47 protein-coding genes, 1 pseudogene and 2 riboswitches (1 of these 50 only partly in view) are annotated in these 45,653 nt (G+C 72.4%); of the genes and pseudogenes, 23 read left to right on the top strand and 25 right to left on the bottom strand.

The features are described from left to right. Positions 1-844 (bottom strand): spore photoproduct lyase family protein (locus ABZ930_RS23885; protein WP_361551043.1); only part of this gene is annotated, 844 nt, incomplete at its 3' end. A gap of 76 nt (positions 845-920) precedes the next feature. Between ABZ930_RS23885 and ABZ930_RS23880 the strand changes: the two are divergent. Both ABZ930_RS23880 and ABZ930_RS23875 read left to right on the top strand, forming a co-directional pair. Next, positions 921-1,004, top strand: a pseudogene (locus ABZ930_RS23880) (short-chain dehydrogenase); the annotation flags it as partial. 28 nt (positions 1,005-1,032) lie between these two features. After that, positions 1,033-1,401 carry a VOC family protein gene (locus ABZ930_RS23875; protein WP_361551040.1) on the top strand — a complete coding sequence of 123 codons (369 nt, stop codon included), beginning with the start codon at positions 1,033-1,035 and terminating at the stop codon, positions 1,399-1,401. 96 nt (positions 1,402-1,497) lie between these two features. Here the strand turns inward: ABZ930_RS23875 and gdhA are convergent, their stop codons facing one another. Together gdhA and ABZ930_RS23865 are read right to left on the bottom strand one after the other, a co-directional pair. Then, on the bottom strand, positions 1,498-2,856 hold the full coding sequence (gene gdhA, locus ABZ930_RS23870) for an NADP-specific glutamate dehydrogenase (protein ID WP_361551037.1): 1,359 nt from the start codon (positions 2,854-2,856) through the stop codon (positions 1,498-1,500). A gap of 266 nt (positions 2,857-3,122) precedes the next feature. Then, positions 3,123-4,052, bottom strand: coding sequence for a pirin family protein (locus ABZ930_RS23865; protein WP_361551034.1), 930 nt, complete (start codon positions 4,050-4,052; stop codon positions 3,123-3,125). Positions 4,053-4,149: 97 nt separating this feature from the next. Between ABZ930_RS23865 and ABZ930_RS23860 the strand changes: the two genes are divergently transcribed. Then, on the top strand, positions 4,150-4,641 hold the full coding sequence (locus tag ABZ930_RS23860; RefSeq protein ID WP_361551054.1) for a carboxymuconolactone decarboxylase family protein: 492 nt from the start codon (positions 4,150-4,152) through the stop codon (positions 4,639-4,641). 9 nt (positions 4,642-4,650) lie between these two features. Here the strand turns inward: ABZ930_RS23860 and ABZ930_RS23855 are convergent, their stop codons facing one another. The 3 genes from ABZ930_RS23855 to ABZ930_RS23845 are packed head-to-tail and all read right to left on the bottom strand — an operon-like array spanning position 4,651 to position 6,639. Further along, positions 4,651-5,466 carry an SAM-dependent methyltransferase gene (locus tag ABZ930_RS23855; RefSeq protein ID WP_361551031.1) on the bottom strand — a complete coding sequence of 272 codons (816 nt, stop codon included), beginning with the start codon at positions 5,464-5,466 and terminating at the stop codon, positions 4,651-4,653. Positions 5,467-5,524: 58 nt separating this feature from the next. Then, entirely contained in the window at positions 5,525-5,743 is a 219-nt protein-coding gene (locus ABZ930_RS23850) for a DUF397 domain-containing protein (RefSeq protein ID WP_351447240.1), read from the bottom strand. A 29-nt stretch (positions 5,744-5,772) separates the two neighbouring features. Beyond that, positions 5,773-6,639 (bottom strand): helix-turn-helix transcriptional regulator, encoded by an 867-nt coding sequence (locus ABZ930_RS23845; RefSeq protein WP_361551028.1) that lies wholly within the window; start codon positions 6,637-6,639, stop codon positions 5,773-5,775. Between the two features lie 398 nt (positions 6,640-7,037). Between ABZ930_RS23845 and ABZ930_RS23840 the strand changes: the two genes are divergently transcribed. Further along, positions 7,038-7,415 carry an ATP-binding protein gene (locus ABZ930_RS23840; protein ID WP_361551049.1) on the top strand — a complete coding sequence of 126 codons (378 nt, stop codon included), beginning with the start codon at positions 7,038-7,040 and terminating at the stop codon, positions 7,413-7,415. Positions 7,416-7,485: 70 nt separating this feature from the next. Next, positions 7,486-7,866, top strand: coding sequence for a hypothetical protein (locus ABZ930_RS23835; protein WP_361551025.1), 381 nt, complete (start codon positions 7,486-7,488; stop codon positions 7,864-7,866). A gap of 10 nt (positions 7,867-7,876) precedes the next feature. On the opposite strand, the gene ABZ930_RS23830 is transcribed toward ABZ930_RS23835, so the two are convergent. The 3 genes from ABZ930_RS23830 to ABZ930_RS23820 are packed head-to-tail and all read right to left on the bottom strand — an operon-like array spanning position 7,877 to position 9,465. Continuing rightward, entirely contained in the window at positions 7,877-8,488 is a 612-nt protein-coding gene (locus tag ABZ930_RS23830) for a class I SAM-dependent methyltransferase (RefSeq protein ID WP_361551022.1), read from the bottom strand. 8 nt (positions 8,489-8,496) lie between these two features. Then, positions 8,497-9,120, bottom strand: a complete 624-nt coding sequence (locus ABZ930_RS23825) for a GNAT family N-acetyltransferase (RefSeq protein WP_361551019.1) — start codon at positions 9,118-9,120, stop codon at positions 8,497-8,499. Positions 9,121-9,174: 54 nt separating this feature from the next. Continuing rightward, positions 9,175-9,465, bottom strand: a complete 291-nt coding sequence (locus ABZ930_RS23820) for a cupin domain-containing protein (protein ID WP_361551016.1) — start codon at positions 9,463-9,465, stop codon at positions 9,175-9,177. Between the two features lie 149 nt (positions 9,466-9,614). Between ABZ930_RS23820 and ABZ930_RS23815 the strand changes: the two genes are divergently transcribed. Continuing rightward, positions 9,615-11,159, top strand: coding sequence for an FMN-binding glutamate synthase family protein (locus tag ABZ930_RS23815; protein WP_361551013.1), 1,545 nt, complete (start codon positions 9,615-9,617; stop codon positions 11,157-11,159). An 8-nt stretch (positions 11,160-11,167) separates the two neighbouring features. On the opposite strand, the gene ABZ930_RS23810 is transcribed toward ABZ930_RS23815, so the two are convergent. Genes ABZ930_RS23810 through ABZ930_RS23790 form a run of 5 tightly spaced genes read right to left on the bottom strand, consistent with a single transcriptional unit; the run spans position 11,168 to position 15,731 of the window. Continuing rightward, positions 11,168-12,391, bottom strand: a complete 1,224-nt coding sequence (locus tag ABZ930_RS23810; RefSeq protein ID WP_361551010.1) for a cytochrome P450 — start codon at positions 12,389-12,391, stop codon at positions 11,168-11,170. A gap of 40 nt (positions 12,392-12,431) precedes the next feature. Beyond that, complete coding sequence (locus ABZ930_RS23805; protein ID WP_361551007.1) at positions 12,432-13,619, bottom strand: FAD-dependent oxidoreductase; 1,188 nt, start codon at positions 13,617-13,619, stop codon at positions 12,432-12,434. After that, on the bottom strand, positions 13,616-13,816 hold the full coding sequence (locus ABZ930_RS23800; RefSeq protein WP_361551004.1) for a ferredoxin: 201 nt from the start codon (positions 13,814-13,816) through the stop codon (positions 13,616-13,618). Before ABZ930_RS23800 ends, ABZ930_RS23805 begins: the two co-directional genes overlap by 4 nt. 5 nt (positions 13,817-13,821) lie before the next feature. Beyond that, the gene (locus ABZ930_RS23795) at positions 13,822-14,490 is read right to left on the bottom strand and encodes a helix-turn-helix domain-containing protein (protein ID WP_361551001.1); all 669 of its coding nucleotides are present in this window, start codon (positions 14,488-14,490) and stop codon (positions 13,822-13,824) included. Beyond that, a complete protein-coding gene (locus ABZ930_RS23790) occupies positions 14,487-15,731 on the bottom strand; it encodes a cytochrome P450 (RefSeq protein WP_361550998.1) in 1,245 nt (414 codons plus the stop codon). The genes ABZ930_RS23795 and ABZ930_RS23790 overlap by 4 nt, the downstream gene beginning before the upstream one ends. A gap of 261 nt (positions 15,732-15,992) precedes the next feature. Here ABZ930_RS23790 and ABZ930_RS23785 point away from each other — a divergent pair, with 261 nt between their 5' ends. The 3 genes from ABZ930_RS23785 to ABZ930_RS23775 are packed head-to-tail and all read left to right on the top strand — an operon-like array spanning position 15,993 to position 21,000. Further along, a complete protein-coding gene (locus tag ABZ930_RS23785) occupies positions 15,993-16,724 on the top strand; it encodes a WXG100 family type VII secretion target (protein ID WP_361550995.1) in 732 nt (243 codons plus the stop codon). After that, complete coding sequence (locus ABZ930_RS23780; protein WP_361550993.1) at positions 16,721-20,542, top strand: DUF6531 domain-containing protein; 3,822 nt, start codon at positions 16,721-16,723, stop codon at positions 20,540-20,542. Before ABZ930_RS23785 ends, ABZ930_RS23780 begins: the two co-directional genes overlap by 4 nt. Next, positions 20,539-21,000, top strand: a complete 462-nt coding sequence (locus ABZ930_RS23775; RefSeq protein ID WP_361550990.1) for an SUKH-3 domain-containing protein — start codon at positions 20,539-20,541, stop codon at positions 20,998-21,000. Before ABZ930_RS23780 ends, ABZ930_RS23775 begins: the two co-directional genes overlap by 4 nt. A gap of 28 nt (positions 21,001-21,028) precedes the next feature. On the opposite strand, the gene ABZ930_RS23770 is transcribed toward ABZ930_RS23775, so the two are convergent. Together ABZ930_RS23770 and ABZ930_RS23765 are read right to left on the bottom strand one after the other, a co-directional pair. Then, positions 21,029-22,387: an MFS transporter gene (locus ABZ930_RS23770; RefSeq protein ID WP_361550987.1), complete on the bottom strand. Its 1,359-nt coding sequence runs from the start codon at positions 22,385-22,387 to the stop codon at positions 21,029-21,031. Positions 22,388-22,638: 251 nt separating this feature from the next. Then, on the bottom strand, positions 22,639-23,394 hold the full coding sequence (locus tag ABZ930_RS23765) for a helix-turn-helix domain-containing protein (RefSeq protein WP_361550984.1): 756 nt from the start codon (positions 23,392-23,394) through the stop codon (positions 22,639-22,641). A 100-nt stretch (positions 23,395-23,494) separates the two neighbouring features. Between ABZ930_RS23765 and ABZ930_RS23760 the strand changes: the two genes are divergently transcribed. From ABZ930_RS23760 to ABZ930_RS23725, 8 genes are all read left to right on the top strand, one after another. Further along, positions 23,495-24,259, top strand: coding sequence for an IclR family transcriptional regulator (locus ABZ930_RS23760; protein ID WP_361550981.1), 765 nt, complete (start codon positions 23,495-23,497; stop codon positions 24,257-24,259). 78 nt (positions 24,260-24,337) lie between these two features. Beyond that, positions 24,338-25,162 (top strand): fumarylacetoacetate hydrolase family protein, encoded by an 825-nt coding sequence (locus ABZ930_RS23755; RefSeq protein WP_361550978.1) that lies wholly within the window; start codon positions 24,338-24,340, stop codon positions 25,160-25,162. After that, positions 25,159-26,106: an acetaldehyde dehydrogenase (acetylating) gene (locus ABZ930_RS23750; protein WP_361550975.1), complete on the top strand. Its 948-nt coding sequence runs from the start codon at positions 25,159-25,161 to the stop codon at positions 26,104-26,106. Before ABZ930_RS23755 ends, ABZ930_RS23750 begins: the two co-directional genes overlap by 4 nt. Next, the gene (gene dmpG, locus ABZ930_RS23745; protein WP_361550972.1) at positions 26,103-27,116 is read left to right on the top strand and encodes a 4-hydroxy-2-oxovalerate aldolase; all 1,014 of its coding nucleotides are present in this window, start codon (positions 26,103-26,105) and stop codon (positions 27,114-27,116) included. The genes ABZ930_RS23750 and dmpG overlap by 4 nt, the downstream gene beginning before the upstream one ends. A 199-nt stretch (positions 27,117-27,315) precedes the next feature. After that, positions 27,316-28,176 carry an alpha/beta hydrolase gene (locus ABZ930_RS23740; RefSeq protein WP_361550969.1) on the top strand — a complete coding sequence of 287 codons (861 nt, stop codon included), beginning with the start codon at positions 27,316-27,318 and terminating at the stop codon, positions 28,174-28,176. Positions 28,177-28,228: 52 nt separating this feature from the next. Beyond that, positions 28,229-29,974, top strand: coding sequence for a bifunctional 3-(3-hydroxy-phenyl)propionate/3-hydroxycinnamic acid hydroxylase (locus tag ABZ930_RS23735; RefSeq protein WP_361550966.1), 1,746 nt, complete (start codon positions 28,229-28,231; stop codon positions 29,972-29,974). Then, positions 29,971-30,912: a 3-carboxyethylcatechol 2,3-dioxygenase gene (locus tag ABZ930_RS23730; RefSeq protein WP_361550963.1), complete on the top strand. Its 942-nt coding sequence runs from the start codon at positions 29,971-29,973 to the stop codon at positions 30,910-30,912. Before ABZ930_RS23735 ends, ABZ930_RS23730 begins: the two co-directional genes overlap by 4 nt. A 27-nt stretch (positions 30,913-30,939) precedes the next feature. Continuing rightward, positions 30,940-31,560: a VOC family protein gene (locus tag ABZ930_RS23725; RefSeq protein ID WP_361550960.1), complete on the top strand. Its 621-nt coding sequence runs from the start codon at positions 30,940-30,942 to the stop codon at positions 31,558-31,560. Positions 31,561-31,579: 19 nt separating this feature from the next. Here the strand turns inward: ABZ930_RS23725 and ABZ930_RS23720 are convergent, their stop codons facing one another. From ABZ930_RS23720 to ABZ930_RS23700, 5 genes are all read right to left on the bottom strand, one after another. Further along, positions 31,580-33,193 carry a Na+/H+ antiporter gene (locus ABZ930_RS23720; RefSeq protein ID WP_361550957.1) on the bottom strand — a complete coding sequence of 538 codons (1,614 nt, stop codon included), beginning with the start codon at positions 33,191-33,193 and terminating at the stop codon, positions 31,580-31,582. A 102-nt stretch (positions 33,194-33,295) separates the two neighbouring features. After that, positions 33,296-33,721: a hypothetical protein gene (locus ABZ930_RS23715; RefSeq protein ID WP_361550954.1), complete on the bottom strand. Its 426-nt coding sequence runs from the start codon at positions 33,719-33,721 to the stop codon at positions 33,296-33,298. Then, positions 33,718-34,407: a SigE family RNA polymerase sigma factor gene (locus tag ABZ930_RS23710; RefSeq protein ID WP_361550951.1), complete on the bottom strand. Its 690-nt coding sequence runs from the start codon at positions 34,405-34,407 to the stop codon at positions 33,718-33,720. Before ABZ930_RS23710 ends, ABZ930_RS23715 begins: the two co-directional genes overlap by 4 nt. A gap of 20 nt (positions 34,408-34,427) precedes the next feature. Then, a complete protein-coding gene (locus ABZ930_RS23705; protein ID WP_361550948.1) occupies positions 34,428-34,844 on the bottom strand; it encodes an LAETG motif-containing sortase-dependent surface protein in 417 nt (138 codons plus the stop codon). 173 nt (positions 34,845-35,017) lie between these two features. Then, a complete protein-coding gene (locus ABZ930_RS23700; protein ID WP_361550945.1) occupies positions 35,018-35,587 on the bottom strand; it encodes a TetR/AcrR family transcriptional regulator in 570 nt (189 codons plus the stop codon). Positions 35,588-35,682: 95 nt separating this feature from the next. On the opposite strand from ABZ930_RS23700, the gene ABZ930_RS23695 reads away from it, so the two are divergent. Further along, on the top strand, positions 35,683-37,080 hold the full coding sequence (locus tag ABZ930_RS23695) for a carboxypeptidase regulatory-like domain-containing protein (protein WP_361550942.1): 1,398 nt from the start codon (positions 35,683-35,685) through the stop codon (positions 37,078-37,080). Here ABZ930_RS23695 and ABZ930_RS23690 read toward each other — a convergent pair. Next, the gene (locus ABZ930_RS23690) at positions 37,077-37,511 is read right to left on the bottom strand and encodes an NUDIX domain-containing protein (RefSeq protein ID WP_361550939.1); all 435 of its coding nucleotides are present in this window, start codon (positions 37,509-37,511) and stop codon (positions 37,077-37,079) included. The genes ABZ930_RS23695 and ABZ930_RS23690 overlap by 4 nt on opposite strands. Before the next feature lie 56 nt (positions 37,512-37,567). Beyond that, positions 37,568-37,802, top strand: a riboswitch (cobalamin riboswitch). Between the two features lie 162 nt (positions 37,803-37,964). Here ABZ930_RS23690 and metE point away from each other — a divergent pair. Together metE and nrdR are read left to right on the top strand one after the other, a co-directional pair. Next, entirely contained in the window at positions 37,965-40,283 is a 2,319-nt protein-coding gene (metE, locus tag ABZ930_RS23685; RefSeq protein ID WP_361550936.1) for a 5-methyltetrahydropteroyltriglutamate--homocysteine S-methyltransferase, read from the top strand. Positions 40,284-40,437: 154 nt separating this feature from the next. Then, positions 40,438-40,899, top strand: a complete 462-nt coding sequence (gene nrdR, locus ABZ930_RS23680; RefSeq protein WP_361550933.1) for a transcriptional regulator NrdR — start codon at positions 40,438-40,440, stop codon at positions 40,897-40,899. Between the two features lie 76 nt (positions 40,900-40,975). Here nrdR and cobF read toward each other — a convergent pair whose 3' ends face one another. Beyond that, on the bottom strand, positions 40,976-41,803 hold the full coding sequence (gene cobF, locus ABZ930_RS23675; RefSeq protein ID WP_361550930.1) for a precorrin-6A synthase (deacetylating): 828 nt from the start codon (positions 41,801-41,803) through the stop codon (positions 40,976-40,978). A gap of 219 nt (positions 41,804-42,022) precedes the next feature. On the opposite strand from cobF, the gene ABZ930_RS23670 reads away from it, so the two are divergent. Continuing rightward, positions 42,023-42,616 carry a histidine phosphatase family protein gene (locus ABZ930_RS23670; protein ID WP_361550927.1) on the top strand — a complete coding sequence of 198 codons (594 nt, stop codon included), beginning with the start codon at positions 42,023-42,025 and terminating at the stop codon, positions 42,614-42,616. A gap of 88 nt (positions 42,617-42,704) precedes the next feature. Here ABZ930_RS23670 and ABZ930_RS23665 read toward each other — a convergent pair whose 3' ends face one another. Both ABZ930_RS23665 and ABZ930_RS23660 read right to left on the bottom strand, forming a co-directional pair. Next, the gene (locus ABZ930_RS23665; protein WP_361550924.1) at positions 42,705-43,460 is read right to left on the bottom strand and encodes a CbtA family protein; all 756 of its coding nucleotides are present in this window, start codon (positions 43,458-43,460) and stop codon (positions 42,705-42,707) included. A gap of 25 nt (positions 43,461-43,485) precedes the next feature. After that, the gene (locus tag ABZ930_RS23660; RefSeq protein ID WP_361550921.1) at positions 43,486-43,707 is read right to left on the bottom strand and encodes a CbtB-domain containing protein; all 222 of its coding nucleotides are present in this window, start codon (positions 43,705-43,707) and stop codon (positions 43,486-43,488) included. Between the two features lie 39 nt (positions 43,708-43,746). Next, positions 43,747-43,884: riboswitch (cobalamin riboswitch) on the bottom strand. A 501-nt stretch (positions 43,885-44,385) separates the two neighbouring features. Here ABZ930_RS23660 and ABZ930_RS23655 point away from each other — a divergent pair. Further along, on the top strand, positions 44,386-45,627 hold the full coding sequence (locus ABZ930_RS23655; RefSeq protein WP_361550918.1) for an ATP-binding protein: 1,242 nt from the start codon (positions 44,386-44,388) through the stop codon (positions 45,625-45,627). Further along, on the top strand, positions 45,624-45,653 hold the 5' portion of the coding sequence (locus ABZ930_RS23650) for a roadblock/LC7 domain-containing protein (RefSeq protein ID WP_361550915.1). Its footprint extends 816 nt past the window's final position; 30 of the gene's 846 nt are visible here — the first part of the coding sequence; it begins with the start codon at positions 45,624-45,626; the stop codon falls past the right edge of the window. The genes ABZ930_RS23655 and ABZ930_RS23650 overlap by 4 nt, the downstream gene beginning before the upstream one ends.

The following is a 45,653-nucleotide window of genomic DNA, read 5'->3' as shown; positions in this document are numbered from 1 at the left end:
GGTTGAAGTGGACCTCGTACCCCGCGTCGAGGAAGTCCGCGGCGGCGGCGATCCGCTCGGCGACCGGGCTGGTGCGGATGTCCAGCAGGCGGGCGTCGGGAGGGGGCATGAGCGAGAAGCGGATGCGCGTGCGCCCCTGGGGGTCGAGGTGGAGGAGGTCGGGGTTGACGAACTTGGTGGCGAACGACGCCTTCGCCGTCGGCAGTTGGCGGAAGGCGGTGATGTAGTCGGCGGTGTTGTCGCACAGCAGCGCGTCCACCGAGCAGTCGCCGTTCTCCCCGATGTCGTAGACCCATGCGTGTGGATCGCACTGGTTGGGCTCGCTCTTGGGCCCCTGGGCCCGGACGTGCCGGCGGACGTGGGCGACGATCGCCTCGATGTTGGTGAAGAGCGTGATCGGGTTGGCGTATCCCTTGCGTCGGGGGACGTAGCAGTAGGCGCAGGCCATGGCGCAGCCGTTGGAGGTGCCGGGGGCGATCCAGTCCGCGGAACGGCCGTTGGGGCGGGTGACCAGGTGACGCTTGACGCCGAGGACCAGGGTCTCGGTCTTGATCCGGGTCCAGCGCCCGATGTTCCCCTCGTTGCCGTGGAGCGAGGGGATGCGCCAGTGGCCGGCGACCTCGATGACCTCGGCGTCGGGCAGCCGGGCCATGATCTGCCGCCCGCGCGGGGAGTCGAGCGCCTCGCGCTCCGCGTAGACGGACTGGATGTCGAGCAGCCGCCGCGCCTGCGCGCTGTCGCGGAACCCGCCGTCGGCCGGGGCGGGCGCGGGAGCGTCGTCCCAGCCGAACAGGGCCTGCTGGCCGTCCTCGACGGGCCGGGGGTCCTCCGGGGGGCGGTTCACGCGAGGTACCTCCGGAGGTCGCGGTGCGCCGGGGCACCGTCGTGCTTGTCGCTGAGAGCCTATGCGGGGTGGTGGACTCGCGTTCCTCGCCTCACGTCGCGCCAAGTGGCTCACCGGCGCCCAGTTCCGCGTCGACGGCGGCATCGTCCCCGTGGTCTGAGCGGCCTCACACACCTGGAGAGAACGTCATGAGCTTCCATCTGATGTCACTGACCGTGGACGCCGCGGACCTGGAGGGCGAGAGCGCGTTCTGGCACCGGCTGCTCGGCGGCTCGCTCACGAGGACGGCGACGCACCATTTCCTGCGGGCCGACGGTCTGCCCGTGATCGTGATCCAGCACGCACCGGGGCAGGTGCCGCCCCAGTGGCCCGACGGCGCGTCCCAGCAGATGCACGTCGACCTGGCCACGGACGACCTCGCGGGCGCGGAGCAGCGGGTGCTCGCCGGTGGCGGCCGACGGCTGCGGCCCGCGGAGGACGTCGGCAGCACGGCCCGGCCGGACTCCCGGGTGTACTCCAGCCCGGCCGGCCACCCCTTCTGCGTCCGGCCCTCCTGAGCGCCCGGCGCATCGCCGCCGGCCGTACGGGCCCCGTACGCGGCAGAGGGCGGACCCGCCGGGCCCGCCCTCGTCATCGCCTCGATGCGCTCGACGTCAGATGACGCCCTGGGCCAGCATCGCGTCGGCGACGCGCTCGAAGCCCGCGATGTTGGCGCCCGTCACGTAGTCGCCGGGGGCGCCGTAGCGCTCGGCGGTCTCGTGGCAGGTGGCGTGGATGTCCTTCATGATGTGCGCCAGTTCGTCCTCGACCCGCTGGGCCGGCCACGACGTACGGGCGTGGTTCTGCGCCATCTCCAGGGCGCTGACCGCGACGCCGCCCGCGTTGGCCGCCTTGCCGGGGCCGAAGGCGACGCCCGCCTTCTGGAGCAGGTCGACGGCTTCCGGCGTGGTCGGCATGTTGGCGCCCTCGGAGACCGCCTTCACGCCGTTGCGGATCAGCGCGGCCGCGTCGTTCTCGTCCAGCTCGTTCTGGGTGGCCGACGGCAGCGCGACATCGCCGGGGACGTCCCAGACGCGTCCGCCGGGCACGAAGCGGGCGGAGGTGCCCCGGCGCTCGGCGTACGCGTCGACGCGGCCCCGCTCGACCTCCTTGATCTGCTTGAGCAGGTCGAGGTCGATGCCCTTCTCGTCCACGACGTATCCGGAGGAGTCCGAGCAGGTCACCGGGTTCGCGCCGAGGGAGAGCAGCTTCTCGATCGTGTAGATGGCGACGTTGCCGGAGCCCGACACCACCACCGTCTGTCCCTCCAGGTCCTCGCCGCGCTCGCGCAGCATCGCCTCGGCGAACAGCACGTTGCCGTACCCGGTGGCCTCCGGGCGGATCAGCGAGCCGCCCCAGCCCTGGCCCTTGCCGGTGAGGACTCCGGCCTCCCAGCGGTTGGTGATGCGCCGGTACTGGCCGAAGAGATAGCCGATCTCGCGGCCGCCGACGCCGATGTCGCCCGCCGGGACGTCGGTGTGCTCACCGATGTGCCGGTACAGCTCCGTCATGAAGGACTGGCAGAACCGCATGACCTCGGAGTCGCTGCGCCCGTGCGGATCGAAGTCGCTGCCGCCCTTGCCGCCGCCGATGCCGAGACCGGTCAGCGCGTTCTTGAAGATCTGCTCGAAGCCCAGGAACTTGATGACGCCGAGGTTGACCGACGAGTGGAACCGCAGGCCGCCCTTGTACGGGCCGAGCGCGCTGTTGAACTCGACGCGGAAGCCGCGGTTGACCCGCACCCGGCCGCGGTCGTCCTGCCAGGGCACCCGGAACATGACCTGCCGCTCGGGTTCGCACAGCCGCTCCAGCAGGCCCGCCTCGACGTACTCGGGGTGGGCCTCGAGCACCGGCGCCAGCGTCTCCAGCACCTCGTGAGCGGCCTGGTGGAACTCGGGCTGGGCAGGGTTGCGCTGCTCGATCTCGGCGAGGGTTGTGCCGAGTATGTGCTGTATGTCGGATCGCGTCGTCACAGAACGCCTTTCTGGCACGGCTGCCACCGGATCCGGAGCGCGTGCGGCTCGCTCGGGTCCGGTCCATCATGGAACGCTCGGCGCCATTGCCGGGCGCGGGACAAGGTCAGTGTTACGCGCATGTAAACACCTTGACCAGTGAGCACACAGCAGCGGCCCACGATACGAGACTCGAACCCGCGACCGGCGGCCGGCCACGGACGACTCCTGGCCAGAATCCGGAACGGCAAACACGCGGGATCGTCCCGCGTCCGGTCACCCGCGGCTCAGTGCACCCGCCCCCGCGGCTTCAGCGGCACCGTCGGCAGCTCCGGCGCCGGCAGCGGGCCCCCGTCGTACCCCCGCACCTCGCCGAACCGGGCGCCGGTACCGGTGCCGGTGTCCGCCATCCAGTCGGCGCGCGCCCGGACGATGTCCTCGTGCGTCCGCCCGATGAAGTTCCACCACATGATGATCTCCTCGCCGAACGGCGGACCGCCCAGCAGGATCACCCGGGCCGGGGCGTCCGTGTCATTGGTGAGGGTGAGGGTGTCGCGGCCGGGCCCGGCGTACCCCAGCTCGGCCTGCGCGAGCGGCGATCCGGCGAGCCGCACCGTGCCGCGGTCGACCAGGAGGCCGTGCTCGAAGGCGGGGTCGACGGTGAGGGTGACCCGTGCGCGGGGCTCTAGGACGAGTTCGGCGCCGAGGAGCGGGGTGAAGGTGCGTACCGGCGAGACGGACCCCGCCAGTTCGCCCAGGAAGACCCGGATCCGCGCCCCGTCGACCGAGACCGGGTCGGGCGCGTAGTGCTGGAAGTCCCGGTCGGCGTGCCGGTCCGCGTCCGGCAGGGCCACCCACAGCTGGACGCCGTGCAGCACGGTGGTCGACGGCGTGGAGACCTCCGTGTGACTGATCCCGTGGCCGCCGGTCATCAGATTCAGCTCACCGGGCCGGACCATGGCGTGACTGCCGAGGCTGTCGCGGTGCTCGATCTCACCGCTGAACAGCCAGCTCACCGTCTGCAGACCGGTGTGCGGATGGGGCGCGACGTCCATGCCGCCGGTGACGCCCACGTCGTCGGGCCCGTAGTGGTCGACGAAGCACCAGGCGCCGATGAGCGTCCGCGCCCGCTGCGGCAGCGTACGGCGCACGGTCATGGAACGCGGTCCGCCGAGCGGTACGTCCCGTGCGGTCAGGACCTCGACACTGCTGCTCATGGCACCCATCCACCCGACATAGGTTAAGATTCAACTATCTGGGTGGTGATCATACGTCTTGGCTCGCCGAGGCGACGACCACGCCCCGCAGCAGCCCATGGAGGAGTCAGAGTTGAGCGCCGGCACAGCACCCCGGGACGGGCGGGTCTTCGTCGACAAGCAGAGCCCCAAGGCCTACCACGCGCTCGTCGAGACCGCGGAGGCGGTACGGGCCACCGCCGCCGAGGCGGGGCTCGACCGCAGGCTCGTCGAGCTCGTCAACCTGCGGGTCTCGCAGCTCAACGGCTGCGCCTACTGCCTGAACGTGCACACCCGGGCGGCGCTGCGCGCGGGCGAGACGACACAGCGGCTCGGGGTGCTGGCGGCCTGGCGCGACACCGAGGTCTTCACGGACCGCGAGCGCGCCGCCCTGGCGCTCGCCGAGGCGACGACCGGCCCCGCGGACGCCGCCCTCCAGTCGGCCGCGTACGACGACGCCCGCCGGCAGCTCACCGACGACGAGATCTCCGCGGTGATCTGGGTGGCGATCACCATCAACGCCTTCAACCGGGTGTCCATCCTCAGCAAACACCCGGTCCGGGCGGACTGACGGGCCGGGTCAGCGCTTGATGCCGACGCCCGCCAGCAGGCTGATCTGGGCGTCCGTGGGCTCCGTCCCGTCGGCCGGCGCGTCGGGCCGCCAGCGCTGGCAGCACACGAGACCGGGCTCGATCAGGTCGAGCCCGTCGAAGAAGCGCAGGACGTCGGCGTGCGAGCGGAAGTCCACCGGGGAGCCGGACTTCGTGTAGACCTCCGCGACCTTGTTCCACGTGACGGGGTCGAAGTCGGGCGTGCAGTGGTTCATGGCCAGGGCACTGCCCACCGGAAGCGGTTCGAGCAGACGGCGGATGATCGCGTACGGGTCGTTCGGCTCGGTGATGAAGTGCATCAGCGCGTTGAGGGAGAGCGCGATCGGCTGGCTGAAGTCCAGGACCCCCGCGTCCTCCACGGCGCTCATCAGCGCGTCGGCGTCCGTCGCGTCGGCCTCGACATAGGCCGTGCGGCCCTGGGTGGTGCTGCGCATCAGACGCTCGGCGTACTTGAGGACGAGCGGGTCGTTGTCGGCGTACACGACGCGGGCGTCGCGCGCGACGGACTGGGCGACCTGGTGCAGATTGGGCTCGGTCGGAATGCCCGTGCCGATGTCGAGCCACTGGCGGATGCCGTGCTCCTGGGCCAGGACCCGGGTGGCCCGGTGCATGAACGCCCGGTTCTCGCGGGCGGTCAGATAGATCCCCGGGTGGGCCTCCGCCGCGACCAGGGCCGCTTCCTTGTCGATCTCGAAGTGGTCCTTGCCGCCAAGGAAGTAGTCGTACATCCGGGCCGAGTGCGGCCTGCTCGTGTCGAGGTCGCGGCCGGCCTGCCTGGTGGTCATGTTCGCCCTTTCGCGCGTGTGTCCGTCGGCCCGCAGGCCCCTGCTGCCCACCGCCGGTTCACCCGGCGGCCAAATGATCGGCCAGGCCCTCTTTGACCCCGCGGACGAACGCGGCGATCTCCTCCGGCGCGTAGATCAGCGCCGGCCCGGCCGGGTCGGTCGACTGCCGTACGGCCACCCGGCCGTCGGCGAGCTTCTTCGTCTCGACGCACTGCCCGCCGTTCGGCCCGCTCCAGGGACGCTCCCATCCCTGGTCGCCGAGATCGCCGGCCGGCATCCCGTTGTACACGTCCTCGCCGGTGATCGTCACGAGTACTCCTTGCGCATGCGGTTCAAGAGCGCTCTGCTGTCGTCGGACGAGGTCATCAGCGCCATCCGGGAATGGGCCTCCAGATGGGCGACGACGTCCTCGCGCTGATCCAGGTAGACGGCGGCGGAGAGCAGTTCGCTGTAGACGATGTCGGGCAGTTCCGGCTCCTCGAACCGGAAGTACGTGTACGGCGCGCACGCTCCTATGTGGGCTCCCGCGGAGAACGGCACGATGTCGATGCTGACGTGCGGGAGTTCGGACATGTCGAGCAGCCGCTCGATCTGCTCCCGCATCACGTCGGGGCTGCCGACCATCCGGTGCAGGACGGCCTCCTCCATGACCACCCACAGCGTGGGGGCGTCCTCCCGGTCCAGCAGGCCCTGCCGGCGCAGGCGCAGCTCGACGCGGCGCGCCAGCTCCTCCTCGCTGCCGTTCGGCAGGCCGCCGCGCAGTACCGCGTGCGCGTACTCCGGGGTCTGCAACAGGCCCGTCACGTACTGGGGTTCGTAGGTACGCAGCGTCTTGGCGTCGGTCTCCAGGCTCACATAGGCGGTGAACCAGCTGGGCACGACGTCGCGGTAGGAGTGCCACCAACCGGGCTCGTTGGCCTGCTCGGCCAGGTCGACGAACTCCTCTATCTCCTGGCGGTCGGCGCCGAAGGTCTCCAGGAGCTTCTCCACGTAGAGAGGCTTCAGCGCGACCTCGGCCTTCTCCAGCCGACGGATCGTCAGGGTCTTCACCCGCAGGGCTCGCGCCGCGTCCTCCAGCGAGGCACCCGCGCCCAGCCGCATGTCCCGCAGCCGACGGCCGAGGATCATGCGCAGGACCGTCGGCGCACTGGTGCCGGAACGGGCTTCGCTCACGCCCAACCTTCCTGAGGAGACATCAACATCACCATTCTGGCAGTGACTTGATGATGACGCCAGATTGGTACCCCCCACGCTGAAATTATCAGGGAGTCGGTTGCAGCGTGAGTACGATCACGCGCATAGTTGACGCGTGAGCGGTCACGTCGCAGCTCTGGAGGAGCATTCGGCCCGGACGGGGCGCGTGCTGCTGGTGCCGTCGCCGGCACCTCGTCGCAGGGCGTCCGTCTCGTCATCCGCCTCTCACCGCTCCAGCTGCTGCCCGTCCCCCCACACCGCGGCCGCCCCACGGCAGGCCCTGGAAGGCGACCTTCGTGACTCTGCCCCCACCCGGCGCCCCGGCCCCTGCCCCGGCCTTAGAGACGACCGCGCCGCGCCGGGAGTACTGGTTCGGCCTGCCCGCGCTGCGCACCAGCGCGAGATCCGCCCGCGACACCGTGCGCGACCGGCTCCGCGCGTGGCAGGTGCCGGGGGACACCTGCTGCGACGCGGTGCTGCTGGTCTCGGAGTTGACGACGAACGCGGTGCTGCACACCGACAGTGGACACGTCGTCTGCGGCCTCACCCTGACGGGCGACGAGCGGCTGTTGCGGATCGAGCTGCACGACGGCGGCCAGGTCCCGGTCCGGGCGCCCGAGCAGTACCCGGGCCCGGCCGAGGAGAACGGACGGGGCCTGTTCCTCGTGCAGCAGATCGCGGACCGGTGGGGCTCCGCGCGCTCGACACGGGCCGAGGGAAAGGTGGTCTGGGCGGAGTTGACCTCCTGTCCCTGACTCCGCCGATGACCCGACGTCATGCGTTCAGACCGGCACCGCACGGCCCGGCCACGTCCAGGAGGCACCCATGCCCACCCACGCCGACCCCGTCTCTCCCGTCGTGCTGTACGTGTGCGCCGACCGGTCCCCGGCCGGGCCGGGCGCGGCCGCGCAGTGCGCGCGGACCGAAGGCCAGGCGTTCGCCCAGGAGCGCGGGCTGACGATCGCCGAGGTCGTCACCGATACGTACGGTGAGCCCGATCCGGTCCAGCGGACCGGGTGGCGCCGGGTGCGGCAGCTGGTGCAGACGGGCCACGTCACCGAGGTGCTGGTGCGCTGGCCCTGCGCCATCGCCCCGGAGTCGGCGCACGATCTCCGGCACCGCGAGACCACGTGGCTGCAGGACCACGGGGTGCGGCTGCGCTACACCTGGGCGCCGCTGTCGGCCAGGAGCGACGAGGCCTGCTGAGCCGGTCCGCTCACGTCCGGGAGCGGTGGACGCTGACGGCGTAGCCGCCGCCGTCGTACGGGGCCGCGTCCCAGGTGGCGAAGCGGTCGACGAGGTCGAGACCGGCCGCGGCGCAGCAGGCGTCGTACTCGGTCAGTGTGAGGGCGGGCGGCACGGGGAGATGGGCCGCGTCGAGGCCGAAGCCCGCGACGAGGAGGCCGCCCGGGCGCAGGGCGGCGGCGAGGCGTCCGACCACCGTGGACTCCGTGCCGGGGGTGAGCAGCGGCATGACGTTGCCCGCGGCGACCACGAGGTCGAAGTCCGCGTCGACACCGAGCAGGGCCGGGTCGAACGCGGCGAGATCGGTGCGGAACCAGGGCAGTTGGGGAGCCTGGGCCCGCGCCACGTCCAGCATCGACGCGTCGAGGTCGATGCCCACGCAGTCGTAGCCGAGTTCGGCCAGCCGGATCATGACCCGTCCGGTGCCGCAGCCGGCGTCCAGGACGCGGGCCCCGGCGGGCACCAGCGCCGCGCAGAACGAGGCCTCGCCGTGCATGTCCTGCCCGCTGCGGGCCAGCGCCTCGAAGCGTGCGGCGTACTCGCTGCCGGAGGTGCCACCGGTCAGATCCTGCCAACGACTCATGAGATCGACTATAGGTCGCCCGTCGGGCGGGCCGGTCGCCACATGGTGGTGACGACATGGCCGGTGGCGATGGTGATCGTGTCGCGCGGGACGAAGCCGACGCCGCGGTAGCGGTCGATGTTCACGGGGTTGGAGGACTCGAGGTAGGCGGGCGCGCCGAGCGCGTCGATGCGGGCCAGGCTCTCGGCGAGCAGGCCCATGCCCAGGCCCTTGCCGCGGTGGTCGTCGTGGACGCCGAGCAGGGTGAGGAAGAAGCAGGGCTCGTCGGGGTGGGCGGCTTCCAGCTGGTCGTAGATCGCCAGGATGTCCCGGGCGGTGTCCTCACCGGCGGCGCGGGCGAGCAGGTCCGGCAGGGCGGCTTCTTCCGCGGGGGTGAGCTCGGTGCCGCCCGGCGGGATCCAGACGGCGGCGGCTTCGGCGGCCGGTGTCACCAGGGTCCAGGGGTAGCGGAGCGCGGAGGTGACGTACCGGCGCCACATGACCGCCGCCTGTTCGCCGCGCCGTCGCTCGTCCGGGAAGGCCGGGCCCCACAGCGGGTCGTGGAAGAAGGCGCTGGTCAGGGTGGAGACGATGGCGTCGGCGTCCGCCGGGGTGGCGGTGCGGGCGGCGACGGACGGATGAGCGCGAACCATGCGCCCACGATATCCGTTACCAGCTGCGATTTTCGCTACGGATTTCGTTGTCTTCTACGGCTGCTTCAGCTCGATCTCGACGAATGAGTGCGGCGCGTCTCCCGCGTTGACGACCTCGTGCTCGGTGCCTGCCGTACGGGCGTAGGACTCACCGGCCTTCATCGGGGACGGGGTGACGGTGCCGTCGGCGCCGATCACGTCGGTCCGTCCGTCGGTGACCGGCACGACAACGTAGTCGTGGGCGTGGACGTGCCGACCGGTGCTCTGCCCTGCCTCGAAGTCCCAGCGGGTGACGCGGATGCGCTCGTCCTCGTGCTGCACGGTCGCGCGGGCGGTGGTGCTCATGGTGGTTCTCCTTGGCTCGGGTCGGGCATACGGTCGCCCGGCACCGCAGGCTAGCCCCTGGCCTGCCCGTCTCCGCGCGCTCCCTCTACCATCGGCCCTGCTCGGGCGCCTCCGGCGCCGATGTCGAGCAGTCGAGGAAAGGACGTTTCATGCGTGCTCGGAACATAGGCGCGGCCGCCGCGACAGCGCTGGCCGTGGTGGCCGCCCGCGACCTGGTGCAGAAGAAGCACGCCCTGCTGAGAAACTTCCCCGTCGTCGGCCACGCCCGGTATCTCCTGGAGACGATCGGTCCTGAGCTGCGGCAGTACGTCGTGACCTCCAACGACGAGGAGCGGCCGTTCAGCCGCGACCAGCGCAGCTGGATCTACGCGTCGGCGAAGGAGGAGAACAACTACTTCGGGTTCGGCACCGACAACGACGTCGAGCACGTGCAGGGTCACGCGTACGTGAAGCAGCGCACGTTCGCCGGGCCGCTGCCCGATCTGCACGACCCGCAGGCGCCGCTGCCCTCGGCCAAGGTGCTGGGCGGGCCGCGCGGGCGCGCCAAGGCGTTCCGTCCGGCGAGCATCGTGAACATCTCGGCGATGAGCTTCGGTTCGCTGTCGGGCGCGGCCGTCACGGCGCTCAACAAGGGCGCGGCGATGGCCGGGACGATGCACAACACGGGTGAGGGCGGCCTGTCGCCGTACCACCGGAACGGCGGCGATCTGATCCTCCAGATCGGCACGTCGTATTTCGGCTGCCGCGACGAGGACGGCAACTTCAGCCTCGACAAGCTCAAGGCGGTCGTCGCCGGCGCGCCCGTCAAGGCGATCGAGATCAAGCTCTCGCAGGGCGCCAAGCCGGGTCTCGGCGGAATGCTGCCGGGCCCGAAGGTGACCGAGGAGATCGCCGGGATCCGCGGCATCCCCGCGGGCAAGGACTGCGCGTCGCCCTCGCGGCACACCGCGTTCCACGACGTCGACTCGATGCTCGAGTTCGTGGAACTGCTGGCCGCCGAGACCGGTCTGCCGGTCGGGATCAAGAGCGCCGTCGGCGAGATGAGCTTCTGGGAGGAGCTGGCCACCCTGATGGCCCGGGGCGACCGCGGGGTCGACTTCGTGACGATCGACGGGGGCGAGGGCGGCACCGGCGCGGCGCCGCTCATCTTCAGCGACTCGGTGTCGCTGCCGTTCCGGATGGGCTTCTCGCGCGTCTACAGCGTGTTCGCCGAGCGAGGGCTGACCGACGACATCACCTTCATCGGCTCCGGCAAGCTCGGCCTGCCCGAGAACGCCGCCGTCGCCTTCGCGCTCGGCGTCGACATGATCAACGTGGCCCGTGAGGCGATGCTGTCGATCGGCTGCATCCAGGCGCAGAAGTGCCACACCGACAAGTGCCCCACCGGCATCGCCACGCAGTCCCCGTGGCTGGTGCGCGGCGTCGACGCGCCGTCGAAGGCCAACCGGGCCGCCATGTATCTGCGCACCCTGCGCCGCGAGTTGCTGAAGGTGTCGGGGGCGGTCGGTGTCGCTCACCCGTCGCTCATCACGCCCGCCGACATCGACATCATGAACGGCGACTACGAGGCCCGCACCCTCGCGAGCGTCTACGGCTACAAGGACGGCTGGGGCGAACTCTCCCCGGAGCTCGCCCGCCAGATCACCGAGCTGGTCACCGCCGAGCCGGCCGCGCTCCCCGACGCGGCCGGCTGAGCGGCCCTTCACCAGGTGACGGGCAGGGCGTGCAGACCGTAGATGACGGCGTCCCGCTTGAACGGGATCGCGTCGAGGTCGGCGGCGGCGCGCAGGGTGGGGACCCGGCGGAAGAGGGTCGGGTACACCACCTGGAGTTCGAGGCGGGCCAGCGGCTGGCCGAGGCAGTGGTGGGCACCGACGCCGAAGGCCTGGTGGCGGCGGTCGCCCCGGGTGAGGTCGAGTCGGTCGCCGTCGGGGTAGACGGCGGGGTCGCGGTTGGCGAGTTCGCCGAGCAGGATCACCCCGTCGCCGGCCCGGATGGTGCGGCCGGCGATCTCGATGTCCTCGGTCGCGGTGCGCCGCCGCCCGAGGTGGACGATGGTCAGGTAGCGCAGGAGCTCCTCGACGGCCGCGTCGACCACCTTCGGGTCGTCCGTGGTGCGCAACAGGTCGAGCTGGTCCGGGTGCTGGAGGAGCAGCAGCGTCCCCAGCGAGATCATGTTGGCGGTGGTCTCGTGCCCGGCGAGGAGCAGCAGCACGCCCATGGCCGCCGCCTCGGCGGGCGTCAGCGCGTCGGCCGCGACCTGCGCGGCGAGCCGTGACAGCAGGTCCTCGCGCGGGTCGGTGACGCGCTCCGCGACCAGGTCGGCCAGATAGTCGCCGAGTGCGGCGTGGGCGGCGCCGCGCTCCTCGGGGGTGGCGGTCGTGGAGACGATGACCTTGCTGTTGCGCTGGAAGAACGCGTGGTCGGCGTACGGGACTCCGAGCAGTTCCGAGATGACCAGGGACGGGATCGGCAGGGCCAGCGCCTGGACGAGGTCGGCCGGCCGGGGCCCGGCCAGCAGGTCGTCGACGGCGCGGTCGACCATCCTCTGCACCGCGGGGCGCAGGGACTCGATGCGTTTGATGGTGAAGGCGCCGCTGACCATGCGGCGCAGCCTGTTGTGCTCGGGGTCGTCCATGAGGACGAAGCTGAGGTCGGGCCCGGCGTCGGCGCGGGGGCCGTGGTGCGCGACGGGGCTCGGGTAGCCGGGCCGTGCCGGATCGACGCTGAGCCGGGGGTCGGCCAGCAGGCTGCGCTGCTCGGCGTGGCCGGTGACGGTCCACGGGGTGCTGCCGTCCCAGATGCGGGTGCGGGTCAGCGGCCCCTCCTCGGCGAGGGCCCGCATCGGCGGCGAGAGGTCGAAGGGGCAGGCCGCGGCTCGGGGTTCGGGGAAGTCGCGCGGGGGTGCGGAGGACGGGGAAGTCATGTCGGAACCTCGCGATGCAGAGTGGGGGGGGCGGGCGGTGCTAAGCCGCCGGGGCGCCGGCGGCCGGGCTCTCCAGGAGCCGCGACCGGTGCTGCCGGGCCTGCTTGGGCATGTTCCAGCCGAGGACGGCCACGGTGCGGCCCTGGTCCTGGTACGCGGCGACGAAGCGGCGTGCCTCGACGCTTCCCTCCAGGACCGTCAACTCGGCTTCCGGGGTGGGCAGTCCGTGGACGTGGATCCGGGCGTCGAACTGGTCGGTCCAGAAGTACGGCACGGGGTCGTGCCGCCGGGGGTCGCCGAGGAGCCGGGCGGCCACCGTCGTGGCCTGGTCCATGGCGTTGGTCCGGTTCTCCAGGCGGCGCGGCGCGGTGCCGTCCGGACCGGACCAGCGGGCGACGTCCCCGACGGCGTGGATCCCGTCGGCCGCGCGCCCGTTCGCGTCGCAGAGCACGCCGTCGTCCAGCGCCAGGCCGCTGCCGTCGAGCCATGCCGTCCCGGGGACGCAGCCCACGGCGACCACCGCGACCGGTGCGGCCAACAGCCGCCCGTCCGCGAGGCGTACGCCGCCGCTGCCGGTCCGCGTGAAGTCCGTACCGGCGACCGCCGTCCCGAGGTGCAGCCGGGTGCCGTGCCGCCGGTGCAGATCCGTCAGCAACTCGCCCATTTCAGGGCCTAGTTGGGCGCCCATCAGGGTCTGCTGCGGTCCGACGAGGGTGACGTCGACGCCGAGGCCGCGGGCGGTCGCGGCGATCTCCGCACCGAGGACGCCGTCGCCGACGACGACCGTACGTCCGTGCTCGAGCAGCCGTTCGCGCAGGGCGAGCGCGTCGTCGACGGTCCGCAGGGTGTGGACGTGGTCCGTCGGTCCCTCGGCGGGCAGGGAGCGCGGACTCGCGCCGGTGGCGATCACCACGGCGTCGGCGGCCACCTCCCGGCCCGATGCCGTGCGGGCCCTGCGCCGCGGGGCGTCGAGCGCGACGGCCGGGTCGCCCAGCAGGAACTCGGCGTCCAGCGCCGCGAGGTCGGACGGCCTTCGCAGCTCGGCCTGTTCCGGCTGCCAGGTCCCGGCGAGGATCTGTTTGGACAGCGGTGGCCGGTCGTAGGGCGGGTGCCGTTCCGCTCCCAGCACCGTGACGCGTCCTGCGTATCCCTTGCGCCGCAGGGCCTGCACGGTGGCCAGGCCGGCGACCGACGCGCCGACGACCAGGACGCTCGACGGCGCCGTCACGCGTCCTCGCGGAGTTCGATCGCCGCGGCCGGGCAGACGCTCGCGGCCTCGTCGACCGACGGGTGCCGGTCCGCGGGCGGTTCGGCGTCGAGCAGGATCACGATGCCGTCCTCGTCCCGCTGGTCGAAGACCTCGGGCGCGATCAGCACGCACTGGCCGGCGCCGCAGCACTTGCCCTCGTCGACGGTGATCTTCATGGGGGTCACTCCTTCGGTGTGGGGGTGGCGGGTGCGGCGAACATGCCGCTGACGGCGTCGGTGAGGAGCGTGGCCGTCTCACGCCAGGAGGACGGCGGCGCTTCGCCGTGCGCCACCCGCAGTTCGTGCTCGGCGCAGGTGTGGGTGATGAGGAAGGACGCCATCTCGCTCCGGCTGCGGCGCACGTCGGCCGGCACATGGCCGAGGAGCCGGCCCAGTCCGCTCAGGACGGCGGCGACGGCCCGGCGGTTCAGGGCGTCGTCGGTGAGCACGGCCCGCAGGCCGGGGTCGGTCATGAGCTGGGCGGAGAAGCGCGCGTACCAGGACGGGGCGTCGAGCCGCGCCAGGTACTCCGGCACGGGCCGCACCAGACAGGCGACCCACGCGCGGACGTCGTCGGGGTCGTCGATGGCGTGGAGCATGTCCTGACGGACGGCCTCGGCGGCCTGGGAGTGGTGGGCCATGATCGCGCGGACCAGTTCGGTCTTGGAGCCGAAGTGGTAGCCGACCGCGGCCACGTTGCCCTGTCCGGCGGCCTCGCTGATCTGCCGGTTGGAGACGCCCGCGATGCCGCGCTCCGCGTAGAGCCGCTCGGCCGCCGCCATGATGGCCTGCCGGGTCGCCGGTGACCGGGTTCCGGTCCGGGCCGCCGTGCGCTGCGCGGGCGCGGTCACCACGTCACCGGCAGTTCGCGCAGCGGGCCGGTCAGGAGTCCCTCGACCTGACGCAACTCGCTCCGTTCGACCGCGAGTTCGAGTTCGGGCAGGCGGCGCAGCAGCACCTCGAGGACGGTCTGCATCTCGGTGCGGGCCAGTGGCTGGCCGAGGCAGGAGTGGGGGCCCGCGCCGAAGGTCAGGTGCGGATTCGGGGAGCGGGAGAGGTCCATGCTGTCGGCGTCGGTGAAGGCGCGCTCGTCGCGGTTGGCGGCGGACATGCTGCACACGACGGTGGTGCCGCGGGGCACCCGCTCCGTGCCGAACTCGATGTCCTCGTGGACGTAGCGGACCATGCCGAACCCGTTGCTCGGGTCGATCCGCAGGACCTCCTCGACCGCGGACCTGATCAGTGAACGGTCCGCCAGCAGACGCTCCCAGCGGTCGCGCTCGGAGAGGAGCTGGGCGACCATCACGGCGATGAAGCCGGCCGTGGTCTCGTGCCCGGCGAGGAGCAGGGCCTGGCCGGTGGCGACGAGCGCGTCGTCCGGCAGCACGGCGCCTTCGCTGTCGGGCGCGGTGAGCAGCAGCGTGAGCAGGTCCTCCTCGCCCTCGGTGACCCGGCCCGCCTCGAGAGCGGCCCGCTTGTCCGCGATCAGTTCCGTCATGTAGGCGGCGAACTCGCGCTGGGCCGTGGCCATGTCGGCGGCGCTGTGCTTCGTGACGCTCAGGAAGGTGTCCGACCAGCTCTTGAAGGCGTCCCGGTCCCGCTCGGGCACGCCGAGCATGGCGCAGATGACATGGACGGGGAACGGGAAGGCGAGCCCGGCGACCAGGTCGGCGGGGCCCGGCCGTGCGGTCATCTCGTCGATCAGGCGTTCCGTGACCCGCTCCATGTCGGGGCGCAGGGCGCGGATCCGCCGGGCGGTGAACCAGCGTCCGAGGAGCCGGCGCCATCGCTCGTGCCCCACGGCGTTGAGGGTGCGGGCCATCGGGCTGTTGAAGATGTCCCCCTCCCCCTCGGCCACCCGTGCGGCGTCGTCGTTCGCGGCGCCCTCGCGGCTCAGCCGGGGGTCGCCGAGCGCCGTGCGGACGTGTTCGTACCGGGTGAGCAGGGTCGCCTCGTCCCCGCTGGGCAGCGTGACCCGTGCCACCGGGCACTCCTGCCGCATCCGCGCCCACTCGGCCGGCGCTTCGAGCGCGGCGGGCTGGGGGAACGGGTAGCGCCGAACTGCTTCTTCGTCCGTGGTCCCTTGGGGCATGTGAAGGCCTCCGACGTAGGTTCCGGGCTCGCCCTCCACTCAAGTTAAAACGACTGCATTAGGCAAGCGGATGGCTCGATTCCGTCGTGAAGAGTCCGGAACGAACCCGTGCCGGACGCCTCCACGACGAGCCCTCCCGGCCCGGCGCCAGAGGGGTTGGCACGCCGATGACGTGCTCTTGTTGGGACGTTTGCCTTCCCATTGCCCCGTCATGAGCGGCCTGCCTGATGAGCTGTCCGGTACAGGAGGGACGGGGGCGCAATGGCGATCGAACTGCCGGGGGAAGTGGTGTCGTTCCTCCAGTTCATCGGGGTGAACTGGCCGAACGTCAACGAGGACAAGGTCCGTGAGTTCGCCGCGCACGTGCGGGAGTTCGCGGAGAACGTGGACGACACGCACCAGGACTCCACCGCGACGATCAAGAAGCTCGGCGAGGCGTACCAGGGGGCGTCCTACGACGCGCTGCTCGCGAAGTGGGCGCAGCTGTCGAACAGCCACATGACCGAGCTGATCACTGCCTGCCACACGGTGGCGACCGCCCTCGATGCCGCGGCCGATGTGATCGTGGCGATGAAGGGCGAGGCGATCGCCGAACTGGTGGTGCTGGCCGCCACGTTCATCGCCGACCAGGCGGCGGCGGTGGCGACCCTGGGGCTCGCCGAGGCGGCCGAGGTGCTCGTCATCGAGGCCGCGGAGAAGCTGATGGACTTCCTCGAACAGCAACTGGAGCAGTACATCATCGGTCAGGTGATCGAGGCCGCCATGGATCCGCTGGTGGAGACGGTGGGCAAGGCGGTGTCCGGGCTCGTGTTCCAGGCCACCGAGTCCGCGCTCGGCGTCTCCGCCGGGGGCGGCGGCGCGGTCGGCGAGGGGTTCTCGGTGCACCCCGAGCAGATGCACGCACATGCCGAGCTGATGCGCGGCCACGCCGACACGGTGGTCGCGCACGCGCAGGCGTTCCAGACCAAGCTCGCCGGGGTGACGTTCGAGTGAGCAACCAGATCGTCAAGGCCCTGGAGAGCGGGGCGCAGAAGATGGCCAGGACCATCGGCGAGGACGCCGGGAAGGCCGTCAGGGACTTCTACCAGGACACCGGCAAGCGGCTGAAGAAGGTCGCCGACAACCACGTCGAGAACGACGCCAAGCACGCCGCCGAGATGGAGAGGATCCTCAAGGGCGGCGGCAAGGAGGACCTTCCGGGGCCGCACGCGGGCGCCGCCGGGCGAGGCCCCGGCGGCGGACGCGGCGGCCGCGAACAGGTGGAGAACCCGCGCGAGGCGGGCCGCCCGCAGGAGTCGGTGTGCCAGGGCGGCGAGCCGGTGGACATGGCGACGGGCCGGATGTTCATCGAGCAGCAGGACCTGTCCCTGCCCGGCGCCCTCGCGCTGCTGTTCAAGCGCTCGTACGAGTCCGGATACCGCGCCGGGCGCTGGATGGGCCCGCACTGGGTCTGCACCTTCGACGAGCGCCTGGAGATCGACGCCGAGGGCGTGGTGTACCTCAGCGCGGACCGTGTCGCCCAGGCCTATCCGCACCCCGAGGACGGCGAGGCGGTGCAGGCGTCGGCCGGTGCCCGGCTCGACCTGAGGGCGGGCGGCCACGACGGCGAGTACACCCTGACCGACGTCGTCACGGGCCTGGTCCGGGAGTTCGGCGGCGGGCCCGGCGAAGGGACGGCGCTGCTCACCGGGATCCGCGACCGGGCCGGTCACCGGGTCGACTTCGGCTACGCCGCCGACGGCACGCCGCTGAGCATGACGCACTCCGGCGGCTATCGCGTCCTGGTCGGCACCGACGCGGGGCGGATCACCGCGCTGCGGCTCGCCGGTGCCGGGGAGAACGGCGACAGCGCGCTGGTGACCTCGTACGACTACGTCGGCGGGCATCTCAGCGGGGTGTACAACTCCTCGGGCAGGCCGCTGCGGTTCACCAACGACGAGCAGGGCCGGATCGTCTCCTGGACCGACCGCAACCACACCCGCTACCTGTACACGTACGACGAGCGGGACCGGGTCGTCACCGAGGGCGGCGCCGACGGAACGCTCGCCTTCCGCTTCACGTACGGCGAACCGGACCCGGCCACCGGCCTGAAGGTCCACTCCGAGACCAACGCCCTTGGCCACACGACCCGTTACCACGTCAATGAGCACGCACAGATCGTTGCGCAGACCGATCCGCTGGGGAACACGACCCGCTACGAACGCGACGCGTACGACCGGCTGGTGGCGCAGACCGATCCGCTCGGCCGGACCACCCGGTTCGAGTACGGCGACGCGGGCACCCTCATCGCCGTGGTCCGCCCCGACGGAGAGCAGTCCACGGCCGCGTACTTCAGCGACGCGGGCGGGCCGACGCTGCTCACCCGGCCGGGCGGACGGACCTGGCACCAGACCTACGACCGGGCGGGCCGGCGCACCTCGGTCACCGACCCGACCGGCGCGACCACCCGCTACGCCTACGACGAGGCCGGGCACCTCGCCTCCGTCACCGACGCCCTCGGGCACTCCACCCTGATCCGCTGCAACCGCGCCGGACTCCCCGTCGAGGTCACCGACCGCGCGGGCGCGAGCAGCCGGTACGAGCGTGACGCCTTCGGCCGGGTCACCTCCGTCACCGACCAGTTGGGCGGCGTCACCCGGCTGACCTGGAGCGTCGAGGGCAAGCTGACGTCCTACGCGGCGCCCGACGGCTCCGCCGAGAGCTGGGAGTACGACGACGAGGGCAACGTCCTCGCGCACACCGACCGGCTCGGCCAGGTCACGCGCTTCGCGTACACGCCGTTCGAGACCCTCGCCGAGCGCGTCGACCCCGACGGCACCCGGCTGACGTTCGACTACGACGCGCACATGCAGCTCGTGTCCGTCACCGACGCGCTCGGGCAATCCTGGACGTACACCTACGACGCGGCCGGCCAGTTGGTCTCGGAGACCGACTTCGGCGGCCGCAGCGTCGGCTATCACCTGGACGCCGCCGGTCAGCTCGTGGCGCGGACCAACCCGCTGGGGCAGCGGATCCAGTACCAGTACGACGTCGTCGGCCGGCTGACGGCGAAGACGGCCGACGGGGCGCTCACCAGCTACGCCTACGACCCGGCGGGCCATCTGATCCGTGCCACCGGGCCCGACGCCGATCTGCTGCGCACCGTCGACGCGCTGGGCAACCTCCTCAGCGAGACGGTCAACGGGCAGACCCTCACGCACACGCTGGACGCCCTCGGCCGCCGCACCGGCCGGGCCACCCCCCGCGGCCACACCAGTCTGTGGACGTACGACGAGGCGGGCCGGCGCACGTCCCTGACCACCCCCGGCGGCCGGATCGACTTCGCCTACGACGCGGCGGGCCACGAGCGCGAGCGCACCTTCGGGGACCGGCTCACCCTGGCCAGCGCCTGGGACGCCGAGCACCGTCTCACCAGCCAGATCCTCCGGTCCGAGCAGTCGGTGCTGCAGCGGCGCGACTACCGCTACCGGGGTGACGGCTCCGTGACCGGCGTCGAGGACCGGCTCGCGGGCCCCCGCGCCTTCGAACTGGACGCCGCGGGCCGGGTCACCGCCGTGCACGCCGACCGGACCGAGAGCTACGCCTACGACCCGGTCGGCAACCTCACGGACGCCGTCTGGCCCGCCTCCGGCGCGCCGGAGGCGGAGGCCGCGCTCGGTGGACGCACGCTCTCCGGCGGCCGGCTCGACGCCGCGGGACGCGTCCGGTACGAGTACGACGACGCGGGCCGCACCGTGCTGCGGCAGATCACCCGCCTGTCGAAGAAGCCCGCCAACTGGCGCTACACCTGGGACGCCGAGGACCGCCTCACCCACGTCACCACCCCGGACGGCATCCGCTGGCGCTATCTCCACGACCCCCTCGGCCGCCGGATCGCCAAGGAGCGGCTGGGCGCCGACGGTGCCGCCGTCGAGGAACGCACCGACTTCACCTGGGACGGGTCGACCCTGGTCGAGCAGACCGTCCACGCGCCCTCGCTCCCCGGTCCGTACACGATGAGCTGGGACCACCGGGGCCTGCATCCGCTCGCCCAGTCGGAGACCATCACCACCCCGGCGGGCGACGGCATCCCGCAGGAGCAGATCGACCGGCGGTTCTTCGCGATCGTCACCGATCTCGTCGGCACCCCGACCGAACTCGTCGACCCGGCCACCGACACCATCGCGTGGCGGGCCGTCTCGACGCTGTGGGGCAGCACCACATGGTCGGCCGACAGCACCACGTACACGCCGCTGCGCTTCCCCGGCCAGTACTTCGACCCGGAGACCCGGCTCCACTACAACCTCAACCGGTACTACGACCCCGAGACCGCCCGCTACACCACGCCCGACCCGCTCGGTCTCGGCCCGGCGCCCAACCCCGACGCCTACGTGCACAATCCGCACACCTGGTGCGACCCGCTCGGTCTGATGCCGGACCCGTCCGACGCCCTCAAGAAGGAGCTGATGGCCAAGGGCAAGCAGCGGGCGCAGCACGTCGCCGCGGGACTCGGCGACGACGATATGCCCCCGGGCGCCTACTCGGTGGGCAAGGACCGGACCACCGGTAAGGTCTACTACGGCGAGAGCGGCCCGGAGACCGGACACCATCAGTCGGTGAGCGAGGCCCTGCCCGACGAGTCCCAGCGTGCGGACGGGCGGCCGCCCGGAGTCTGCGGTGAACCGCGTATGTTCACCAACGCGATCAAGGACGGCGCCGATCCCAAGAACATCGATCTGGTGACCGTCAACACGAAGGGCAAGAAGTTCAAGATGTGCGAGAACTGCTCGACATGGGTGCCCGACTTCGGAGGAGAGGTCCTGACGGGATGACGGACACCAGGCAGCGCCCTGCGCTCCGGACCTTGCGGGACGACCTGGCGGGGACCGCGTCCCTCACCCTCCACGAGCTGGACGTCGAGCAGGCGTGCGGCCAGTACGCCGAGGACGGCTACGAGATCACGTCCCGGCTCCGTGAGTTCCTGGAGCGGTACGGCGAGATCACCGTGACCTGGCTGTGGCGGCAGCGTGAGCAGACCCTGACGACATCGGTCGGGACGACGCTGGAGTCCACGCACGCCACGCCGCGGAACGTACGGGTCCTCGGCAAGCGGCTCGGCTCCCCCGTCCTGCTGGTCGGCACCGTGTTCTCCACGGAGGAGTCCGTGCTCCTCGCGGAGAACGGCGACATCCTGTTCTACGGGGACGCGGGCTTCCAGCGCGTCGGCCACGGCTTCGAGGACGCGGTCCGCGCGCTGGTCGCGGGCGACTGGGACAAGACGTTCTTCTGAGCCGCCGGGCCGAGGAGCCGAGGGGGCGTCAGCCGCGGGCGGGCTCCTGGACCGGCAGCGGCTTCGCGGGCGTGCCGTCCGTGATGTCCGCGCGGTGCGACTCCTTGGTCAGCGCGATGGCCGCCGCGCTGACCAGGCAGACGCCGGCCAGATAGGCGCTGACCCAGCCGGACCGGGTGCCACCGCCCGCGGCGGCGAGCAGGCTGCTGGCGATGAGCGGCGCCGTACCCGCGCCGAGGGTGGAGGCGAGCTGGTAGCCGAGCGAGGCACCGGTGTACCGGGCGCGGGTGCCGAACATCTCGCTGACGAACGCCGCCATCGGCCCGTACATCGAGGCCTGGAGGATCGGGTTGCCGATGATGTAGGCGGCGAACAGCAGTGTCACCGAACCGCTGTTCACCAGGGCGAACAGCGGGTACGCGGCCGCGGCGGTGACCAGTGCTCCGGTGATCATGACCGGGCGGCGGCCCACCCGGTCCGAGAGGATCGCGAACGCGGGGATGGTGAGGATGTGCAGCGCCGAGGAGACCGTCTGGGCGAGCAGCACGGTGGAGCGCTCGAAGCCGGCGCCGGTGGCGTAGGTGAGCATGAACGTGGCGAGCAGTGACTGCAGGACGAGTGCCGCGCAACCGCCGAGGCAGGACAGGACGATGTTCCTGCGGTAGCGGCGCAACACGGTGAGCAGGGGCGCTTCCTGCCGGGCGGCCGGCTGTTCGGCGGCCCGCCGCCGGGCTTCGGCGAACACCGGGCTCTCGGTGACCTTCAGCCGGATGAACAGGCCGAGCGCCATGAGCACCAGGCTGAGCAGGAACGGTACGCGCCAGCCCCAGGCCAGGAACCGGTCCTCGGGCAGTGCGGAGAACCCGGCGAAGACGGCGGTGGCGAGCACGGCGCCCGCCGGGCCGCCCATGTTCGCGAAGGAGGCCATCAGACCGCGGCGTTCGGTGCTCGCGTGCTCCATGGCCATCAGGGCGGCGCCGCCCCACTCGCCGCCGACGGCGACGCCCTGCACGAGACGGCAGACGACGAGCAGCACCGGTGCCCAGATGCCGATGGTGTCGTAGGTGGGGAGCAGGCCGATGGCGAAGCTGGCGAGCGCCATCAGGGTCATGGTCAGCACCAGCATCGACTTGCGGCCGACCCGGTCGCCGAAGTGCCCGAAGACGATGCCGCCCAGCGGTCGCGCGACATAGCCGACGGCGAGGGTGCCGAAGGCGGCGATGGTGCCGGCCAGCGCGTTCAGGTCGGTGAAGAACAGTTCGTTGAAGACGAGCGAGGCGGCGGCGCCGTACAGCAGGAAGTCGTAGAACTCGATGGCGCTGCCGACAAAGCTGGACAGGGCGATCCGCCGTGACTGGGCGCGACGCGCAGCGTCGTGGGTGGGCATCTGCGGCTCCGGGGGTTCGGTGCGCTGCGGAGGGGGTGCACGCGGGGTGCGGCCGGATCGTCCACGGCCGCGACGCGACAGGTGTGCATTTTCCGCACGAGCGCTTGTAGATAGCGAACACCTTGCGGGCGGCCGCAGAGGGTGTCAAGAGCTGCCCGGATGATCGATCAAAGCGGCCGGGCCCCGGAAAACGCGGCGGGCCCCCACGCGACGTGGGGGCCCGGGGACGGGACGGCGTGCGCCGGTGCGGCTCAGCCCAGCGCGGAGATCTCCTCGGCGACGGCACGCATCGCGGCGACGGATCCGCGCGCCACGTCCTCCCGCGAGGTGATCAGGTTGACGCACATGTGCAGCGCCGGGTCCGCCATGCGCAGGGGCACGGCGACGCCGTACGCGCCGGGCTCGACCTCGCCGAACGTCTGGGCGTAGCCCTGTTCGCGGGCCCGCGCGACCTCGGGCGGCTCGCCCCCTGCGGGCGGACGGAGCGCCGCGAGGGCCAGGCCGGCGGCGCCGGTCCCGACGGGGTGGCGGCTGCCGACCCGGTAGCTGAGGTGGTAGTCCACGGACCACGGCTCGACCACCGCGACGGCCACGGCCTCGTCACCCTCCGCCGAGATCAGCGCGACCGTGGAGCCGAGCTCGTCGGCCGTGCGGCGCAGCACCGGCAGGGCGGCCTCGCGGATGCCCGCCGCGTAGCCGCGCGCCAGCGTGACCGTGCCGGACCCCGCGCGGTAGCGGCCGTCGGACGCTCGGACGACGAGATGGCGCTCGGCGAGCGTGACCAGGATCCGGTAGGCGATCGTGCGATGGACGCCCAGCCGCTGCGCCACGTCCTGCACGGCGAGGCCCTGCGGCTGCGCGGCGACCAGTTCGAGGGCGAGCAGCCCGCGCGCCAGGGTCTGCGACCCGACGGCCTTGCCCGCCGCCCCGCTCCCCCGTCCGGCGGCGCTTCCGGATCCGCCGCCCGGCGCACTCCGCGTGTCCGCCTCCGCCTGGTTGTCGCTCATCCGCCCAGTCTACGGGCGCGGTGGTGACACACCGTCACCCCGGGACCGCGCGCACGCTCACGTAAGGTCGTCAAGGCGGACAGGACGGAAGGAAGACCCCTTGAGCGACGACGCGCCGAGCGGCGTCCTGGGCAAGGCGCTCACGGTGCTGCAGGCCTTCACCGTCGAGGACACCACCCTGGGCTTCGCCGAGCTCCAGCGGCGCACCGACTTCGCGAAGAGCACGCTGCACCGGGTGCTCGGCGATCTGGTGGCCGCCCGGCTGCTCGACCGCGTCCAGGGCCGCTACCGCCTGTCGGGGCTCGTCTTCGAGCTCGGGATGCGCGCGTCGGTCGAGCGCGGACTGCTCGAAGTGGCGACGCCCTTCCTGGAGGACCTGTACGTGCGCACCCACGAGCTGGTGCACCTGGGCACGCGCGAGGGCTCGGAGGTCGTCTACGTCGCCAAGATGGGCGGCCACCGGCAGGCCGACTCGCCCTCGCGGCTCGGCGGGCGGATGCCGCTGCACGCCACGGCGCTCGGCAAGGTCCTGCTGGCCCACGCCCCGGCCGAGGTCCGCGAGGCCACCCTGAGCGGGCCCCTGGAGCGCAAGGCGCCGCGGACCATCACCCACGTCGACGTGCTGGCGCGGCAGCTGTCCGACATCGCCGCCAAGGGCGTGGCCTTCGAGTACGAGGAGTCGGCGGTCGGCATCGTGTGCGTCGCCGCCGGGGTCTTCGGCCCGGCCGACGAGATCGTGGCGGCGGTCAGCGTGACCGGACCGGTGCACCGGTTCCAGCCCGCCCGGCACGCCACCAGCGTGCGCGCGGCCGCCGCGGGGATCTCGGCGACGCTCGGCCGCCGCGCCGAGCTGCGCGGCCACTGATCCGCGGATCCGGCCCGAGTTCCGCCAGGCGGAACTCTTTCCTGGGCGCCGGTCGCCCCCGGTGTCCAAGCTGAGGGCATGAACGAGATTTCCCCCGGCGACGACGCCGTCGCACAGGCGGCACAGCGGCTGCTGCGCGCCGCCGCCGACCGCGTTCCCTGCGCTCCGGTCCGCGATCTGATCGGCAGGGACGACGTACGGGCGGCCTACGCCGTCCAGGAGCTGCTCACCGCGCGCCGCCTCGCGGCGGGCGGCCGCGTCACCGGCCGCAAGATCGGCCTCACCTCCCCCGCCGTGCAGCGGCAACTGGGCGTGGACCGGCCGGACTTCGGGGTGCTGTTCGCCGACATGAGCGTCGCGGACGGGGCGTCCGTGCCGCTCGGGGGTCTCCTCCAGCCCAAGGTCGAGGCGGAGATCGCGTTCGTCCTCGGCGCCGACCTCGCCGACGGCCCCCTCGACGACGCCCAGGTACGGGCCGCCGTGGCGCACGCGGTCCCCGCGCTGGAGATCGTGGACAGCCGGATCGCCGACTGGGACATCAGCTTCGGCGACACCGTCGCCGACAACGGCTCCTCCGCGCTCTACGTCATCGGCGGCCCGGCCAAGCCCCTGCCGGAGTTCGAGCCGGTCACCGCCACGATGACGCTGAAGCGGCACGACGAGACCGTCTCCAGCGGCGACGGCGCGGCCTGTCTGGGCGACCCGCTCGCCGCGCTCGGCTGGCTCGCCCGGACCGCGCGCGACGTCGGCGATCCCCTGCGCGCGGGCCAGGTCGTGCTGTCCGGCGCGCTCGGCCCGATGGTGCCCGCCGCGGCCGGCGACGTGTTCACCGCCGACATCAGCGGACTCGGCCCCGTCTCCGTCCGCTTCCACGACTCCGCCAGTGAAGGGGCCACCGCATGAAGACCAAGGTCGCCGTCATCGGCTCGGGCAACATCGGCACCGACCTGATGATCAAGGTGCTCCGGACCTCGGACACCCTCGAGATGGGCGCGATGGTCGGCATCGACCCCGCGTCCGACGGGCTCGCCCGGGCGCGGCGCCTCGGCGTCCCGGTGACCGCCGAGGGCGTCCAGGGGCTCATCGCCATGGACGGCTTCGAGGACATCGCGATCGTCTTCGACGCCACCTCCGCGAAGGCCCACGTCGCGAACGCCGCCGCGCTCGCCCCGTACGGCAAGCAACTCGTCGACCTGACCCCGGCCGCCATCGGCCCGATGGTGATCCCGGCGGTCAATCTGAACGACCACGTCGGCGCGGACAACGTCAACATGGTGACGTGCGGCGGGCAGGCCACCGTGCCGATCGTCGCGGCGATCTCCTCGGCCGCGCCCGTCCCGTACGCGGAGATCGTCGCCTCGATCGCGTCGAAGAGCGCCGGTCCCGGCACCCGCGCCAACATCGACGAGTTCACCGAGACGACCAGCCACGCCATCGAGACGGTCGGCGGCGCCGAGCGCGGCAAGGCCGTCATCGTCCTGAACCCGGCGGAGCCGCCGCTGATCATGCGCGACACCGTGCTCGCGCTGGTGGACGCGCCCGACGAGGCCACCCAGGACGCGATCCGCGCGGCCGTCGCGCGCCGGGTCGAGGAGGTGTCGGCGTACGTGCCGGGCTACCGCCTCAAGCAGCGGGTGCAGATCGCGCCGGTCCCCGCCGACCAGCCCGTGCACACCCTCACCCGGGCTCCGGTCACCCACCAGGTGTCCGTCTTTCTGGAGGTCGAGGGCGCCGCCCACTACCTCCCGGCGTACGCCGGGAACCTCGACATCATGACCAGCGCGGCCCTGCGGATGGCCGAGGCCATGGCCGCCCGCGCGACCGCACTCCAGGGAGCCGACGCATGACCGCCGCCAAGCTGTTCATCCAGGACGTCACGCTGCGGGACGGCATGCACGCCATCCGGCACCGCATCGAGCCGGAGCGGGTCGGCCGGATCGTGGCCGCCCTCGACGCGGCCGGTGTCGACGGGATCGAGGTGTCCCACGGCGACGGGCTCGCCGGCGGCTCCCTCAACTACGGCCCCGGCAGCCACACCGACTGGGAGTGGATCGAGGCGGCGGCGGCCCACATCGACAACGCCCGCCTGACCACCCTGCTGCTGCCCGGCATCGGCACCATCGAGGAGCTGAAGCAGGCGTACGCGCTCGGGGTGCGCTCGGTGCGGGTGGCCACGCACTGCACCGAGGCCGACGTGTCCGCCCAGCACATCGCCACCGCGCGCGAGCTGGGCATGGACGTGTCCGGCTTCCTGATGATGAGCCACATGGCCGACGCCAGGACGCTCGCCGGGCAGGCCAAGCTCATGGAGTCCTACGGCGCCCACTGCGTCTACGTCACCGACTCCGGCGGCCGGCTGATGATGGACGGCGTGCGCGAGCGGATGCGCGCCTACCGGGACGTGCTCGACCCCGCCACCGAGATCGGCATCCACGCCCACGAGAACCTGTCCCTCGCCGTCGCCAACTCCATGGTCGCCGTCGAGGAGGGCGTGACCCGCGTCGACGCCTCCCTCGCCGGCCAGGGCGCGGGCGCGGGCAACTGCCCCATCGAGCCCTTCGTCGCCGTCGCCGACCTCAACGGCTGGGAGCACGGCTGCGACCTGTTCGCGCTCCAGGACGCGGCCGAGGACCTGGTCCGTCCGTTGCAGGACCGGCCCGTCCGCGTGGACCGCGAGACGCTCACCCTCGGCTACGCCGGGGTGTACGGCTCGTTCCTGCGGCACGCGGAGGCAGCGGCCGAACGCTACGGCGTCGACGTCCGCACCATCCTCGTCGAGGTCGGCAGGCGCGGTCTGGTCGGCGGCCAGGAGGACATGATCGTCGACGTGGCGCTGGGACTCGCACAGGCGAGCTGACGCGCGTACGCCACAGGGCCGGGAGAAGGTCTCCCGGCCCTGTTCGGCGTGCCCGCGGGCCTGTGACCTGCGCGGTGACCTGCTCAGTCGACGTGAGCAAGAACCTCTTGACATTCGTTCCGGGCGAGCGTTGCATCATGGTGACTGGCGTGTAAATAACAAACGCTATCGTGCATATAGAGAACGAGGAGCCGGGGTCATGTCCCTCACCAAGGAAGCCGCGTCGCACGACATCACCCTTCCGTCGGGCCTGCGCCTGCGTTACTACGAGGCCGGGGAGGCGGGGGCCGTGCCGGTCGTGCTGCTGCACGGTTCCGGGCCCGGCGCGACCGGCTGGTCGAACTTCTCGGGGAACATCGGCGCGATCGCCGCCGCGGGCTTCCGGGTCATCGCCCCCGACATGCCGGGCTGGGGCGACTCCGACGCCCAGGCCACCGCGGACATGGACCACGACGCGACGCTCGTGGAGTTCCTCGACGCGCTGGGCCTGCCGAAGGCCGCCCTCGTCGGCAACTCGATGGGCGGCCACACCGCGGTCCGCTTCGCGACGCTGCACCCCGAGCGCCTCACCCACCTGGTGACGATGGGCGCCTCGCTGGGCCGGGGCCCGGCCTCCCTGTTCGGCGCGGGCGACGGCCCCAGCGAGGGCCTGAAGGTCCTCGTCAGGGCGTACAAGGACGCGAGCCCGGAGAACATGAAGGCGCTCGTCGAGATCATGACGTACGACAAGGCGCGCTTCGCGACGCCCGAGCTCACCCGGGCCCGCTCGGAGGCGGCGCTCGCCCGCCCCGACCACCTCGCGAACTACGTCGAGGGCCTCGCGCACGGCGCCCCCATCCCGATCAAGGTCGACCGGGACGCGATCCCCGGCATCGAGGCGCCGACCCTGCTGATCCACGGCAAGGACGACCGGGTGCTGCACTACGAGACCAGCCTGTGGCTCCTGGCCAACATCCCCGACTCCCGCCTGGTGCTGCTCAACCGGTGCGGGCACTGGGCGATGATCGAGCACGCCGCCGAGTTCAACCGCCTCGTCACCGACTTCCTGTCGCACAACTGACCAGGCCACCGCACCGGTACTCGCACCGGCGCCGAATCGATCGGAACACCCCATGACCACCTTCGACACCGACGTCGTTGTCATCGGAGCCGGGCCCGTGGGCCTCACCCTCGCCAATCTGCTCGGCGTGCGCGGCCGGCGGGCCACCGTCCTGGAAGCCCGCCACGAACTCATCGACTACCCGCGCGGCGTCGGCCTCGACGACGAGTCGATCCGCACCCTGCACACGGCGGGCCTGTGGGAGCGCGTGCGGCCGTTCACGGTCCCGCACCACGTGGTGCGGCTCGTCAACGGCACCGGCCGGGTGCTGGCCACCAACAACCCGCGGACGCAGGAGTTCGGCCACCCCCGCAAGCACGGCTTCGTCCAGCCGCTGGTCGACAGGGAACTCGCCGCGGGACTCGACCGGTTCCCCGGCACCGAGCTGCGCTTCGGCCACAAGGTCGTCGGCCTGGAGGACCGGGGCGACCACGTCGTGGTCACCGCCGAACGGCTCGACGCCGAGGGCGCGGCCGTCGGGACGGTCGCCTTCACCGCCCGGTACGCCGTCGGCTGCGAGGGCGGAAGCTCCTTCACCCGCAAGTGGATGGGCGTGCGGTTCGAGGGGAAGTCACCGTCGACGCGCTGGGTGGTCGTCGACGTGGCCGACGACCCGATCGGCACCCCGTCGGTGTATCTCGGCGCCGACCCGCGCCGCCCCTACGTCTCCATCGGCCTGCCGCAGGGCATCCGCCGCTGGGAGTTCATGCTCCACGACGACGAGCCGACCGAGCTGTGCGACGACCCCGCGTTCATGCGGTCCCTGCTCCGCCGGCACGTTCCCGACCCGGCGACGCTGAAGGTCATCAACCAGCGCACCTTCACCCACCACGGCCGCGTCGCCGCCGACTTCCGCAAGGGCCGGGTCTTCCTCGCCGGTGACGCCGCCCACCTGATGCCGGTCTGGCTCGGCCAGGGCTGGAACTCCGGGATCCGCGACGCGACGAACCTCGCGTGGAAGCTCAGCGCCGTCCTCGCGGGCGACGCGGCCGACGCCCTCCTGGACACGTACACCGCGGAACGCCGCAAGCACGCCTCCGACATGATCGACGTCAACATGGCCGCGGGCACCGTCATGAAGATGGGCCGCCTCGGCGGCACGCTCCGCGACGTCGCCGCGTCCGCGCTCAACCTCGTACCGAAGTGGAAGTCCTACTTCACCGAGCTGCGGTTCAAGCCCATGCCGCGGTACGCGACCGGGGTCGTGGTCGACCAGGCCACGCTCACGCCGGGCCGGGCGCGGGCGGGGTTCAAGCGGGGCGGCGCGCTCGCGCCCTACCTCGACTCCGCCGGTGAACTCTCCCCGGTCGGGCTCCAATTCATCCAGCCGAGGGTCAGCACCGCCGACACCGGTGACGTCCTTCTCGACGACGTCACCGGCGACTGGTGGACGCTCGCCACCTGGGGCACCGACCCGACGGCGTACCTCACGGACACGGACCTCGCGTTCGTCCGCCGGCACCGGATCAAGCTGGTGTCCTTCATGCCGGAGACCCAGCGCGGCTGGGCCGAGGAGCGGTACGCGGACTCCCCCGAGCCCGTCACCGTGGTCGGCGACAGCACCGGCGCGCTCAAGGACTGGTTCGACGTGCGCGCCTGCGGTCTGGTCGTGCTGCGCCCCGATCACTTCGTGGCCGCGGCGTCCCTCACCCGTCAGGCGCCGCGGGCCCTGGCCGCCCTGCGCGCGGCGGCCTCGCTGACCCCCGTGTCCGCGCCAGCGCCGGTCGGGGAACTCGCCACCGAAGGAGCCTCGTCGTGACCGTCGCCCTCGTCACCATGTCGCACAGCCCGCTGCTGGAGTTCGCCGAGCCGCCCGCCGAGGTGGCCGACGCGGTCCAGGGCGCCTTCTCCGCCGCGCGGACCTTCGTGCAGGAGTACGACCCCACCCTGGTCGTCTCCTTCGCGCCCGACCACTACAACGGCTTCTTCTACGACCTGATGCCGCCGTTCTGCATCGGGTACGAGGCGCTGGGCGTCGGCGACTACGGCACCGCCGAAGGTCCGCTGAACGTCCCGACCGAGCGTGCCCAGGAACTGGCCCAGTGGGTCGCCGAGCGCGACATCGACGTGGCGATCTCCCGCCGGATGGAGGTCGACCACGGGGCGATCCAGCCGCTGGAGATCCTGTTCGGCGGCATCGACACCGTGCCCACCGTCCCGGTCTTCGTCAACGGCGTGGCCGAGCCCTTCGTGACGATGCGCCGGGTGCGGCGGCTCGGCGAGACCGTCGGAGGCTTCCTCGCCGGGCTCCGGGACGAACGCGTCCTCGTCGTCGGCTCCGGCGGCCTCTCCCACGACCCGCCGGTCCCGCAGTGGGCGACCGCCGACGACACGGCGCGGGCCATGCTCCTCAACGGCAGGCATCCCACCGCGGCGGCCCGTGACGCCCGTCAGCAGCGCGTCATCGACACGGCGAAGGCCTTCGCGGCGGGCACGGCCCCGATCCAGGACCTCAACCCGGAGTGGGACCGGGCCCTGATGGCGACGCTCGCCTCGGGCGACCTCTCCCCCGTCGACGCGATGACGCCCGCGGGGATGGCGCGGGACGCGGGCAACTCCGCCCACGAGGTGCGGACCTGGGTGGCCGCGTTCGCGGCGCTCGGCGCGGCGGGGCCCTACGAGGTGGCGTACTCCTTCTACCGGCCGATCAAGGAGTACATCGCCGGGTTCGGGGTGATGGCCGCCCGTACCGTCTGACGGACGACGGGCTGTTAGCGTGCCCGGATGGCCACCCCTCCCCCGCTGCTGGATCATCTCGTCCTCGCCACCCCGGACCTGGCGGCGACCGTCGCCGACTTCACCCGGCGGACCGGAGTCGCGCCCGCGCCCGGTGGCGCGCACGTCGGCCTCGGAACCCGCAACTTCCTTGTGGGGCTCGGCGGTTCGGCCTATCTGGAGATCGTCGGGCCGGATCCGGAGCAGCCCGAGCCGGCGAGGCCGCGCCCGTTCGGCATCGACCGGCTCGCCGCTCCCGCCGTGGTGACCTGGGCGATCCGCCCACCGGACCTGGACGCCACCGTGGCGGCGGCGCTCGCGGCGGGGGCCGGGGTCGGTCCGGTCCGTGCGATGAGCAGGCGGCGGCCGGACGGCACCCTGCTGGAGTGGCGGCTGACCCTCGACGAGAGCGCGGGCGTGGTCCCGTTCCTCATCGACTGGGGCGCGACCGCGCATCCGTCGGCCGGGCTGCCCGCCGTGGGCCTGCGGTCCGTGGCGGCGAGCGCGCCGGACTCGGCGGAGGTCCGCCGCGTGCTGGTCGCGCTCGGCACCGATCTCGACGTCGTAGAGGGCCGGACCGGTCTCACGGTCCGCCTCGACACCCCGGCGGGCGTACTCGACCTGCCCTGAGGGACGCCCCGACGCACGCTCACTCCCCCACCGGGACATGCCCCAACAGGTGCAGTTCCTCGCTGTCCAGACGGCCCTGGAGACGGCGCAGGACGGTGTCGTCGATGTCGCCCGCGTCCCGCAGCCGGATGACCACGGCCCGGCGCTCGGCGAGGAGGGCGAGGCTGAGGGCCGCGTGGTCGTCGGTGAGGCGCCGCGGGTGGAGGGCGCGTTCCTCGGGTTCGTCCGGGATCGTGGCGCAGCGCAGGGCGACCGCGTCCGCCTGCAACCGGTGGGAGCGCTCGATCGCCTCGCGGATGGCGGGCGCCGTCTCGAGGCGCCCGGCCAGGTCGGGCAGGGCGGCGAGCGCGGACTCCAGCGCCGCCGACTCGGCGAGCCATTCCTCCCGGGCGACGGAACGGTCGCGCGGGATCCGCGCCCAGCGCACCACCCCGGGCAGGATCAGGGCCTGCGCCATCGTCACGACGATCACCACACCGGTGACGAAGACGATGAGCTGGCGCGACGGGAAGGCCTCACCGCTGTCGAGGTGGGCGGGGACGCCGAGGACCGCGGCGAGCGAGATCGCGCCGCGGAACCCGGACAGGGCGCTCACGGTCAGGCGCCGGTGCGAGTACGTCGTGCCGGAGGCGCGGGCGGTGCCCCTGCGGGCGATCCGGAAGAAGGCGGCGACGCCGAAGTAGTAGGCGAAGCGCACGGCGACGAGCGTCCCGGCCACGGCGAACCCGGTGCCGATCGCGCGGGGGATCTCGTCGTTGCCCATCGTGCGGACGGAGAAGTCGAGTTCGACTCCGATGAGGACGAACAGGGAGCCGTTGAGGAGGTAGGTGGCGACCAGCCAGAAGTTCTGCGCCTGCACCCGCACCTCGGCGCGTACGGTGCGCGGCCCGCTCTGGCTGAGCATGAGCCCGCACACCACGACGGCGACCACGCCCGAGGCGTCGATCCGCTCGGCGACGAGATATCCGGAGAACGGGGCGAGCAGCAACAGCACCTGGCCGCGCAGCGCGTCGGCCTGCGTCATCCGGGCGCGGAGCCACTGCACGACCGTACCGGTGGCGAGGCCGATCAGCGCTCCGCCGCCGTAGCCGAGGACGAACAGCCATCCGACGTGCGGGGCGGTGACGGCCTCCGTGCCGACGGTCACGCCGACGGCGATGCCGTAGACGACGAGCGCCGTACCGTCGTTGAGCAGGCTCTCGGCGCGCAGCAGGGTGATGTCCCTGCGCGGCAGGAGCCTGGCCACGACGTTGACGGCCGTCGCGTCGGTCGGTGCGACGGCCGCGCCCAGCACCCAGGCCGGGCCCCAGCCGATCCCGAGCGCGTGCGCGACGCAGGCCACCGACGCGGCCGAGGCGATGACGAGGACGGTGGCGGCCAGGGCGACGTCGGTGAGGTGGCGGCGGATCTCGCGCAGCGAGGTGTTGAGGCTCTCCCACGCCAGCAGTGCGGGCAGGAACAGCAGCAGCACCACCTCGGAGGGCAGTTCCACCTTGCGCAGGGCGGGCATCAGGCCGATCAGCACGCCCATGGCCATGAGCACCACCGGCGGGGCGATGCGCAGCCGGTCGCCGAGTGCGGAGCCGACGAGCACGGCGATCCCCAACAGCACGACAAGCTCCAGACCGAGCACACGTTCCTCCCTCAGACACCGCACCGACACTGTGCTGCCCCAACTGTGCCGTGTGCCCGAACGGAAGGACGCCCCGGTGTGCGGGTGTCGGCCGGTCCCGGCTCAGCCGGGGGTGCTCGGGGTCGCCGTCGGGGACTGCGGACGGAACGGGGAGGGCACCGCGGTGTCCGACGGCGACGCGCCGGACGGGGGCGGCGACGACGGGCGCGGCGTGGGGCTTTCGTCGGGGTCGGCCGGCGCCGAGGGAGCGGCGGGCGGCGCGGGGGTGCGGTGCGGATCGGCGTCCCGGGTGAGGAGCCCGATGACGAGGGCGGCGGCGGTGGCGAGTCCGGCGAGCGCCAGCGCCCAGCGGCGTCGGCCGTGGTGGAGCAGGGGCAGTCGGCGCAGGTGCGGGCCCGGCGGTTCGGCCGGGCGCAGGCTGCGGACGGTGATGCCGTCGGCGCGGGCGGCGAGTGCTTCGTGCAGCCGTCGCTCCACCGGGCGTTCAGGGCGGTCGGCCGGTGCGGCCCGTGGGGTTCGGGGCGTCATATCCGGCCCTCCAGGATCCTTTCGAGTGCGTCGAGCGCGCGGCTGGCGTTCGATTTCACCGCGCCTTTGCTGATGCCGAGGGTGGCGGCTATCTCGGCCTCGCTGAGGTCGGCCCAGTAGCGCAGGACGAGGACCTCGCGGCGGCGCGGGGTGAGTCGGGCGAGTGCGGCGAGCACTTCGCGGTGTGCCTCGTCGAGGACGACGGAGTCCTCGGCGGACGGGGCCACGCCGGCCGGTGGCGGTGTCCAGGCCCGGGCGGTGCGGCGTCGGCGCAGGACGGACCGGGCGGTGTTGACGACCGAGGTCCGCAGATAGCCGAGGGCGTTGTCGACCTCCGTGATCCGCTCGCCGTGACGTCGGTAGAGGGCGGTGAACGCGTCCTGCACGACGTCCTCGGCGGTGGACAGGTCGTCCACGAGCAGCACCGCGAGCCGGACCATGCGCAGCCGGTGCGCGTGGTACAGCTCGCTGATCGTGGGCGGCGGGCCGGGCCGCCGGTCCGGGTACGCGCCGTCGTACGCGGAGACGTTCCGCGGTGTGTCCGGGTCGCGGGCCGCTTCGAGCGTGGACCGGTCGCGGCGCAGCAGCCCGCGCAGCAGTTCCCGCCATCCGGGGCGGGTCCGGCCGGGCCGGCGCGTGAACGGCTCGGGCCACGGGGCGAGTGGGGTGGCTGCGGGGCTGTGCACTGGGTTCCTCGGGGGCGGCGTCAGCGGTGCGAGCGGCGGCGTACGGCGAAGAGGGCTCCCGCCCCGCCGGCGACGAGGACGACGGCTCCGGCGCCCATGACGGTGGTGCCCGTGTTCGACGAACCAGTATGGGCCAGCTCGTCCTTGGAGGGGGCGGGCGCCGGGGTGGCGTCGTCCTTGCCGCCCGGGGCGGCCGGTGCGGCGGACGGCTCTTCTGTCGGCGCGGCGGACGGCTCGGCCGTCGCCGGGGCGCTCGGGGCGGGCGTCGGGGCGTCGGTGGCGGGCGTCGAGGGGACCGGACTCGGCGCCGTGGTGCCGGCGCTCGCGGGAGCGGCCGACGACTCGGCCGGTGTGGCGTGGGCGACGGGGATCGAGGCCAGGGCGGCCAGCAGGCCGGTGGCGACAACGGCGCTGCGGACAGGGGCGAGGTGGTTCACGGTCGTACTCCACGGTCGGGGCGAGGGCGCCGGCCGGCGCCCTTCACCCCCACACGACGCGCGACCCCGCGTGAGGTTGCCGCGGTCGCGCGGAAATCTTCGCGGCGGTGCGCCGGGCGTGCTGTCGGGGCGGCACCGGGAGTCCGGAGCCGGTCCCGGGCGGCCGGGCGGCGTCAGCTCCGGGGAGCGACCGCGGCGGTGATCAGGTGCGCGGCGGCCGCGTCGGTGCGGGCCGCGTCGCCGGTCACCAGCCGGTCCTGGCACAGGCCGCGAAGGCCGGAGACGAGCAGGGTCGCCCGCTCCCGGGCGGACGCGCGCGGGTGGCCGAGGCGTGCGAAGGCGTCCGCGATCGGCCCGACCATGACCTCGACGGTCTCCGCGGCGATGTCCCGGTAGGTCTCCGGGTGCGTCGCGGCCAGGCTCAGCAGCTGGAGCAGCATCCGGATGGGCCCGGCCTGCTCGCCGACCGTGATCGCCTTCCACAGCGCACGGGCCGACCGCCGCAGGTCGTCGGCGTCCTCGACGCCGTCGAACAGCGCGTGGGCGTCGGGTCGGCTCGCCTCCAGGGCGAGAGCGATCAGGTTCTCCCGGCTGCCGAAGTAGTACAGGAGCATGCGCTTGGTCGTGCCGATGCTCTCGGCGAGCGGGCTCAGCGACAGGTCCGCGAGGCCGTGGCGCTGCACGTACTCCACCACCTGCCCCAGGAGTTCCGCGCGCTTCTCGGTGTTCACGGGTCGAGCCACATTTTGAACGTACCGGACGGTACACGTATAGTCCATCCGAGTTCATGTGCCGATCGGTACATCAATGGGTGCGGGAAACGGAGCGCGGAACACCGGTGGAGAACAGCACACGTTCGAGCACGGGGCACGGCACCCGGTCACGAGGGCGGACGGCGAAGGCCCTGGCCGAAGCGGCCTGGTTCCCGGCGGTCCTCTTCCTGGGGATCGTCTTCTTCTTCGCTCCCGCCCTGCACGCGCCCGGCCCCCACCACGTGAAGGTGGCCGTCGCGGGTGGCGCGGACGCGGCGGCGCGGGTCGACGCCGCGCTGGAGGCGCGCTACCCCGGCGGGTTCGACGTCCGGCCCGTCGCGGATCGCAAGCGGGCCCGGCAGGCGGTTCTGGACCGGGACGCGTTCGCGGGGTACGCGGCCGACGGCGCGCGTCCGGTGCTGTACGTGGCGAAGGCCAACGGCGCGTCCCTCGAGCAGACGCTGACCACGGCGTTCGGCACGGCGGTCGCGGAGCGGTCCCCTCTCGCGGTCGACGACGTCGCCCCCACCGCGGGCAAGGACCTCCTCGGCTCGACCGTCCTCTACTTCGGCATCGCCTGGAACATCCCGGCGTACATCCTCGCCACGACGCTGCTGCGCGCCGTCGCGTTCGACCGCCGCCGCAAGCTGCTGGCCGTCACGGTCGTCGCGGCGGTCTTCGGCGTCGTCGGTTACGCGGTCGGGACCGCGCTGGGCTATCTGGACGCCGAACCGGCGGTGATGGCCGTCGCGTTCCTGCTCACCTCGGCGGTCGCCACGGCCGCGTCCGGACTCGCGCCGTTCACCCGCCGGTTCCTGCCCGCCGTCGGCATGACCCTGTTCATCGTCCTGTCGATCCCGACGAGCGGCGGGGCGGTACCGGCCCCGCTGCTGCCGGAGTTCTTCCAGTACGTGCACGCGGTCATGCCGCTGGCGAACGCGGTCGACGCCCTGCGCGGCGTCCTCTACTTCGACGGCGCCGGGGTCCTGAAGCCGGTCCTCGTCCTGTGCGGCTGGATCGCCGCGGGCGCGTCCCTGCTCGGCCTCGACTTCCTGCGGCACCGCCGGGCCACCGCGCGGGACACGGTCACCGAGCCGCCCGTGGACGACCCGGCCCTCGAAACGCCCGTCCCCACGGCGCTCCCGGTCCACCCCCACCACTTCGGGGAACCGGAGCCCGTCCTGGCCGGAACGGTCCGCGACGGCGAGGGGCGGCCGGTCCGCGGCGCCGCCGTCATCGTGCTCGACGGACTGGGCGGGCAACTGGTCTCCACCGTCACCGACGCCGAGGGCCGCTACGCCGTCTCCGGCCTCCCGGAGGGCCATCTCTCCCTCGTGGCCTCGGCGCCGGGACTTCATCCGGTGGCGCGGCGCAGGCTGCTGACGCCGGGAGAGACGGCCCGGGCGGACTTCGCGCTGGAGCGGCGGGAGGCCGACGCCGGCTCCCCCGCGGTGGATCGACGGGGCCGGGTCGCGACCGGCTAGTCCGACGTGCCCTCCGCCGGGGCGCCGAGCGGCTCCAGCCGGCCCATGTCCCGCAGCAGCGGCAGCAGATGGTGCTCGACGGCGGGGGCGAGCCGCAGATCCGCGTCCCGCCCGTCGGTCCAGCGCAGGGCGGACAGTTCGGCCGCGGGGACCGGATCGCCGATCAGCGTCGTGGCGAAGACCGTCAGCCGCATCGGTACGCCTTCCAGGGCCGCCCGCTCCTCCACGACGGCGAGCGGTTCGAGCGGGCCCGGCTCGACCCCCAGCTCCTCCCGCAGCTCCCGTACCAGCGTCTCCTCCGGTTCCTCGCCCGGTTCGGGCTTGCCTCCCGGAACGTAGAAGATGTCCGGCGCCGCCTGCTTGCTGACGACGAGCAGCCTGCCGTGCTCCACCACGGCCGCCGCGACGACCTTCATGACTGTGTGATCCATCCCCGCATTGTGCCGCCCGCTCCGCTCCGTCTGGCCACCGCCGACCGGCAGCCCGTAGGGTGGGCCGCGCAGCTGGTTCGCCCCGTCCGCCAGGCGGGATGCGTCGCAAGAGGGAACCCGGTGGGAATCCGGGACTGCCCCGCAGCGGTGAGTGGGAACGACCGCCGTCATACGCACTGGGCCCCGAGGAACGGGACCTGGGAAGCGACGGCCAGTAGGAGTTCCGTACGTGGCGACACGCACGGGACACGTCCGCGAGTCCGAAGACCTGCCAACTGCCCGTGCGCGTACGACGCGTGCGCGGACATCCCGGTGACCTCGAGGGCGGGTCGGCGCACACATCCGGCGGACGGCCGCGCCCTGCTGCGCGAGGGCCTTCCCGTCGTCGCTGTCACTCCTTCACGCGTTCGGGTTCTCGGGATCCCAGGGATACGTCTCTCGAAGGAGAACTCCGTGACCACCAGGACCGCAGCCGCGGCAGCACGGGCCACCGTGTACGGCTACCCCCGGCAAGGACGCGACCGCGAGCTGAAGAAGGCGATCGAGGGCTACTGGAAGGGCCGCGTCACCGCCGGCTCCCTCCGGGCCACCGCCGCCGGACTGCGCCGTGGGAACTGGCGGGCACTCGCCGCCGCCGGGATCACCGAAGTCCCCACCGGCGACTTCTCGTACTACGACCACGTTCTCGACGCCACCGTCATGGTCGGCGCGATCCCCGAGCGCCACCGCGCCGCCGTGGCCGCCGACGCCCTCGACGGCTACTTCGCGATGGCGCGTGGCACCCAGGACGTGGCGCCGCTGGAGATGACCAAGTGGTTCGACACGAACTACCACTATCTGGTGCCCGAGTTGGGCCCCGACACGGTCTTCACCGCCGACTCGGCCCAGCAGGTCGCGGAGGTCGAGGAAGCCCTCGCCCTGGGGCTCTCGCCCCGCCCGGTCCTCGTCGGCCCGGTCACCTATCTCCTTCTCGCCAAGGCCGCGCCCGGTGTCGCCGCCGACTTCGACCCGCTGACGCTGCTCGACCGGCTGCTCCCCGTGTACGCGGAGGTCCTCGCCGATCTGCGCGCCGCCGGAGCCGCGTGGGTGCAGCTGGACGAGCCGGCCCTGGTCCAGGACCGCACGCCGGCCGAGCTCAAGGCGGCCGAGCGCGCCTACCGGGACCTCGGCGCCCGCACGGACCGCCCGAAGCTGCTGGTCGCCTCCTACTTCGACCGGCTCGGCGACGCTCTTCCCGTCCTGGCGAAGGCCCCGGTCGACGGTCTCGCCCTCGACTTCACCCACGCGGCGGCCGCCAACCTGGAAGCGCTCGCCTCGGTCGGCGGTCTGCCCGGCAAGCGCCTGGTCGCCGGTGTGGTCGACGGCCGCAACGTCTGGATCAACGACCTGGAGAAGTCACTCGCCACGCTCGGCACCCTGCTGGGCCTCGCCGACCGGGTCGACGTCGCCGCCTCCTGCTCCCTCCTGCACGTCCCGCTGGACGTCACCCTGGAGCGCGACATCGAACCGCAGATCCTGCGCTGGCTCGCCTTCGCGCGCCAGAAGACGGCCGAGATCGTGACGCTCGCCAAGGGCCTGGCCCGGGGCACCCACACCATCACCGCCGAACTCTCGGCCAACAAGGCCGACCTCGCCTCCCGCGCCACCTCCGCCCTCACCCGCGATCCCGCGGTGCGCGCCCGCGCCGAGGCCGTGACGGACACGGACGGGCGCCGCTCCCAGCCCTACCCCGTGCGGGCCGCGGCCCAGCACGCCCACCTGGGTCTGCCGCCGCTGCCGACCACCACGATCGGATCGTTCCCGCAGACCACCGAACTGCGCACGGCCCGCGCCGACTTGCGGGCCGGGCGGATCGACGCCGCCGCGTACGAGGAACGCATCGCGAGCGAGATCCGGGACGTCGTCTCCTTCCAGGAGAGGACCGGGCTCGACGTCCTGGTGCACGGCGAGCCCGAACGCAACGACATGGTCCAGTACTTCGCCGAGCGGCTCACCGGCTACCTGACCACGCAAGCCGGCTGGGTGCAGTCCTACGGCACCCGCTACGTGCGGCCGCCGGTCCTGGCCGGGGACATCTCGCGTCCCGAACCGATGACGGTGCGCTGGACGGCGTACGCCCAGTCGCTGACCGACCGCCCGGTCAAGGGCATGCTGACCAGTCCCGTGACGATGCTCGCCTGGTCCTTCGTCCGCGACGACCAGCCGCTCGGCGACACCGCCCGCCAGGTCGCCCTCGCCCTGCGCGACGAGGTCGACGACCTGGAGGCGAACGGCACTTCGGTCATCCAGGTCGACGAGCCCGCGCTGCGCGAGACCCTGCCGCTGCGCGCCGCCGATCACGCGGCCTATCTGGACTGGGCGACCGAGGCGTTCCGCGTCACCACCGCGGGCGTGCGCCCGGACACCCAGATCCATACGCACATGTGCTACGCGGAGTTCGGCGACATCGTGCAGGCGATCGACGACCTCGACGCCGACGTGATCAGCCTGGAGGCGGCGCGCTCGCACATGCAGGTGGCCCGCGAGCTCGCCGGGCACGGCTATCCGCGCGAGGCCGGTCCGGGTGTCTACGACATCCACTCCCCGCGTGTGCCGGGCGCGGACGAGATGGCCGCGCTGCTGCGCAAGGGGCTCGAGGCGATTCCGGCCGAGCGGCTGTGGGTCAACCCCGACTGCGGCCTGAAGACCCGCGGCCGGTCCGAGACCCGCGCCTGCCTGGAGAACCTGGTCACGGCCGCGCGGACCGTGCGCGGGGAGGTCGGCCCCGTCTGATCCGCCCCGCGGCCGGGGAGCCCCGACTGCGGGCCGACTTGGTTGAGTTCACGAAAACCCGCAGGTCAGTTACGTTACGATGAGTGTCGCTCCACGGTCGGCCGGACGCCGGACGAACACCAACCGTCCGAGGCAATCCGAAAGGACACCCACGGTGTACTGCCCCTTCTGCAGGCTCCCCGACAGCCGCGTCATCGACAGCCGGTCGACCGATGACGGCACATCGATCCGCCGACGACGGCAGTGCGCCCACTGCCAGCGCCGTTTCACCACGCTGGAGACGTACTCGCTCCTCGTGGTCAAGCGCAGCGGGGTGACCGAGCCGTTCAGCCGCACGAAGATCGTCAGCAGTGTCCGCAAGGCGTGCCAGGGCCGTCCCATCACGGAGGACATGCTCGACCGGCTCGGCCAGCAGGTGGAGGAGAACCTTCGGGCGGCCGGCAGCGCCCAGCTGAGCACGCACGACGTGGGGCTGGCCGTACTGGAACCGCTCAGCGAGCTGGACCCGGTGGCGTACATGCGTTTCGCCTCCGTCTACCGCGCCTTCGAATCCCTCACGGACTTCGAGAACGCGATCGCGGAACTGCGGGCCAAGTGCGGCCAGTCCGTGGACTGATCCCCAGGACCTGAGTCGCAGGCCGCCGTCGGAGATTCCGGCGGCGGCCTGCGTACGTTTCACGGGTGTCGGGCGGTCAGGCGGTCTCGGGGGCGGCGGGGCGCGCCGTCCCGTCCGTGGTGCGCAGCAGATAGGTGTCCATGATCCAGCCGTGCCGCGCCCGCGCCTCGGACCGCACCTGCCGGATGCGGTCGCGGACCTCGTCCAGGGGCCCGGCGATCAGCAGCTCGTCCGGGGTGCCCAGGTAGGCGCCCCAGTAGATCCACAGGCCCGCGCCCTCGACCTGGGTGAACGACTCGCCGCCGTCGAGCATGACGACGATGTCCCCATCGTCGTGCCGGCCGACCTCGGGCAGGCGGCGGGCCGGCGTGATGTGCACGGGGCGGCCCACCTGGTTGAGCGGGATGCGGTGGCGCGCGGCGAGCGTGGACACACTGGTGATGCCGGGGACCACCTCGATGACCGCGGACACCCGGCCGCGGGTCTCGATGTCGGAGAGGATGCCGAGGGTGCTGTCGTAGAGCGACGGGTCGCCCCAGACCAGGAACGCCCCGGTCTCGCCCGGCGCCAGCTCGTCCAGCATCAGCCGCTCGAAGAGGTCGCCGCGCCGGGCCCGCCAGTCCTCGATGGTGGACGTGTAGGCGGAGCGGTCCATGGGGCGTCGGTTCCGGCTCGGGTCCTCGACCTCCACCACGCGGTACGGGGCCTCGGCGTGCTCCTCCAGCATCTGGTGGCGCAGGTCCGTGAGCGCGGACTTGTCGGCCCCCTTGCCGACGACGAAGAAGACGTCGGCGCGCCGGATGGCCTTCACGGCCTGAAGGGTGAGGTGGTCGGGGTCACCGGCGCCGATCCCGATGACGAGGATCGTGCGCTGCTCCGTGCCCTGCGAGTTCTGCGTGCCCATGACGCACAGTCTCGCAGTCGGCGGCGCGCGGCCCCGCTGCGGGCCCCTTGTTCGCGCTCCGCCCGGCGACCCCGACACACGCTCCGGTCCTACCGCCCTGACCTGTACGGATTCCACGGTTCGGGCCGAATGCTAGATTCCCCGCGCCGAGCCCCGCCACGGAACAGGGGCCGGCGCCCGGCGCGTCGCCGAAGCCCCGCCTCCCGGAAGGAACGTCTCGTGAGCCGCCGAGTCTGGTTCGTCCCGCCCGCTCTGAACGCCTCGCTGCGCCAGGCCCGGTTCGACGACGGGGCCGCGCTGGACGAAGCCGGTCGTGCGGCCGCCCGCGCCGCGGCCTCCTCGCTGCCGACGCCCGCGCTGGCCGTGGTGTCCGGGAGCCGGCGCTGCCGCGAGACCGCCGGGCTGCTGGGGCTCGGTCCGGCCACCGCGCCGGACGCGCTGGCCGCTCCGGACACCGGGAGCTGGCGCGGCCGGACCCTGGCCGAAGTGAGCGGGACGTCGCCGGAGGACGTGGGCCGGTGGCTCGGGGATCCGGAATTCCGCGCCGGGGGCGGGGAGTCGGTGGCCGATGTGTGCGCGCGGGTGTCCCGATGGCTGGACGCGCTGGACGGGGAGGCGGCGGTGCCGGACGGCGGGCTCGTCATCGGTGTCGTGGAGCCCGAATTGGCGCGGGCCGCCGTGGTGCACGCCCTGGGCGCGCCCCTGTCGGCGTTCTGGCGCTGCGACGTGGCACCGCTGACCGTCACCGAGCTGAGTGGCCGCGGCGGCCGCTGGAACCTGCGCTGCGGCCGGCCTCTCGTCGGCGAGAACTGACCGGCGGCGCCCGGGCGGCGCGAGAGGGCCCGCGGAAGGTTCCGCGGGCCCTCTCGTCCGGCTCGGCCCTGCTGCTCGGCCGGCCGGTTCAGTTCGCTGCCGGGACCGTCCGACGGGCCTCGGCGGGCTTGGGGTCGAGCAGGCGCTCGGCCAACTCGCCGAAGAGCAGGCCGAACCCGGTCCACAGCGTGATCTGGATGGCGAGCGCGGAGAGCCGGAAGCGCCAGAGGACGGCGGCCGGGAAGTGCTCGGGCACCTCGTTGATCACGGGCAGGAACCGGAAGGCGAGGCCGACGACCACGGCGAAGGCGAGGACGGCGACGACGGTGGCCCACCAGGTGCCCAGGCGTGGCGCGAGACGCTTGCCGAGGATGGTCGCCGCGATCGCGAGGAGGACGCTGAGCACCATCATCAGGAAGTAGAGGGTGGTCCGTTTCCCGATGGTGTCGGCGTTGCCGACGGCGGGCGGATTGGCCGGGTACTTCAGGAACGGTACGACGTAGACGGCCAGCAGGGCGCAGCCCGACAGCAGCAGCGCGGTCGCGCGGGGGCCGAAGCGGCCCACCCGGCCGAGCGCGAAGCAGTAGGCGAGTGCGGCGATGCCGCCGAAGGCGACGCCGTAGACGAGGACGCCGGTGGCGAGTCCGGCGGTGGACTGCAGGCCGCGGGAAACGAGTTCGGCCTCGTCGCCGTGCGAGTGGCCGGCGTGGGACTCCTCGAAGCCGATCGCCTTGTCGACGAGCGGCTCACCGAGCCAGTAGGAGATGACGAGGGCGAGCACGCCGGCCGCGAGACCGGCGAGCATGCCCCGCACGAGCAGGTTGCGTACGGTGGTGGAGTTCATGGGAGTACGACGTTCCTCCGCCTTCTCAGTGGCAGGGGAAGCCGAGCAGGTGGCGGGCGTCGTGCACCCACTCGTGGACACCCGCTCCGCTGAACACGGAGGTGGCGCCCTGTTCGGCGCCGACGAAGTACAGCAGGACGAGCATCAGGATGCCGAAGAACGCGGCCCAGGGGGCGATCGCCTTCAACGGCAGCTTGGCCGGTATGGCAGGAGTGGTGGCGGTCGGCTGGGCGACGTGCTGCGCCATGGCAGGGCCTCCTTCGGGAGTTCGCGTCCCGTCTCGGTGGTGCACATGGACGACCGTCACGGGTCTGACTCGCAGCACGCCGAGGGCGTCCCGCATCACAGTGGCGCGACCGTGCCGGGTTCTCACCGGCTTCCGTCGACCGTCGTCGATAACGGCACGACATTACCGTCTGTCGCGTGCATGGCCAAGAGCGCGCGGGCCCGCCCGGCGGTGCGGCCGCCTCGTGCGCACCGCCTGCGCCTTCCGGCCAACTTGCGGCACCCCGATGGCCGGAAACAGCCTTTGGGTGGCACAACGCGGACACATCGAAACCCCGTACCCCCTGGGGGTGCCCCCGCACCCAGTCACCAATGGGTTGAGTCGACTTTTGTCAACGCGCCGTCCAAATACCCGCATTGATCCAGGTGGCGCCGCCACGCCGGGCCGTCGAGGCAGGTCCCGCGGGCGCGCCGCACGCGGATGAGCTCGCGATTCACGGACCCCAAAGGCCGCTGACCAAGCGGAATCTGAGGGTCGATCACGGTGATAGCATCCCGGCATCCGCGATCTTGATCCACTCGTTCCGCGCGCCTCCTTGCGATGTGCCCGCGTGTGTGCATCGTCGGTCGGGTGACGCTCTGGGCCGTGTCGCGGGCCCTGACGAAGTGCATCTGTCGCCATGCGCCGAGAAAGGTTTCCATGACACGAGACGCACTGGTGTGGTGCCTGGTTGTGATAGCGGCGATATCAGTCGCCGCCGTTGTGGCACTCACCATCCGCAGTAGAGCGCTCGCGGCGAAGAAGCAGCGGTCAGAAGCCGATCTGCGTCAGCAGGTGAGTGCTCTGGAACGTCAACTCCACGGCTCGTCCGCCGAGTTGCAGAGAATCTGGACCGAGCGCGAGAGCGCCATCCTGGCCGCGAAGGAAGACGCCGAGGAGAACACCAAGGCGGTCCTCAAGGGCGCGGCCAGCTTCCTGCAGAGCCTCGCGGCCGAGCAGACCACTCTGCTGCACGGCGTGCAGCAGCGGTACGGCGGGCACGCCGTCCTCAGCGACCTCCTGGACGTGAACCACTCCAACGCCCAGATGGCGCGCAAGGCCCAGGGCATCGCCGTGATGTGCGGCGCGCCCCTCGGCCGTCGCAACCGGGCGGCCAGCGTCTACGACGTGGTGCGCAGTGCCCAGGGCCAGATCCGCAACTTCAGCCGGGTCGCGATCATGCAGCAGACCGGTCTCGCGCTGAAGGCGTCCGCGGTCGCGCCCGTCGCCCTCGCCGTGGCCGAACTCCTCGACAACGCTGCCAGCTTCTCTCAGCAGGACGCACCGATCGAGGTGACCTTCCAGCGCATCCAGAACAACCTGTGCATCGTCATCGACGACGCGGGCGTCAGCATGAGCGACGAGGACCGGCAGCGCGCGACCGCGCTGCTCTCCGGTGACGACGTTCCCCGCCTGTCGCAGCTGGGCACCCAGCCCAAGTTCGGCTTCCCCGTCATCGGTCTGATCGCCCGCCAGTACGGCTTCAAGGTGGATGTCACCGGAGTCTCCCGGTACGGCGGTGTCCGCGCCGTCGTGCTGCTGCCCGAGGAGCTGTGGACCATGGAGGAGACACCGCCGAGGGCCGACGCGCCCGTCAGCCGCATCCGTCGGACCCCGGCTCCCCAGGAGCAACCGCCCGTCGAGCAGCCCGAGCCGGCGGCGGAGACCCGTTCCGAGACGCGTACCGAGCCCCCGAAGCGCACGGTGCACGGCCTGCCGAAGCGGGGAGAGCGCCAGTCCCCCATCGCGAGCGTGCCCGACGCGTCGCCCCGCCGGCCCGCGTTCGGATCCGCCGACGGAGCTCCGCGCACCTCGGGCCGCAGCCTGGGCGCCCTCCAGCGCGGCACACTCTCGGCCCGCAAGATCGACACGCCGTCCGCCGAAGGGTCTGAAGACGAATGACGCCAGACCTGTCCTGGATGCTCCAG

It is taken from the genome of Streptomyces sp. NPDC046716 (assembly GCF_040645755.1).
GTDB lineage: Bacteria > Actinomycetota > Actinomycetes > Streptomycetales > Streptomycetaceae > Streptomyces.
Note: the sequence above shows the minus strand (reverse complement) of the source record. Positions and strands in the feature narration are given on the sequence as shown.

What these genes read in the sequence shown, in the direction of transcription:
- ABZ930_RS23875 (WP_361551040.1), top strand. Translation starts at nt 1,033, where the DNA reads ATGAGCTTCCATCTGATGTCACTGACCGTGGACGCCGCGGACCTGGAG.
- ABZ930_RS23865 (WP_361551034.1), bottom strand. Translation starts at nt 4,052, where the DNA reads ATGAGCAGCAGTGTCGAGGTCCTGACCGCACGGGACGTACCGCTCGGC.
- ABZ930_RS23860 (WP_361551054.1), top strand. Translation starts at nt 4,150, where the DNA reads ATGGAGGAGTCAGAGTTGAGCGCCGGCACAGCACCCCGGGACGGGCGG.
- ABZ930_RS23855 (WP_361551031.1), bottom strand. Translation starts at nt 5,466, where the DNA reads ATGACCACCAGGCAGGCCGGCCGCGACCTCGACACGAGCAGGCCGCAC.
- ABZ930_RS23850 (WP_351447240.1), bottom strand. Translation starts at nt 5,743, where the DNA reads ATGCCGGCCGGCGATCTCGGCGACCAGGGATGGGAGCGTCCCTGGAGC.
- ABZ930_RS23835 (WP_361551025.1), top strand. Translation starts at nt 7,486, where the DNA reads ATGCCCACCCACGCCGACCCCGTCTCTCCCGTCGTGCTGTACGTGTGC.
- ABZ930_RS23830 (WP_361551022.1), bottom strand. Translation starts at nt 8,488, where the DNA reads ATGAGTCGTTGGCAGGATCTGACCGGTGGCACCTCCGGCAGCGAGTAC.
- ABZ930_RS23825 (WP_361551019.1), bottom strand. Translation starts at nt 9,120, where the DNA reads ATGGTTCGCGCTCATCCGTCCGTCGCCGCCCGCACCGCCACCCCGGCG.
- ABZ930_RS23820 (WP_361551016.1), bottom strand. Translation starts at nt 9,465, where the DNA reads ATGAGCACCACCGCCCGCGCGACCGTGCAGCACGAGGACGAGCGCATC.
- ABZ930_RS23815 (WP_361551013.1), top strand. Translation starts at nt 9,615, where the DNA reads ATGCGTGCTCGGAACATAGGCGCGGCCGCCGCGACAGCGCTGGCCGTG.
- ABZ930_RS23810 (WP_361551010.1), bottom strand. Translation starts at nt 12,391, where the DNA reads ATGACTTCCCCGTCCTCCGCACCCCCGCGCGACTTCCCCGAACCCCGA.
- ABZ930_RS23800 (WP_361551004.1), bottom strand. Translation starts at nt 13,816, where the DNA reads ATGAAGATCACCGTCGACGAGGGCAAGTGCTGCGGCGCCGGCCAGTGC.
- ABZ930_RS23790 (WP_361550998.1), bottom strand. Translation starts at nt 15,731, where the DNA reads ATGCCCCAAGGGACCACGGACGAAGAAGCAGTTCGGCGCTACCCGTTC.
- ABZ930_RS23785 (WP_361550995.1), top strand. Translation starts at nt 15,993, where the DNA reads ATGGCGATCGAACTGCCGGGGGAAGTGGTGTCGTTCCTCCAGTTCATC.
- ABZ930_RS23775 (WP_361550990.1), top strand. Translation starts at nt 20,539, where the DNA reads ATGACGGACACCAGGCAGCGCCCTGCGCTCCGGACCTTGCGGGACGAC.
- ABZ930_RS23770 (WP_361550987.1), bottom strand. Translation starts at nt 22,387, where the DNA reads ATGCCCACCCACGACGCTGCGCGTCGCGCCCAGTCACGGCGGATCGCC.
- ABZ930_RS23765 (WP_361550984.1), bottom strand. Translation starts at nt 23,394, where the DNA reads ATGAGCGACAACCAGGCGGAGGCGGACACGCGGAGTGCGCCGGGCGGC.
- ABZ930_RS23755 (WP_361550978.1), top strand. Translation starts at nt 24,338, where the DNA reads ATGAACGAGATTTCCCCCGGCGACGACGCCGTCGCACAGGCGGCACAG.
- ABZ930_RS23750 (WP_361550975.1), top strand. Translation starts at nt 25,159, where the DNA reads ATGAAGACCAAGGTCGCCGTCATCGGCTCGGGCAACATCGGCACCGAC.
- dmpG (WP_361550972.1), top strand. Translation starts at nt 26,103, where the DNA reads ATGACCGCCGCCAAGCTGTTCATCCAGGACGTCACGCTGCGGGACGGC.
- ABZ930_RS23740 (WP_361550969.1), top strand. Translation starts at nt 27,316, where the DNA reads ATGTCCCTCACCAAGGAAGCCGCGTCGCACGACATCACCCTTCCGTCG.
- ABZ930_RS23735 (WP_361550966.1), top strand. Translation starts at nt 28,229, where the DNA reads ATGACCACCTTCGACACCGACGTCGTTGTCATCGGAGCCGGGCCCGTG.
- ABZ930_RS23725 (WP_361550960.1), top strand. Translation starts at nt 30,940, where the DNA reads ATGGCCACCCCTCCCCCGCTGCTGGATCATCTCGTCCTCGCCACCCCG.
- ABZ930_RS23715 (WP_361550954.1), bottom strand. Translation starts at nt 33,721, where the DNA reads ATGACGCCCCGAACCCCACGGGCCGCACCGGCCGACCGCCCTGAACGC.
- ABZ930_RS23690 (WP_361550939.1), bottom strand. Translation starts at nt 37,511, where the DNA reads ATGGATCACACAGTCATGAAGGTCGTCGCGGCGGCCGTGGTGGAGCAC.
- cobF (WP_361550930.1), bottom strand. Translation starts at nt 41,803, where the DNA reads ATGGGCACGCAGAACTCGCAGGGCACGGAGCAGCGCACGATCCTCGTC.
- ABZ930_RS23665 (WP_361550924.1), bottom strand. Translation starts at nt 43,460, where the DNA reads ATGAACTCCACCACCGTACGCAACCTGCTCGTGCGGGGCATGCTCGCC.
- ABZ930_RS23660 (WP_361550921.1), bottom strand. Translation starts at nt 43,707, where the DNA reads ATGGCGCAGCACGTCGCCCAGCCGACCGCCACCACTCCTGCCATACCG.
- ABZ930_RS23655 (WP_361550918.1), top strand. Translation starts at nt 44,386, where the DNA reads ATGACACGAGACGCACTGGTGTGGTGCCTGGTTGTGATAGCGGCGATA.